59 protein-coding genes (2 of these 59 running past the window's edge) are annotated in these 55864 nt (G+C 71.7%); 20 read left to right on the plus strand and 39 right to left on the minus strand.

Annotation, left to right across the window (positions count from 1 at the left end):
- A protein-coding gene (locus tag ACT4N7_RS02420) for a helix-turn-helix domain-containing protein (protein WP_444826892.1) crosses the window boundary here: on the plus strand, positions 1-35 show its 3' portion. Its footprint begins 2368 nt before the window's first position; 35 of the gene's 2403 nt are visible here — the last part of the coding sequence; the start codon falls outside the window, past its left edge; the stop codon is at positions 33-35.
- 110 nt (positions 36-145) lie between these two features.
- On the opposite strand, the gene ACT4N7_RS02425 is transcribed toward ACT4N7_RS02420, so the two are convergent.
- From ACT4N7_RS02425 to ACT4N7_RS02480, 12 genes are all read right to left on the minus strand, one after another.
- Entirely contained in the window at positions 146-1015 is an 870-nt protein-coding gene (locus ACT4N7_RS02425; protein WP_444826893.1) for a hypothetical protein, read from the minus strand.
- Positions 997-1500, minus strand: coding sequence for a hypothetical protein (locus ACT4N7_RS02430; RefSeq protein WP_444826894.1), 504 nt, complete (start codon positions 1498-1500; stop codon positions 997-999). The genes ACT4N7_RS02425 and ACT4N7_RS02430 overlap by 19 nt, the downstream gene beginning before the upstream one ends.
- Before the next feature lie 154 nt (positions 1501-1654).
- Positions 1655-2437 carry a prepilin peptidase gene (locus tag ACT4N7_RS02435; protein WP_444826895.1) on the minus strand — a complete coding sequence of 261 codons (783 nt, stop codon included), beginning with the start codon at positions 2435-2437 and terminating at the stop codon, positions 1655-1657.
- A gap of 602 nt (positions 2438-3039) precedes the next feature.
- Positions 3040-4041: a shikimate dehydrogenase gene (locus tag ACT4N7_RS02440; RefSeq protein WP_444826896.1), complete on the minus strand. Its 1002-nt coding sequence runs from the start codon at positions 4039-4041 to the stop codon at positions 3040-3042.
- Positions 4031-5239 carry an endolytic transglycosylase MltG gene (mltG, locus tag ACT4N7_RS02445; RefSeq protein WP_444826897.1) on the minus strand — a complete coding sequence of 403 codons (1209 nt, stop codon included), beginning with the start codon at positions 5237-5239 and terminating at the stop codon, positions 4031-4033. Before mltG ends, ACT4N7_RS02440 begins: the two co-directional genes overlap by 11 nt.
- On the minus strand, positions 5236-5727 hold the full coding sequence (gene ruvX / locus ACT4N7_RS02450; protein WP_444826898.1) for a Holliday junction resolvase RuvX: 492 nt from the start codon (positions 5725-5727) through the stop codon (positions 5236-5238). The genes mltG and ruvX overlap by 4 nt, the downstream gene beginning before the upstream one ends.
- Positions 5724-8387, minus strand: a complete 2664-nt coding sequence (alaS, locus tag ACT4N7_RS02455; RefSeq protein WP_444826899.1) for an alanine--tRNA ligase — start codon at positions 8385-8387, stop codon at positions 5724-5726. Before alaS ends, ruvX begins: the two co-directional genes overlap by 4 nt.
- Positions 8388-8450: 63 nt before the next feature.
- Entirely contained in the window at positions 8451-8744 is a 294-nt protein-coding gene (locus ACT4N7_RS02460; RefSeq protein ID WP_444826900.1) for a hypothetical protein, read from the minus strand.
- On the minus strand, positions 8741-9148 hold the full coding sequence (locus tag ACT4N7_RS02465; RefSeq protein WP_444826901.1) for a DUF948 domain-containing protein: 408 nt from the start codon (positions 9146-9148) through the stop codon (positions 8741-8743). Before ACT4N7_RS02465 ends, ACT4N7_RS02460 begins: the two co-directional genes overlap by 4 nt.
- 143 nt (positions 9149-9291) lie before the next feature.
- Positions 9292-10644: a replication-associated recombination protein A gene (locus ACT4N7_RS02470; RefSeq protein WP_444826902.1), complete on the minus strand. Its 1353-nt coding sequence runs from the start codon at positions 10642-10644 to the stop codon at positions 9292-9294.
- A gap of 19 nt (positions 10645-10663) precedes the next feature.
- Positions 10664-10867, minus strand: a complete 204-nt coding sequence (locus ACT4N7_RS02475) for a DUF397 domain-containing protein (protein ID WP_444826903.1) — start codon at positions 10865-10867, stop codon at positions 10664-10666.
- A gap of 2 nt (positions 10868-10869) precedes the next feature.
- Positions 10870-11757, minus strand: a complete 888-nt coding sequence (locus ACT4N7_RS02480) for a helix-turn-helix domain-containing protein (RefSeq protein ID WP_444826904.1) — start codon at positions 11755-11757, stop codon at positions 10870-10872.
- Between the two features lie 128 nt (positions 11758-11885).
- On the opposite strand from ACT4N7_RS02480, the gene ACT4N7_RS02485 reads away from it, so the two are divergent.
- The 8 genes from ACT4N7_RS02485 (at position 11886) to ACT4N7_RS02520 (ending at position 17040) form a co-directional block, all read left to right on the plus strand.
- On the plus strand, positions 11886-12098 hold the full coding sequence (locus tag ACT4N7_RS02485) for a hypothetical protein (protein ID WP_444826905.1): 213 nt from the start codon (positions 11886-11888) through the stop codon (positions 12096-12098).
- A complete protein-coding gene (locus tag ACT4N7_RS02490) occupies positions 12095-12343 on the plus strand; it encodes a hypothetical protein (protein ID WP_444826906.1) in 249 nt (82 codons plus the stop codon). Before ACT4N7_RS02485 ends, ACT4N7_RS02490 begins: the two co-directional genes overlap by 4 nt.
- A gap of 24 nt (positions 12344-12367) precedes the next feature.
- A complete protein-coding gene (tgmB, locus tag ACT4N7_RS02495) occupies positions 12368-13306 on the plus strand; it encodes an ATP-grasp ribosomal peptide maturase (protein WP_444826907.1) in 939 nt (312 codons plus the stop codon).
- Entirely contained in the window at positions 13303-14487 is a 1185-nt protein-coding gene (locus ACT4N7_RS02500; RefSeq protein ID WP_444826908.1) for a methyltransferase domain-containing protein, read from the plus strand. Before tgmB ends, ACT4N7_RS02500 begins: the two co-directional genes overlap by 4 nt.
- A gap of 28 nt (positions 14488-14515) precedes the next feature.
- Complete coding sequence (locus ACT4N7_RS02505; protein WP_444826909.1) at positions 14516-15139, plus strand: uridine kinase family protein; 624 nt, start codon at positions 14516-14518, stop codon at positions 15137-15139.
- An 86-nt stretch (positions 15140-15225) separates the two neighbouring features.
- Positions 15226-15624 carry a hypothetical protein gene (locus ACT4N7_RS02510; RefSeq protein WP_444826910.1) on the plus strand — a complete coding sequence of 133 codons (399 nt, stop codon included), beginning with the start codon at positions 15226-15228 and terminating at the stop codon, positions 15622-15624.
- Between the two features lie 34 nt (positions 15625-15658).
- A complete protein-coding gene (locus ACT4N7_RS02515) occupies positions 15659-16684 on the plus strand; it encodes a hypothetical protein (RefSeq protein WP_444826911.1) in 1026 nt (341 codons plus the stop codon).
- Complete coding sequence (locus tag ACT4N7_RS02520; RefSeq protein WP_444826912.1) at positions 16684-17040, plus strand: hypothetical protein; 357 nt, start codon at positions 16684-16686, stop codon at positions 17038-17040. Before ACT4N7_RS02515 ends, ACT4N7_RS02520 begins: the two co-directional genes overlap by 1 nt.
- A 7-nt stretch (positions 17041-17047) precedes the next feature.
- Here ACT4N7_RS02520 and ACT4N7_RS02525 read toward each other — a convergent pair whose 3' ends face one another.
- The 6 genes from ACT4N7_RS02525 to aspS all read right to left on the minus strand — a co-directional run bounded on the left by ACT4N7_RS02525 (position 17048) and on the right by aspS (position 24294).
- Positions 17048-18097: a zinc-dependent alcohol dehydrogenase family protein gene (locus ACT4N7_RS02525; protein ID WP_444826913.1), complete on the minus strand. Its 1050-nt coding sequence runs from the start codon at positions 18095-18097 to the stop codon at positions 17048-17050.
- Between the two features lie 30 nt (positions 18098-18127).
- A complete protein-coding gene (locus tag ACT4N7_RS02530) occupies positions 18128-19225 on the minus strand; it encodes a pyridoxal-phosphate-dependent aminotransferase family protein (protein WP_444826914.1) in 1098 nt (365 codons plus the stop codon).
- A gap of 9 nt (positions 19226-19234) precedes the next feature.
- A complete protein-coding gene (locus ACT4N7_RS02535; protein ID WP_444827038.1) occupies positions 19235-20008 on the minus strand; it encodes an SGNH/GDSL hydrolase family protein in 774 nt (257 codons plus the stop codon).
- A gap of 177 nt (positions 20009-20185) precedes the next feature.
- Positions 20186-21400 carry a hypothetical protein gene (locus ACT4N7_RS02540; protein ID WP_444826915.1) on the minus strand — a complete coding sequence of 405 codons (1215 nt, stop codon included), beginning with the start codon at positions 21398-21400 and terminating at the stop codon, positions 20186-20188.
- A 165-nt stretch (positions 21401-21565) separates the two neighbouring features.
- Positions 21566-22510 (minus strand): DUF389 domain-containing protein, encoded by a 945-nt coding sequence (locus tag ACT4N7_RS02545; RefSeq protein ID WP_444826916.1) that lies wholly within the window; start codon positions 22508-22510, stop codon positions 21566-21568.
- Positions 22510-24294 (minus strand): aspartate--tRNA ligase, encoded by a 1785-nt coding sequence (gene aspS, locus ACT4N7_RS02550; protein WP_444826917.1) that lies wholly within the window; start codon positions 24292-24294, stop codon positions 22510-22512. The genes ACT4N7_RS02545 and aspS overlap by 1 nt, the downstream gene beginning before the upstream one ends.
- 419 nt (positions 24295-24713) lie before the next feature.
- On the opposite strand from aspS, the gene ACT4N7_RS02555 reads away from it, so the two are divergent.
- Positions 24714-25637: a helix-turn-helix domain-containing protein gene (locus ACT4N7_RS02555; RefSeq protein ID WP_444826918.1), complete on the plus strand. Its 924-nt coding sequence runs from the start codon at positions 24714-24716 to the stop codon at positions 25635-25637.
- A gap of 38 nt (positions 25638-25675) precedes the next feature.
- Here ACT4N7_RS02555 and ACT4N7_RS02560 read toward each other — a convergent pair whose 3' ends face one another.
- Positions 25676-27598, minus strand: coding sequence for an intein-containing Rv2578c family radical SAM protein (locus ACT4N7_RS02560; protein WP_444826919.1), 1923 nt, complete (start codon positions 27596-27598; stop codon positions 25676-25678).
- A 112-nt stretch (positions 27599-27710) separates the two neighbouring features.
- On the opposite strand from ACT4N7_RS02560, the gene ACT4N7_RS02565 reads away from it, so the two are divergent.
- From ACT4N7_RS02565 to ACT4N7_RS02580, 4 genes are read left to right on the plus strand one after another with little or no spacing between them, the layout of a single operon-like run.
- Positions 27711-27956 carry a hypothetical protein gene (locus ACT4N7_RS02565; protein ID WP_444826920.1) on the plus strand — a complete coding sequence of 82 codons (246 nt, stop codon included), beginning with the start codon at positions 27711-27713 and terminating at the stop codon, positions 27954-27956.
- Positions 27957-27979: 23 nt separating this feature from the next.
- Entirely contained in the window at positions 27980-29242 is a 1263-nt protein-coding gene (locus ACT4N7_RS02570) for a YibE/F family protein (protein WP_444826921.1), read from the plus strand.
- A gap of 46 nt (positions 29243-29288) precedes the next feature.
- Entirely contained in the window at positions 29289-30104 is an 816-nt protein-coding gene (locus ACT4N7_RS02575; RefSeq protein ID WP_444826922.1) for a transglutaminase-like domain-containing protein, read from the plus strand.
- Positions 30101-30979, plus strand: coding sequence for a transglutaminase family protein (locus ACT4N7_RS02580; RefSeq protein WP_444826923.1), 879 nt, complete (start codon positions 30101-30103; stop codon positions 30977-30979). Before ACT4N7_RS02575 ends, ACT4N7_RS02580 begins: the two co-directional genes overlap by 4 nt.
- A 6-nt stretch (positions 30980-30985) precedes the next feature.
- Here the strand turns inward: ACT4N7_RS02580 and ACT4N7_RS02585 are convergent, their stop codons facing one another.
- The 4 genes from ACT4N7_RS02585 to ACT4N7_RS02600 form a co-directional block, all read right to left on the minus strand.
- Entirely contained in the window at positions 30986-31399 is a 414-nt protein-coding gene (locus ACT4N7_RS02585) for a VOC family protein (protein WP_444826924.1), read from the minus strand.
- A 50-nt stretch (positions 31400-31449) separates the two neighbouring features.
- Entirely contained in the window at positions 31450-33006 is a 1557-nt protein-coding gene (dacB, locus tag ACT4N7_RS02590) for a D-alanyl-D-alanine carboxypeptidase/D-alanyl-D-alanine endopeptidase (protein ID WP_444826925.1), read from the minus strand.
- 87 nt (positions 33007-33093) lie between these two features.
- Entirely contained in the window at positions 33094-33657 is a 564-nt protein-coding gene (locus ACT4N7_RS02595) for a hypothetical protein (protein ID WP_444826926.1), read from the minus strand.
- Between the two features lie 71 nt (positions 33658-33728).
- The gene (locus tag ACT4N7_RS02600; protein ID WP_444826927.1) at positions 33729-34439 is read right to left on the minus strand and encodes an MBL fold metallo-hydrolase; all 711 of its coding nucleotides are present in this window, start codon (positions 34437-34439) and stop codon (positions 33729-33731) included.
- A 132-nt stretch (positions 34440-34571) separates the two neighbouring features.
- Here ACT4N7_RS02600 and ACT4N7_RS02605 point away from each other — a divergent pair, with 132 nt between their 5' ends.
- Genes ACT4N7_RS02605 through ACT4N7_RS02615 form a run of 3 tightly spaced genes read left to right on the plus strand, consistent with a single transcriptional unit; the run spans position 34572 to position 36981 of the window.
- Complete coding sequence (locus tag ACT4N7_RS02605; RefSeq protein WP_444826928.1) at positions 34572-35453, plus strand: peptidylprolyl isomerase; 882 nt, start codon at positions 34572-34574, stop codon at positions 35451-35453.
- A 2-nt stretch (positions 35454-35455) separates the two neighbouring features.
- Positions 35456-36229 (plus strand): peptidylprolyl isomerase, encoded by a 774-nt coding sequence (locus ACT4N7_RS02610; RefSeq protein WP_444826929.1) that lies wholly within the window; start codon positions 35456-35458, stop codon positions 36227-36229.
- A 2-nt stretch (positions 36230-36231) separates the two neighbouring features.
- Positions 36232-36981, plus strand: a complete 750-nt coding sequence (locus ACT4N7_RS02615) for a peptidylprolyl isomerase (protein WP_444826930.1) — start codon at positions 36232-36234, stop codon at positions 36979-36981.
- Positions 36982-37013: 32 nt separating this feature from the next.
- Here ACT4N7_RS02615 and ACT4N7_RS02620 read toward each other — a convergent pair whose 3' ends face one another.
- The 15 genes from ACT4N7_RS02620 to ACT4N7_RS02690 form a co-directional block, all read right to left on the minus strand.
- Positions 37014-39314, minus strand: coding sequence for a RelA/SpoT family protein (locus tag ACT4N7_RS02620; protein ID WP_444827039.1), 2301 nt, complete (start codon positions 39312-39314; stop codon positions 37014-37016).
- Between the two features lie 120 nt (positions 39315-39434).
- Entirely contained in the window at positions 39435-39962 is a 528-nt protein-coding gene (locus ACT4N7_RS02625; protein ID WP_444826931.1) for an adenine phosphoribosyltransferase, read from the minus strand.
- A 2-nt stretch (positions 39963-39964) separates the two neighbouring features.
- A complete protein-coding gene (gene secF, locus ACT4N7_RS02630; RefSeq protein ID WP_444827040.1) occupies positions 39965-41152 on the minus strand; it encodes a protein translocase subunit SecF in 1188 nt (395 codons plus the stop codon).
- Between the two features lie 91 nt (positions 41153-41243).
- On the minus strand, positions 41244-43040 hold the full coding sequence (gene secD, locus ACT4N7_RS02635; RefSeq protein ID WP_444826932.1) for a protein translocase subunit SecD: 1797 nt from the start codon (positions 43038-43040) through the stop codon (positions 41244-41246).
- Positions 43041-43262: 222 nt separating this feature from the next.
- Positions 43263-43631 carry a preprotein translocase subunit YajC gene (gene yajC / locus ACT4N7_RS02640; protein ID WP_444826933.1) on the minus strand — a complete coding sequence of 123 codons (369 nt, stop codon included), beginning with the start codon at positions 43629-43631 and terminating at the stop codon, positions 43263-43265.
- Positions 43632-43731: 100 nt separating this feature from the next.
- Positions 43732-44802, minus strand: a complete 1071-nt coding sequence (gene ruvB, locus ACT4N7_RS02645; protein ID WP_444827041.1) for a Holliday junction branch migration DNA helicase RuvB — start codon at positions 44800-44802, stop codon at positions 43732-43734.
- Positions 44803-44810: 8 nt separating this feature from the next.
- Positions 44811-45407 carry a Holliday junction branch migration protein RuvA gene (gene ruvA / locus ACT4N7_RS02650; RefSeq protein WP_444826934.1) on the minus strand — a complete coding sequence of 199 codons (597 nt, stop codon included), beginning with the start codon at positions 45405-45407 and terminating at the stop codon, positions 44811-44813.
- Positions 45404-45982 carry a crossover junction endodeoxyribonuclease RuvC gene (gene ruvC, locus ACT4N7_RS02655; protein WP_444826935.1) on the minus strand — a complete coding sequence of 193 codons (579 nt, stop codon included), beginning with the start codon at positions 45980-45982 and terminating at the stop codon, positions 45404-45406. Before ruvC ends, ruvA begins: the two co-directional genes overlap by 4 nt.
- Positions 45983-46032: 50 nt before the next feature.
- Positions 46033-47778 carry a metallophosphoesterase family protein gene (locus tag ACT4N7_RS02660; RefSeq protein WP_444826936.1) on the minus strand — a complete coding sequence of 582 codons (1746 nt, stop codon included), beginning with the start codon at positions 47776-47778 and terminating at the stop codon, positions 46033-46035.
- A gap of 40 nt (positions 47779-47818) precedes the next feature.
- Entirely contained in the window at positions 47819-48334 is a 516-nt protein-coding gene (locus ACT4N7_RS02665) for a GNAT family N-acetyltransferase (protein ID WP_444826937.1), read from the minus strand.
- Positions 48335-48393: 59 nt separating this feature from the next.
- On the minus strand, positions 48394-48900 hold the full coding sequence (locus ACT4N7_RS02670) for a DUF4262 domain-containing protein (protein WP_444827042.1): 507 nt from the start codon (positions 48898-48900) through the stop codon (positions 48394-48396).
- Positions 48901-48911: 11 nt separating this feature from the next.
- The gene (locus tag ACT4N7_RS02675) at positions 48912-49661 is read right to left on the minus strand and encodes a YebC/PmpR family DNA-binding transcriptional regulator (protein ID WP_444826938.1); all 750 of its coding nucleotides are present in this window, start codon (positions 49659-49661) and stop codon (positions 48912-48914) included.
- The gene (gene pdxT, locus ACT4N7_RS02680) at positions 49658-50311 is read right to left on the minus strand and encodes a pyridoxal 5'-phosphate synthase glutaminase subunit PdxT (RefSeq protein ID WP_444826939.1); all 654 of its coding nucleotides are present in this window, start codon (positions 50309-50311) and stop codon (positions 49658-49660) included. Before pdxT ends, ACT4N7_RS02675 begins: the two co-directional genes overlap by 4 nt.
- A 60-nt stretch (positions 50312-50371) precedes the next feature.
- Positions 50372-50680, minus strand: coding sequence for an AzlD domain-containing protein (locus tag ACT4N7_RS02685; protein ID WP_444826940.1), 309 nt, complete (start codon positions 50678-50680; stop codon positions 50372-50374).
- Complete coding sequence (locus ACT4N7_RS02690) at positions 50677-51363, minus strand: AzlC family ABC transporter permease (RefSeq protein WP_444826941.1); 687 nt, start codon at positions 51361-51363, stop codon at positions 50677-50679. Before ACT4N7_RS02690 ends, ACT4N7_RS02685 begins: the two co-directional genes overlap by 4 nt.
- Positions 51364-51437: 74 nt before the next feature.
- On the opposite strand from ACT4N7_RS02690, the gene ACT4N7_RS02695 reads away from it, so the two are divergent.
- Together ACT4N7_RS02695 and ACT4N7_RS02700 are read left to right on the plus strand one after the other, a co-directional pair.
- A complete protein-coding gene (locus ACT4N7_RS02695) occupies positions 51438-51995 on the plus strand; it encodes a helix-turn-helix domain-containing protein (RefSeq protein ID WP_444826942.1) in 558 nt (185 codons plus the stop codon).
- Between the two features lie 232 nt (positions 51996-52227).
- Positions 52228-52662 carry a type II toxin-antitoxin system VapC family toxin gene (locus ACT4N7_RS02700; RefSeq protein ID WP_444827043.1) on the plus strand — a complete coding sequence of 145 codons (435 nt, stop codon included), beginning with the start codon at positions 52228-52230 and terminating at the stop codon, positions 52660-52662.
- A 43-nt stretch (positions 52663-52705) separates the two neighbouring features.
- Here ACT4N7_RS02700 and pdxS read toward each other — a convergent pair whose 3' ends face one another.
- Complete coding sequence (gene pdxS, locus ACT4N7_RS02705) at positions 52706-53617, minus strand: pyridoxal 5'-phosphate synthase lyase subunit PdxS (protein ID WP_444826943.1); 912 nt, start codon at positions 53615-53617, stop codon at positions 52706-52708.
- A gap of 236 nt (positions 53618-53853) precedes the next feature.
- Here pdxS and ACT4N7_RS02710 point away from each other — a divergent pair, with 236 nt between their 5' ends.
- Positions 53854-55864 carry the 5' portion of an elongation factor G-like protein EF-G2 gene (locus ACT4N7_RS02710; protein ID WP_444826944.1) on the plus strand. 110 nt of this gene lie beyond the right edge of the window, so only the first 2011 of its 2121 coding nucleotides appear in the window; the start codon lies at positions 53854-53856; its stop codon lies off the right edge, out of view.

The following is a 55864-nucleotide window of genomic DNA, read 5'->3' on the forward strand; positions in this document are numbered from 1 at the left end:
GGCCCCGCCGACGCGCAAGCGGGTCGACACCGTGACCAGGCGCTGGCAGTCGGCGTTGGGCGGGAGGTGGGCCGACCTGATGGCGGACGCGGGCCGCCACCAGGTCGACATCCTCATCGCCGCGCTGACCACCTCGCCGTGAGGGTCACCTCTCGGCGTGGAGAGCTGCGCGCAGCCGGTCGAGGTCCGCGCGGCTGTCCCCAATGAACGCGGTCTCCTGCTCCGCGCGGACTGTGCGGACGGCCGCTTCCCACGGCTGGGTGCACGTGTAGTCGGCAACCGCTACCGACCGCTCGAACCGTTGGAGCCGCTCCCGGTCGATCGGGGCCAGTTCGGCCAAGTACCGCGAATCGAACGGCTCGGTGTCGAAGTCACGGCCGACGCTCGCACCGATCAGCCGGACAACCTCGTCGAAGCCGCCGCCGGGTCCCGTGAGCCCGGGGTATCCGGCCTCGGCCACGCACGTCCGCCAGGTGCCCATGGTCGACCTCGTCCGCGCATCGCCCGCGATGCGGTCGTCCAAGGCAGCGAGCCGGTCGCGTAGCGGCTGGAAAACGTCGGCGGCGATGACTGCCGACGTCCGCCACTCGTGCGTCTGCGCCTTCGCCGCGCACCCCCGGACGCCGTCCGGTCCGTACATGGCCTCGTCCCATGCGGCGCGCTGCTCGCGCGACATCGCCTCGTAGCTGACCCGGTTGGGACCGGGCGGACGAGGTGTGGTGAGGCCGTAGCCGTAAGTCCGGGCGTCGGCGAGCGAGGGCACCTCACCCGGTGCGACGTACCCGCCGGGTACGTACGCCTGGCCCGCGTCAGCCATGCACGCCGCGACGCGTTCCTCCGTGGCGGCGGCCCTGGCTTCGGGACTCCCCTGGCCGAGGTAGTCGTCGAGCGGACTCCCGTCGAGGCCCACCGCCCCGGGAGGCGACGCGGCCCCCTGCGCCGCGCCGCAGCCCGAGGACACGAACGCCAGCATCGCCAGCCCGACAGCCCAGGCGGTCAGCAGCCTTCCACGCATGTCCGCTGCTTGAAGTAGATCCACGGGGTCATCAGCACCCTGTCCGTCGCGTGGTGTACGGCGAGCCCCCTTACCGCTGTGTAGTGGTATGCGCTGAACACCCGAGGACTGGGACCGTTCGTCGCGGCGGGCCCGATCGGGATGTTCGACGTGAGCCGGGTCGTGGCGGAGGTCCCGTCGGGGAAAGCGCCCCGGCGGTAGAAGGTCAGGTGAATAGTCCCGCCGCTGTGGTTGGTGAAGTACATCGAGTGCTCGGCGTTTCCGCGGGTGACGTCCGCGGGCTCGGTGCTTACGTACTGTTCCAGGGTGCCCATGCCCGCACTCCAGTCGGCCGTGCACTCAAAGTCGCCGTTCGTATAGACGTCTCGGCTTTCGCTGCCCGCGCACGGATTCGACTGGGCGGCGGTGTCGGCGGCCGCCGTGCCCGCGAGCACCGGGATCATGGCGGCGGCCAGCGTGGCGGCGGCCATGCGTCGTCGACTCATCAGTGGACCTCCCTCGTAGTGGTGAGGTCCACAGCTTCGGGAGGACGGGCCGCGCCTGCCAGGCAAGCCGTCGGCAAGTGACCGGCAAGAGCGGATGCCCGGAGACAGTACGAGGGTGCCCGCATGACTCGGCTCCTCCTCAGCAGAGGATCCGTCATGAGGACAGTCCGGGGAACAGGGCGATCAGGCTGGTTGTCGCCAGCAGACCCGGACCGTGCGGGACGCCGGTCCACCATTCCGGTCGGCGCAGCGCCGCCAGCGCCAGGGTGATGATCGCGGCCCCGACGGTTGCGAGTACCAACGTCGAGAGGTCCACCGCCCCCAGTACCGCGCCCAGGCTGCCTGAGAGTTTGACGTCGCCAGCGCCCAGTGTCCGCGGACGCCACCAGCGGATGGCCGCGTGCAAGCCGAGGAAGAGGACGGCACCGAAGACCGCCCCGACGACGAGTTCCAGGCCGTGGCCTAACGCCGCGACGGTAAGGGTGACAACCGCGACCGGATACGCGCCCAGTGTCAGGGCATCGGGGAGTCGGCGGTGCCGTAGATCGACGACCCCGAGCGCGACGGCGAACCAGGTGAGGAGAAGCGCGGTCGGCACCCACCAGCCGGGTAGGTGTCCGGCCGCCCACCGGACGGTGACAAGTGTCCACAAGAGAGCGACCGGGATCTCGCACCACCCTGGGCGGACTGAGGTCCCGCGTGGAAGGTGGCGCAGGAGGACGCGCGCCGCCGCGCCCGCGATGGTCCCGGCGACCGCCGCCGATACCGCCGCCGCCACGATGGTCCCGAAGGCCGCAATGGTCGCCAGAGCGATGGCGACCACCGCCACGGACGGCAAGATCAGGCGGCGGGTGGGCGATGGCGGCCAGCCGATTCGCGCTCGATTCGACGGTCTGCGTCGATGGACGACGCGAATCAGCCCGCCGAGCGAGGCCAATCCGATCCGACTCGACCACGTGGTCCGACGACGCGACTCTGGTCGCGGCACGGAACACACGGGTGTGGGAAGTACCGAAGGCGGGTTGCCCGACAACGCGGACCGGCCAACCTGACAACTGTCCTCCGACCAGTCGAGTCGCGGCACCGGACAGCGGAGCGCAGGCACCGCCGCGACCCGCACGGACGGCGGCGTGGGCAAACCAACCCGATCAGCCGCGCCCCGACGATCCCGTCGCGGCGCGGAACGGGTGGGCGTCAGTACCGCCGAGGGCGGGTCATCCGACAAGGCGGATTGGTCGGCCACCTCGGGTGGTTCGGGCGGGGATGTGGGTGGAGCGGCGCTTGGTGTGGAGAGGTCGAAGGTGGGGCGTCGGAAATGGAAGTGGTCGGGTAGGGACATTGTCGGGGTTGATGACCTGGGTGTCGTGCCGGACGATCGTCGCGGGTTGGCGGTTGCACGGCAGAGTTGTTGCAGGAACAGGGTTTTCATGGGGGTTCCTCCCTTGGCTTCGCTTTCAACGGTAGCGAACGGGAGTTCGAACGTCATTGCCCCTTTAGCGTGGGGATGGACATTTGACGAATTCGGGGAATTGTGCTTGGTCAGAGCGGCAGTGGGAGAACTCCGCCAGTTGCTTCCCATAGGGCATCGCGCATGGGTTCGCGGGGGGCCGGGTGGCCGGTGAACTGCTCTACCTGGTCGAACGCCTGGTGCAGGAGCATGTCCAGGCCGGTGGCCAGGCGCCCGCCCGCGCGCGCCACGGCGTCGGCGACGGGAGTGGGCCACGGGTGGTAGATCACGTCGAGGACGAAGGCGGCCCGGGCCAGGGACTTGGCCAGGGGCTCGGTCGCGGCGGCGGGGGCGGTGTTGACGAGGACGGCAGCCGAGTCGGCGAGGGTGTCGAAGTCCACTGTGGACCATGGGGCGACGCGCAGGGGGAGGGACAGTCTGCCGGCGCAGTCGACCGCGTCGGCGGCTCGCGCCGGGTCGCGGACGACCACCGTCGCCGACGCGATGCCCATGGCGGAGAACGCGGCCAAGGCGGCGCACGCCGTGCCGCCCGCGCCGAGAACCACGGCTGTGGACGCGGGCTCGACACCACCGAACACCGGCGTTTCGGATACCGCCTCAGCGCCGCCATCGGCAAAGACGGCGTCACGCACAACCGGACTCGGGTGAGCGCGGGCCGCCGTTTGGTGCCGGTGGATCTGGCCGACGACAGATCCGAGTACACCCGCGCCAGGAACGACGAGCCCCGCCGCGCGCAGGGCGCCGATTACGCCTGCCACATCGGTGCAGTCCGCGTGCCAGGTGCCGTCAGGCTGATGGACGAGGGTGTTGGCCGCACCAACGGCCCACGCGCGTTCGGTAGCGGCGACGGCCACGGCCAAGGCGGCGCGCTTGCCCGGCATGGTGACCGACAAACCCGCCCACTCCGGGCCAAGCTCGGCGACCAGCCCGGGCAGGCGCGGCTCATCGCAGTCGAGGCGGGTGTAGGTCCAGCCCGCCAGCCCTAGGGCGGCGTAGGCAGCGCTATGCAAGACCGGGGAGAGCGAGTGGTCGACCGGCGAACCGAGAACGGCCGCGCGCCGCTCAATAGGCATCGTTGGCCCGTGCTTGGCGCACGTTCTCCTCGTGCTGCGGCAGAGTGTCGGCAAAGCAGGAGGTGCCGTCCTTCTGGCAGCGCACGAAGAACAGCCACGTCCCGTCCGCCGGTTTGGCCGCGGCGCCGAGGGCTTCCTTGCTGACCGCCGAGATCGGCGTCGGCGTGAGTCCCGTGTTGGCGTAGGTGTTGTACGGGCCCGCCTTGCCCCGATCCTCCGGCCTGGTCAGGATCGCCGGCCGGTCGAGCACGTAGTTGACCGTCGAGTCGTATTCGAGCCGCATCGACTTGGCGAGGCGGTTGTAGGTGACGCGGGCTACCTTGTCGAAGTCGGCCCCGATGGCCTCGCGCTGGACGAGTGAGCCCATGATCAGGACCTGGTACGGGGTGAAGCCCGTGGTCTCGGCGATCTTCGGCATCCCGTAGCTCTGCAGCCGCGCCGAGGACTCGCTGATGACCTTCGTCCACAGCTCCTCCGCGGTGGACCCGGGCCGGACCTCGTAGACGTCCGGTGCGACAAGGCCCTCCAGCCTGCGCGCGGGTTCGGCGCGGGAGGCGTCGGGGACGGCCCAGTCGGGGACGCCCAGGGACGCCAGGTCCGCCGTCGCGGCGACCTCGCGGAGGGCCTCGACCGGGACACACGTCTGCTGGCCGTTGAGGGTCGCGCACGACGCCTTGGAGATCAGCGACACCACGCCGGGGGTGACCGTGTCGCCGTTGGTGATGTCGTCGAACTGGGTGCCCGCCTTGATCTGCAGGTTGCCGACCTTCGACTTGGGGTCGACGATCTTGGCGACCGCGTCCACACCGGACACCTTGGTGCGCATGACGTAATAGCCGGGCTGGATGGCGCGGACCTTCGCCTCGGACTCCGCCGCGGTCAGGAACGCCTTGGCGCTGGCGACCACGCCGTCGTCCTTGAGGCGGGTGGCGATGGTGCCGGTGGTGTCGCCGCCCTTGACCTCGACGACGACGTCGGTCTCCCCCGGCCCCGCGAAGTCGTCGTAGCCGCCGATGTTGGCGAGCTGACCCAAGCCGTACCAGACGCCGCCGCCGATGACGAGCAGCACGATCAGGCCGAAGACCAGCAGCTTCGCCTTGCGGTTGTCGCGCTTGCGCTTGACCCGGGCCTTGGGCGCGCTCTTGCGGGGGCGCTCTCTGGACGGCCGCTCGTCGAACAGGCCGAGCTCGTCGGTCATGAGTCCTCCGCGGATCGGGCGAGCGTCGCCGAGCGGGCGTCGAGCCAGGACTGCAGGATCTCCACGGCGGCTGCCTGGTCCACGACAGCGCGCTGGCGCTTACCGCGAACCCCCCGCTCGCTGAGCATCCGGGACGCGGCCACGGTGGTGAGGCGTTCGTCGGCGAGGCGGACCGGGACCGGCGCGACACGGCGCGCCAGGTCGGTCGCGTACGCGTGCGCGCTCTGCGCCGCGGCACCGTGCCGCGCGGCGAGCGTCCTCGGTAAACCGACCACCACTTCGACCACCTCGTGCTCGGCGACGAGCTCGGTGAGTCGGTCGAGGTCGCTGCCCGACCGCTCGTCGCGAGACAGCGTAACCAGCGGGCTGGCGAGCACGGGAGCCGGATCGCTCAGCGCGACCCCCACCCGCACGGAGCCGACGTCCACGGCGAGCCTGCGGCCACGCCCCGGGTCGTCGGCTCCGGGCCGGTCGGGTTTCGGATTCACGAGCCCGCGAGCGCCCCGCGCAGGGCCGTCACCGCCGCACCGATGCCGGTCGCGTCGGTGCCGCCGCCTTGGGCCAGGTCGGGCTTGCCGCCGCCGCGACCGTCGATGGCGGCGGCGAAAGCCGGGACGAGTGTGCCCGCGGCGATGCCCTGGTCGCGGGCGGTGGCGGTGGTCGCCACCACGAAGCTCACCTTGCCGTTCTCGGCAGAGAACAGCGCGACAACACCGGATCGGGAGCCGAGCCGGTTGCGCACCTCGGCGGCCAGGCCGCGCAGGTCGCTGGCGCCGACGCCGTCGGGCACCTTGAGCGCGACGAGCGCGACGCCGCCCACATCCTCGGCCTGGTCGGCGAGGCCGCCCGCGGCGGACAGCAACTGCCCGGCGCGCAGCTTCTCCAGCTCCTTCTCGGCCACCCGCAGCCGCTCGATCAGCGCCTCGACGCGCCCAGGCACCTCGGCGTCGGGCACCTTGAGCATGGCGGCGATGTTCTGCACCAGGGCGCGCTCCTTGGCCAGGTAGCGCATGGCGTCCATACCGACGTACGCCTCCAGGCGCCTGCTGCCCGAGCCGACCGACGACTCGCCGAGCAGGGTGATCGGGCCGATCTGCGACGAGTGCTCCACATGCGTGCCGCCGCACAGCTCGCGCGACCACTGGCCGCCGATCTCCACCACGCGGACCTCGTCGTCGTAGGTCTCACCGAACAGGGCGACCGCGCCCATCTCCTGCGCACCGCCCATGTCGGTGTAGACGACCCGGACCGGCAGATCCTTGCGGACGGCGAGGTTGGAGACGTCCTCGATCTCACTGCGGGTCTCCGGCGACAGCCCGCCCGACCAGGCGAAGTCGAGCCGCAGATAGCCGGGCTTGTTGTAAGAGCCGCTCTGCAACGCTGTCGGGCCGAGCACCTGGCGCAGGGCCGCGTGCACGACGTGCGTGCCGGAGTGGCCCTGGCGCGCGCCGACGCGCCACTCGGGGTCGACCAGGGCCTCGACGTGCTGGCCCTCGGTGACCTCGCCGCTGCGCACGCGTACCTGGTGCACCCACAGCTTGCGGGCCACCTTCTGCACGTCGAGCACCTCCAGCTCGACGCCCTCGCCGGTGATGGTGCCCGCGTCGCTCTCCTGCCCGCCGGACTCGGCGTAGAGCGGGGTGCGGTCGAGCACGACCTCGACGATCTCGCCCTCGGCGGCGCCGGACACCCGCTTCCCGTCGCGGACGATGCCGCGCACGGTGGCCTCGGCGGCCAGCGTCTCGTAGCCGGTGAAAACGGTGGCGCCGAGCGCGAGCAGCTCGCGGTAGACCGACTGGTCGCCGTGGCCGGTCTTGCGGGACGCGGCGTCGGCCTTGGCGCGGGCGCGCTGCTGGGCCATCAGCTCGCGGAAGCCGTCCTCGTCGACCGAGAGCCCCTTCTCGGCGGCCATCTCCAGGGTGAGGTCGATCGGGAACCCGTAGGTGTCGTGGAGCTGGAACGCCTGGTCGCCGGGCAGCATCGCGCGGCCGTCCGCCTTGAGCTGGTCGGCGGCGAGGTCGAAGATCTTCGAGCCGCTGGCCAGGGTGCCGAGGAAGGTCTCCTCCTCCTTGCGCATCACCGACTCGATGCGCGCGAAGTCGCCTGCCAGATCCGGGTAGGACGGCGACATGGTGTCGCGGACGACTGCGGCGAACTCGCCGAGCACCGGCTCGGTGACGCCGAGCAGGCGCACCGAGCGGACGATGCGGCGCAGCAGGCGGCGCAGCACGTAGCCGCGGGCCTCGTTGCCGGGGGTGACGCCGTCGCCGATGAGCATCATGCCGCTGCGGGCGTGGTCGGCGATGACCCGGAAGCGGACGTCGTCGACCTGGTTGCCCGCGCCGTAGCGGCGGCCGGACATCTCCTCGGCGCGGCTGATCACCGGCCGCACGAGGTCGGTCTCGTACACGTTGTCGACACCCTGGAGCAGGTAGGCGACCCGTTCGATGCCCATGCCGGTGTCGATGTTCTTCGCGGGCAGCTCGCCCAGGATCGGGAAGTCGGTCTTGCCGCTGCCCTCGCCGCGCAGATCCTGCATGAAGACCAGGTTCCAGATCTCCAGGTACCGGTCCTCGTCCACGACCGGGCCGCCGTCGAGGCCGTACTGGGCGCCGCGGTCGTAGTAGATCTCCGAGCACGGGCCGGACGGGCCCGCGACGCCCATGGACCAGTAGTTGTCCACCATGTCGCGGCGCTGGATGCGCTCGACGGGCAGACCGGCGATCTTCTGCCAGAGGCCGAACGCCTCGTCGTCGTCCTCGTAGACGGTGGCCCAGATGCGGTCCGGGTCGAAGCCGTAGCCGCCCTCGGCCTGGCTGCCGGTGATCAGCGTCCAGGCGTGCTCGATGGCCTCGGCCTTGAAGTAGTCGCCGAAGGAGAAGTTGCCCGCCATCTGGAAGAACGTGTTGTGCCGGGTGGTCTTGCCGACCTCGTCGATGTCGCCGGTGCGCACGCACTTCTGCACGCTGGTTGCGCGCGGGTAGGGCGGCGGGGCGTCGCCGAGGAAGTACGGCTTGAACTGCACCATCCCGGCGTTGACGAACAGCAGGTTCGGGTCTTCCAGGATCAGCGACGCGCTGGCCACGGGGGTGTGGCCCGCCCGCTTGAAGTACTCCAGGAAGCGGCTGGAAATCTCATGGGTCTGCACGGTCTCGGGTCCTGTCGTGGATCTGGGGGTCGGCGGGCGGCGGGCACGGCGAACGGCGAGAGGTCAGCCGTTCGCCCGACGCGCTCGCGCGTCGCCGCGGCCGCCGAGGGCGTGCCGGGCACCCGGGGTGACCCCGGAGCGGCGCTCCACCACCTCGGACAGCTCCTCTTCGCGCTCGGTCATGCCCGCGCGCACGTCGGCGCCGAACGCGCCGAGGGCCCCGGCCAGCTCGCGCATGGCGTCGCCGAGGTTGCCCGCGATGCCCGCGGGGGTGACGGCTTGCGCTGTCTGCCGAGCCTTGCGCGAGAGCGCGACTCCGGTTGCCACGCCGACGCCGAGCCAGAAGATCCGCTTCATGCGCGGGCCCCCCGGCGCTTGCGGCGGGAGTGCTTGCCTTCCAGCTCGCCCTTGGCCCGGCGGCGGGCCCGGACGGCCTTGCTCACGCCGTAGGACAGGGCGGCGACCTTGACCAGGGGGCCGCCGAGGGTGGCGGTGAACACCGAGGTCAGCGCGGAGACGTTGCCGGTGACGGCCTGGGCGTTGGAGGTGATGCCGTCGACCCGTTCGAGCTGGGTGTTGACGTGGGTGAGGGTGGTGTTGGCGCCGTTGAACAGCGGGTCGCTGTTCTCGTGCGCCTTGCGGATCGCGATGGTGGCCTCGTCGAGCGTGCGGCCGAGCTTGCGCAGCGCGATGCCCAGCAGCACCACCAGCAGCACGAACGCGCCTGCGGCGATCAGCGCGGCGATCTGCCCTGCGGTCACGAGCCCTCCCTCATCGCTGGCGACGCCCACGAGCGCGCCGAATTGATCGGCGCCAGGTTACCGCGCCACACCTGGGACGGCCTGCCCGGACCTCGCGTCCCAGTGTGGGCGCTCGCGGGCCGCGCCGCGACGGGATCGCGGGCTCAGTCGGTGCCGCGGATCAGCCGCCGCAGCCTGGGCACGCGCTCGGCGAGCTGGCGTTCGGCGCCGCGCTGAGTGGGCTCGTAGTAGTCGCGGCCGACGAGTTCGTCCGGCGGGTACTGCTGGGTGAGCACGCCCTCGGGGACGTTGTGCGGGTACCGGTAGCCGGTGGCGTTGCCGAGCTTCTTGGCACCCGCGTAGTGGCCGTCGCGCAGCGGGGCGGGGACGAGGCCCGCGGCGCCCGCGCGCACGTCGGCCATGGCGCTGTCGATGGCGGTGATGACCGCGTTCGACTTGGGGGCGGTGGCCAGGTGGACGGTGGCCTGGGCGAGGGCGAGCCTGCCTTCCGGCATCCCGATGAGCTGCACGGCCTGGGACGCCGCGACAGCCGTCTGCAGGGCTGTCGGGTCGGCCATGCCGATGTCCTCGCTGGCGTGCACGACGAGCCTGCGCGCGATGAACCGCGGGTCCTCCCCCGCCTCGATCATCCGCGCCAGGTAGTGCAGGGCGGCGTCGACGTCGGAGCCGCGGATCGACTTGATGAACGCGCTGATCACGTCGTAGTGCTGGTCGCCGGAGCGGTCGTAGCGCACGGCGGCCTTGTCGACCGTGGCCTCGACGGTGGCCAGGTCGATGGCGCCGTCGCGGGTGGCGAGCGCGGAGTCGGCGGCGGCCTCCAGCGCGGTGAGCGCGCGCCGGGCGTCGCCGCCCGCGAGGCGGACGATGTGCGCCTCGGCGTCGTCGTCGAGGGTGGCGGTGCCCGCGAGGCCGCGCTCGTCGGCGACCGCGCGGCGGACGAGTTCGCGGATGTCGGTGTCGGTCAGCGGGTGGAGCTGGAGCACGAGCGAGCGAGAAAGTAGAGGGGAAACCACGGAGAAGAACGGGTTCTCGGTGGTGGCGGCGACGAGCAGCACGATGCGGTCCTCGACCGCGCCGAGCAGCGCGTCCTGCTGGGTGCGGGAGAAGCGGTGGACCTCGTCGATGAACAGGACGGTGGACTCGCCGGAATGGGTGAGGCGCCTGCGCGCGTCCTCGATGACGCCGCGCACCTCTTTGACGCCTGCCGACAGCGCCGACATCGCCACGAACCGCCTGCCGATGGCGGAGGAGACCAGGGTGGCCAGCGTCGTCTTGCCGGTGCCGGGCGGGCCGTAGAGCAGGATCGACGCGGGCGCGGCGCCCTCGACCAGACGGCGCAGCGGGGCGCCGGGGCCGAGCAGGTGGTCCTGGCCGAGGACTTCGTCGAGGGTGGCGGGCCGCATCCGCACGGGCAGGGGCGCGTTCGCCGCGACCCGGGCGGCGGCCTCCCGCTGAGTGGGCGGCGTCGGGCCGAAGAGGTCGAACTCCTGTTCCACGAGGTCGGACGCTACCCGCCTACACCGACAGGTCGTACCGGCCGTCCTTGGCGGCGGCCACGAAAGTTGCCCAGTCGGCGGTGCGCACGCTCAACGCGCCACCCGCCCGATTCTTGGTGTCCCGCACGCCGACCGAAACAGACATCCGCACCTCGACACAGAACTCGTTGTCTGGTCCGCTTCGACTGCTCGTGATCCAGCCTGCCCGCGACGACACATCCATGCTCAGTGCTCCTTCGAGATGCTCTTGATCAGCCGCACCGATTCCTGGTTGCTCAGGGCGAGTTCCCAGAGCCGGGCGAACATGCGGAGCAGGGTCGCAACGTCTCGTTCGTCGTCATAGTAGCTAGAGGGGCTGATCACGGATGGCGAGATGCCGATGGGAGCGCCACGATCGCCGAAACCGTAGATCCAAAACCCGTGTCCTCGGGCAGGGTTGCCTGCCACATCGTTGCGAAGCACTCGAATCGCGAGGTCGCGGCGCGTCTGGGCAAGGGTCAGCAGATGGTCCAACTGCTCCTGCATGATGTCCGGCGCCCCGAGGTTGGCCCGCAAGGTGTCCTCGGTGATCACGAAGCGCAGAGTGGGTGGATCGATGGAGTCGAGTACCCGGCGTTGGCGCTCGATGCGATACGCGAACCGGTCTTTGACCTCATCGAGGCTGCGGTCCGACCACATTCCCTCGCCGTCCGCGAGAATGGCACGGATGTAGCTCTCGGACTGCAGCAGGCCGGGAATGATGCCCGGCTCGAAGCCGCTGATCTGTGCGGCACTGGCTTCGAGGTCGGCGAATCGCTGGTAGGCATCCGGCAACTGGTCGATATGCACGCGTCGCTGTTGCCGTCTGCGAGTTTGGGTGCCGAGCACGAGGATGGTCTCTCGTTCTTCGCCGGTCACGCCGTAGAAGTCGAGCAGCGTGGCCAAATCCTCTTGGCTGGCCGTCGCGGTGCCGTCTTCCAGTTGCACGATCCGCGACCGCGCCTTGCCGATCTCGTCTGCGGCTGCCTGCTGAGTTTCTCCCGACTGTTCGCGAAGCCTGCGCATGGTGAGGCCGAGCTGCCTGCGCTCGAACGTCGGACGTGCGTGCCCCAAGGTCGACTCCTCCTCAATCACCCGATCGGGCGGCTTGTTTGAAGCCCGACTGTCGCCCTACGATGTGCGGAGACAGTCGGGCTTACTTGGCTCGCGGAGAACCGTAGATGGTGGAGGCGACAGCGATGGGACTATTCACTCGATCGGGCGTGTCGATCGAATCTTGGGTCGAACTGGACCGCGACGTGCCCATGCACTACGAGGCATGCGCGACCAACGACCAGGCCACGCTCCACTTCGGACAACACAGCGAGTACGTGCTCACCCTCCAGCGCAATGGCCTGGCCCAACTCGTCGACCTCGCGAACCAGGCCATCGCCGAACTCGACACCGCCCACACCCAGGACGGCGACGGCGAATGAGTTCGAGCGACCCGCTGTTCCCCGCCGCCACACTGCTGCCGCTGACCGAACCCGGCGGATACTCGCCGCCCGCACACAGACCCGGCCCGCTCAGACCGCTGTCAGCCTCACTCGCCGTCGTCCCCACCGAATGTGGAACCGACGAGACCACCGCGACCCGGAACACCGAGGTGAAACAGACCCAGCACACCAGCGACGGCAAGATGGAGACCGACGCCGTTCCCATCGTCGTCACGGACACCTGACCGATGATCATCTCTGGCGAGACCGTGGTCGTCGTCGGCACCAAGGACGACGCCACAGCAACGGTAGTCGCGCACGAACTGAAGCGTCGGGACCGACCAGTGCACCGGGTGGACCTCGGCGACTTCCCCGCTCGACTCGGCTTCGCCGCAGAGCTCGCCGGTACCGGTTGGCAGGGCAAGGCAGGCGGACTGGACCTCGCGGACATCAAGGCGGTCTACTACCGCAGGCCGACCCGGTTCACGTTTCCGACCGAGCTCTCCGCAGCCGATCACGCTTTCGCGACGGAAGAAGCCCGACTGGGAATCGGCGGCGTGCTGTCCACAGTAGACGGCACGTGGGTGAACAACCCGGCACGTATCGCCGTCGCGGAGTACAAACCGCTCCAATTGAGCACTGCGGCACGCTGCGGACTCACCGTACCGCCAACGCTGATCACCAACGAGCACGTCGCCGTACTGGAATTCGCCAGGTCATCGGGGCCAATAGTGTGCAAGACACTGTCTCCGCTCGCACACAGCGTGGACGGGATCGTCCAGATCACCTACACCACGCCGGTCGATCCGCAGACGATCGATCCGGGCGCGCTCGCGGTCACGGCGCACCTGTTCCAGGCATGGGTGACGAAGCAATACGAGGTTCGCGTGACGATGGTGGGCAGGCAGCCCCTGGCTGTGGCAATCCACGCAGGCAGCGCTGCGGCCCGACTGGACTGGCGCGCGGACTACGCGGCGCTGACCTATGTTCCGATCGACGTGCCACCAGAGATCACGACGCGGTTGGCGACCTACCTGGAGGTGTTCGGGCTGTCGTTCGGGGCATTCGACTTCGTGATCACGCCGGAGGACGACTGGGTGTTCCTGGAGTGCAACCCCGCTGGGCAGTGGCTATGGCTGGAACACCGGACTGGCATCCCGATCACTGCCGCGCTGGTGGACCTACTCACCGGAGAGGCGACGGAGTGACGCAGCGCGCGGAGGACGCCTGGCCGGGACTGGCTCGGTCACTGGCCGCTCGACTGGTGGAGGCAGGCGACCTGTCCGACCCGAACTGGACAGCGGCCTTCGCCGAGACCCCACGGCATCTGTTCGTGCCCCGGTTCACGCTGACCACCGGTGGGCCGGAGTTCTCATCCGATGTGGACCCCGACGCGTGGCTGCGCACCGCGTACACCGACCACGCACTCACCACTGCCCGCAAACCGCATCCCGCAGGCTGGACGACCCTCGACGGCGCCGTGTTCCGGCTTCCCACCAGCTCGTCCACAGGGCCGGGGCTGATGGCGCGCATGCTGGAGAGCCTCGATGTGGCCGACGGCCACCGGGTCCTGGAGATCGGCACCGGGACCGGGTACAACGCCGCCCTGCTGTGCCACCGGCTCGGTTCGGCCGACGTGGTCAGCGTCGATCTGGACCCGGATCTGATCACCACGGCTCGGCGCGGCCTCGCGGTGCTCGGGTACTCGCCGGTTCTGGTCGTGGGCGACGGTGAGCACGGCGTGCCAGAGCACGGTCCGTATGACCGGATCATCGCCACGGCCGCGGTGCCGGAGATCCCCGCGGCCTGGATCGACCAGCTCGCGCCGCGGGGCAGGATCATCGCGAACATCCGGGGTGAGCTGGCCACAGGCCCGATGTGCCTGCTGACCAAGCGGGACGAGACCGTCGTCGGTCGGTTTGTGGCGATGGGGGGTCACTTCATGTGGTTGCGACCGGAAGTCGATAACCCGCTGAGGCCGCATCAGGCGATCTCGACCGAGGTCCCGAACCCGGTGGCGCACTCCACGACCCGGATCGATCCGCTGCCGCTGGTCGACGACCCGGACTTCCGGTTCCTGCTCCAACTCCAGGTCCACGGCGCGGAGTCCTTTTACCGCAACGAGATCGAGCGGCGGTCAGTGGTGACGCTGTGCACCTCGGACGGTGCGCGCGCCGATGTGTTCGTCGAGCGGACCGCCGGGACGCACCAGGTGATCCAGCGCGGGCACCGTCGACTGTGGGACACGGTGGAAGCGACCCACCAGCGCTATGTCGAACTCGGAAACCCCGCCGTGGCGCGCTTCGGCCTGACCGGGACTCCCACAGCGCAGTTCGTCTGGATCGACAGCCCGGACGACTCGCTGCGCTGGCCGCTGCCGCTGGTGTGACCGGTGCGCTGTGCGACAATCGTTTCCCGTGACGTCGTCCGCAGTTCGTGCCACGGCCATCCTGCTCGCCGGGCCATCGGGGTCGGGAAAGTCGACGCTCGCCGCGGGGCTGGGGCTGCCCGTGTTGCGGCTGGACGACTTCTACCGTGAGGGCCACGATCCGCTGCTGCCGCGCGACGCCGCGGGACGGGTCGACTGGGACACGCCGGAGTCCTGGCATGCCGAGGACGCGCTCGCCGCGGTGGTGGCGCTGGCGACCTCCGGGGCGGTGGACGTGCCGCGCTATGCGATCGAGGCCGACCGGAGAGTGGGCAGCTATCGGCTGGAATTGGGCGACACCAGCGTGTTCCTCGCCGAAGGGCTGTTCGCCGACCGGATCGTGGCAGGCGCCCGCCACGCCGGGGTGCTGGCCGACGCGGTGGTGTTGGCGCCCGGTGGCGGTCGGACGTTCGTCCGCCGGTTCGCCCGCGACGTCGCCGAGTCACGCAAAGCGGTGCCGGTGCTGATGCGCCGGGGCCTGCGGCTGTGGCGTGAGCACGCGGCAGTGGTGCGGCGGTGCGAGTCGGCGGGCATGCGCCGCTGCACCCCGGCCGCCCACGGCCTCGACCGGTTCGCGCGGTCGGCGGACGCGGTCGGTCACCCAGGCAGGTGAAGTCGACCCCCGACACGGGGGAACGAAGGCAGGATCAACCGCGTCGGAGGACCACGCGTCAACCGGCCGACGAAAGGAAGACGTGCATGGGCGGGCGAGGTTCCGAGCCGACCGAGGAAGACGGGCCACTGTTCAAGGCGGCCTATCGGCGGGCCGACTCGGTGGATCGCGCCGAGACACCCGGCGAGCGCCGCAAGGCGATGGCGGGCATGGTGCCCCGGGCGCTGGCCGCGCTCGCCGAGGGGTTCCTGCGCGACGCGCTGAGTACCGGTGCGATCGTGTTCTCGATCATCGTGGCGGTGCTGGCCGCGACGTCCGGGGACCCGGCGTGGGCGGTCGCGGGCATCGTGTCCGGCGTGGCCGGAGCCGGGCTGATGGGCTACGCGCTGCTACGGCACTGGTCGTTCGGCAGGCAGTGGGCCGTCATCGGCGGGGTGATCGCCGTCCAGGCGGTGTTCATGGTCCTTTTCTGGAAGACGCACTGAATCCACCAGACCGATTGGCTATGCGATGACCGATGTGACGGTAGAGCTGGGTGACCTGCGGGGCTGGGCGGCGCAGACGGGGCGTGGATCGACCGACCTCGGCGCCGCGCACGGCTACGCGAGCGGCAACATCGCCGACGCCGACTTCGGCGCCATCCTGGAGCTGATCACCGGCGACTACGCCGCCCTGCTACCCAAGATGCACACCATCCTTGAGCGCGACAGCTCGGGCATGGGGCTGGAACAGGGCGCGCTCAGCTCCTGCGCGGACGCCTACCGGGCGGCCGACAGGGCGGGCGAGGACCGCTTCGTGGAACTGGGCGGGTCGGGCGCCCTGAACGCCTCCGACGACGGCGTGGCCAACGGGTTCGATGACGGCGGCACCGCGCAGGCGAAGCTGACCCCGCCGAACGCCGCGAACATCACCCTGCCCGAGGTGTCGTTCGGCTGGATTCTCGACAAGGTGTGCGAGCTGGTCATCTGGGTCGGCGGCCCGGACCCGCGCGAGTACGTCACCAAGTGGATCGCGGGCGATGTGAACAAGGCGTCGATGCAGGCCGTGGCGTGGGAGTGTGTCGCGGCGTGCGTCGAGGTGGTCGAGGCGAACCTCAAGGCAGGCGGCGCGGCGATCGCCCAGACGTGGATCGGCGCCGCGTCGTCGGCGTCGGCGGCGCAGATGGGCAAGTGGAGCACCTGCATGGTCGACCAGGCCGCGAAGATGCGCGCGATGTCGGAGCACCTCAAGGACATGGTCGACCAGTCGGTCAAGATGGCCCAGTGCGTGGTCGACATCATCAAGACCGTGATCGACGTGGTCTCGGCGGGACTGAGCAACGCCGCGATCCCCTTCTACGGCCAGTGGAAGCTGATCAACTCGGTCAAAGAGGCGATCACGATGATCAATAACGCGCGCAAGGTGATCACCGTGTTCTGGGACGTGCTCAAGCTGGTCATCGACACGATCAAGATGTGCGCGTCGGCCTTCACCGCCGACGCGCTGCCGCCCGCCCCGGCCACCGCGCCCGCGCCCGCCCCGGTTCGGGCCGGAGCCGCCCGGTGATGCCTGGTGCCGAGGACCGGATCCAGGCGGCCATGGCCGAGCTCGACCTGGTGATCGACCGGGCCCAGCAGGACCTCTACCGGTTCCAGCGGCGAAACGAGCCGACCCCCGAGGATCTCCAGGCGCTGCAGGACGCCGCCCGGCGCGGTGACCTCGGCGACGACATGCGGGAACTGGCCCGCAAAGTGGAGAGCGGCCAGGACTCGTGGCGAGCGGTCTTCGCCGGGGACTCGCCCAACACGGCCCTGCTGTACGGCCACCTCGACCGGATGATGCGGGAGAACCGCGAGGCGATCGCGACGGCGCTGGCCGAGGACGACGAGTTCGACCCGTTCGCGCCGAGCCCCGACCTCTGAGCCCGGGTCAGGGGCGCAACAGCGGCTTGATCACCTTGCGGGCGTCCATCGCGGTGTAGGCGTCGGCGACGCGCTCCAGCGGGTACTCCGCGTCGAACACGCGGCCCGGGTCGATCTTGCCGTCGAGCACGTCGGCGAGGAGTTCGTCCAGGTAGCGCCGGACCGGGGCCACTCCCCCGGCGACGGCGATGTTCGCGCTGAACATCTGGCCCACCGGCAGCTCGGGCCCGCCCGCAGGCACGCCGACATAGCCGACCCGTCCGCCGGGCCGGACCGAGTCGAGCGCCTGCTGCATGGACTCCTTGGTGCCGACGCATTCCAGCACCGCGTCGGCACCGATGCCGCCGAGCAGCTCGGCGACCTTCGCCGCCCCCTCCGCGCCGCGCTCGGCGACGATGTCGGTGGCACCGAACTCGGTGGCCACGCGCTGGCGGTCGGCGTGCCGCGACATCGCGATGATCCGCCCGGCGCCGAGGCGGGACGCGGCGAGCACGGCGCAGAGGCCGACCGCGCCGTCGCCGACCACGACCACGATGTCGCCCGGGGAGACCTGGGCGGCGACAGCCGCGTGGTGGCCGGTGCCCATCACGTCGGACAGGGTCAACAGGCTCGGCACGAGCGCGTCGTCCGGGACGCCCGGGGTGGCGACCAGGGTGCCGTCGGCGAACGGCGAGACGACGTACTGCGCCTGCGCGCCGTCGATGTCCTCACCGAGCCTGCTCTGGCTGCCGAAGTAGCCGCCGCGCCTGCACGAGGTGTGCACGCCGTTGCGGCAGTGCACGCAGTCGCCGTCGCTGACCGCGAACGGGGCGATCACGAAGTCGCCCGCGCGGACCGTGCGGACCTCGGCGCCGACCTCCTCCACGATGCCGACGAACTCGTGGCCGATCCGCTTCGGGCCGTCGATCTTGCTGATGCCCCGGTAGCCCCAGAGGTCCGACCCGCACACGCAGGACGCGACGACGCGGACCACCGCGTCGGTCGGCTGCCGCAGGGCGGCGTCGGGCGCGTCGGTGAGCCGGATGTCGCCGGAGCCGTGCAGGAATGTCGCGCGCATGGTTGGTCTTGTCTCCCTGGTTGCAAAGGGCTAGTTGCCGAGGACCCGGCGCAGCGCGCCGAGCACGAGTTCCACGCGGTCGAGCCGCGCGTTGTGGCCCATGAGCCCGATCCGCCAGACCGAGCTGGCGAACGCGCCCGCACCGGCGCCGATCTCGATGCCGTAGTCGGTGAGCAGGGTCTGCCGGGTCTTGGCCGAGTCGACGCCCTCGGGCACGCGCACCGTGGTCAGCTCTGGCAGCCGGTGGCCCTGCGCCGCGAACAGCTCCAGGCCAAGCTCACCGAGCCCTTCGTGCAGCCGCGCGCCCGCCGCGCGGTGCCGCTCGTAGACCGCGTCGAGCCCCTCCGCCAGCACCCGGCCGAGGCCCGCGTGCAGCGAGGCGATCATGGCCACGGGGGCGGTGTGGTGGTAGGTGCGGCCACCGCTGGAGCCGTCGACATAGGCGCCGATGAGGTTCAGGTCGAGGTACCAGGTCGGCGGACGCTGGACGCGGCGGTCCCACGCGCGCTCGGACACGGTGAACGGCGCCAGGCCGGGCGCGACGCCGAGGCACTTCTGGGTGCCCGCGTACGCCACGTCCACGCCCCACGCGTCGATCTCGACCTCGATGCCCGCCAGCGAGGTCACGCAGTCGGCGAGCACGAGGGCGCGCTGGTCGCGGGCGTGCACAGCGTGCGCGAGCGCCTTGATGTCGCTGCGCACACCGGTCGAGGTCTCCGCGTGCACGGCGGCGACGAGCGAGGGCCGCGGGTGCGCGTCGAGCATCCTGTCCACGTCGATCGGCTGCCCCCAATCGTGGTCCACGCGGACGACGTCGGCGCCGTAGCGGCCCGCGACGTCGACCATGCGCTCGCCGAAGAGCCCGTTGACCCCCACGACGACGACGTCGCCGGGCCGGGCGAAGTTGGCGAACGCGGCCTCCATGCCGATGGACCCGGTGCCGGACAGCGGCAGGGTGCGGGCGTTCTCGGTGCCCCACACCCGGCGCAGCCGCGCGCAGGTCTCGTCGAGCACCTTGAGGAACTCGGGGTCGAGGTGGCCGAGCAGCGGCGCGGCCAGCGCGGCGGTCGCCTCGGGGTACGGATTGGACGGTCCGGGGCCGAGCAGGACGCGGTCAACCATGGGCATGCCCGCACCTTACGGTCGGCGCGCGGGCTCCGCCGGGAACGGCCCGTCGGCGCGCTCGCCCACCACCAGCGCCCGGAGCAGGATGCCCGCGGCGAAGGGGACGAGGTCGCGGCCGCGGCGCCACAGCCACGGAATGCCCTTCACCAGCAGCCATCCGACGTGATCCAGCGTCCCCGCGGACCGGCCGCCCTCGCACACCATGCTCACCGGGGCCGGGATCACGCAGCCGGTGGCCGCCAGCAGTGTGGCGAACCCCTCAGCCAGCATCCGGTGGCCCAACTCCGACGGGTGCAGCCGGTCGACACTCCACGCGGCCCGGCCGTAGGCGCCGGGGAGCCGGTCGAGGTCCAGGCACGGCGCGCCGGTCCGCGCGACCACCGCGTCGATGACCTCGTTGAGCCGCTGGATCCGGCCGCTGAGGGCGCGGCGCAGCGCGCCGGGGAGCCGGAACACCCGGCCGTGGTCGTGGTAGCGGACCAGCAGCACCGGGGCGCCTTGGGCGCGCAGCGCGGTGACCACGTGCGCCAGGTCTGCGCACAGGCGGTCCGGGTCGAAGTCGGAGCGCAGCGTGTCGTTCATGCCCGCGATGACCAGCGCCGCGTCCGGGCGGCCGCGCAGCGCGGCGGGAAGCTGCGCCTCGCGCACGCACGCCATCCGCGCGCCGGTGACCGAGTGGTTCGCGACCTCGGCACCGAGCGCGGCGGCGAGCAGCGGGCCGACGCCGCGCCAGCCGCCGCCGGGCAGCGGGTCGCCGATGCCGACGGAAGTCGAGTCGCCGAGCACGGCGAGCCGGGTCGCCCGCCACATCGCGGGGGTCTGCCCGGCGGGAGTCAGCACTGCGGTCACGCCGGAGACGATCTCCCGCGCGGGCTCACCCGGGGTGAGATCGCGATGGCTGCCGAGGGGCGGGCAGGCGAAGAATCGGGGTCAGGCCGTGTCCCGCGCCAGAGGTTCGGGACACTAGCCGAACGCGGGGTAAAGCGGCAGCGAACGGGCGCCGAACCGGGCCCGCAGCGCGCCGACCACGGCCTCGGCGTGCTCGACCACCGGGTCGGTGCCCGCGCGTCCGGCGGCCTTGGCCAGGTTCTCCCAGCGGGCGACGAGCACGTCGTCCTGGTGCGGGGTGTCGACCCGGCCGCCCGAGCCGAGCTGCTCGACGTCGGGGACGGTGAGGTACTGCCAGGTCGTCAGCCACACCCAGAAGAGCTGCGCGTCGAGCAGTCGGGGCAGCAGCACGGCGTCGTCGTCGAGGTCGGGCCACATCAGCCGGACCTCCGCGCGCCAGGCGGCGAGCATCGCGTCGGTCATCCCGGCGGGCAGCGCGTAGGCACACCAGCAGGACGGGAACGGCACGGTCAGGTAGGCCGCGTCGAACATCATGTTCCGCACGCAGCCGCCCTCGAAGTCGAGGAACCGGACGCCGCGGTTGGTGATCAGGTTGTTGTCCGGGCAGGAGTCCGACGGGCTGAACGCGCGGTGGCGGCCCGTGTCGAGCAGGCCCAGGGCGCGGTGGGCGTACTCCAGCGCCTCGGGCGAGGTGGCGACGCCGAACTCGGCGGCCAGCAGGCCGGGAAGCTGCCCGACGGCGACGGGGCCGTCCTCGGCCAGCGGGTCCTTGGCTGTCGGCGGGCTGAGCCTGCGCAGTAGCGCGTCGAAGTCGGCCTCGCGGCCCGCGGTGGAGGCGTGCAGCCTGCCCAGCGACCGCGCCCAGGACAGCAGCGCGCCCTCGGCGGCGCGGGCGTCGTCGCGGTGCAGCTTCTCGGCGAGCGTCGGCGCGCGGCCCAGGTCCTCCATGACTAGCAGGTTGGTGTCGCCGTCGTGGGCGAACAGCTCCGGGCACATCCGGTCCTCGGCGGCCAGCGCGGTGAAGAGCTGGTAGCTCACCGCCTCGCGGACCCAGCTATCGCGCTTGGCGGCGCCCGCCCGCTGCACATAGCGCTTCACGGCGAGGGTGCGCGGGAGGGAGAACGGGCTGGAGGCGACCTTCACCCGCAGCACGATGGAGCGCTCGCTGCCACCGAGGTCCTCGGGGTCGCCGAGCTGGATGCGGGCACCGAACCGCTTGCTGAGCACCGACTCCGCGGCGACCACGGTCGCCAGGATCTCGGCCCAGGTGTCCGGTGGCCCTTCCGTGCCCGTCGTCTCCGGCGGGTCGGCGGCGATCTCCACACTCATCTCCTCTGACCCTACTCCCGATCGTAGGTCGCCGGATCCGGCGCGGTCGCTCCCGAAGACCGTAGTGGTGTCCATCGATCCAGAGGGAGGGGCACGTCAAGAAATAACGATGTCGACCCAATACCTGTGTGCCGGCCACTGATCGCTTCCCACTGCGTGGGAGAGTCACCCCGCGGACAGCGGCCGGGCGGCGTCGCCGGGAACCTTGCCCCGGTGTCGCGCGACCAATACGAGCGCGGCGGCAACCACGATACCGGCCAGATTGACCGCGAGCTGCCCGGCGGAACCGAGCACCTTGTCCCACTGGCCGAGAATGGCGGCGACTCCGATGTAGCCCGCCGCCGGGACCGTGGTGACCGAGATGAACACCCCGACCAGGGCCGCGGACTTCGCCGACGTCATCGACAGCATGCCCGCCGCGCCCGCGAGGACGGCGACGATGAGCGACCACGGCCCGACCTCGTAGACGAAGTCCACCTGGTGGCCCTCGCCGGAGATGGCGCTCGCGTCGAACAGGCCGGTCAACGTGCCCAGCCACGCCCCGGCCGCGGTGACCACGATGGCCAGCGGAAACCCGACGGCCAGGGCCAGCGCGGCCCGGCGCACCAGGTCCCAGCGGCGGCGGACCAGGCCGACGGCGACCGCCGCCAGCGGGCCGAACTCCGGCCCGACGACCATGGCGCCGACGATCGTGACCGGCGAGTCGGTGATCACGCCGACCGCCGCGAGCAGGCACGCGATGGTGAGGAACGCCAGGAAGGTGACGTTGAGCCGGGACTCCTCGCCGGTGCGGGCGACAAGTTCCTCCCACACGACGGCGTCGGCCGCCTCGCCGGGCGCGCGCTCCTCGGCCCGGTCGGCGGCGTCCGACAGCGCGGTGTCGATCTGCTCCAGGGTGATGCCGCCGTCGTGGTCGATGCCCAGCGCGCAGAGCGCGGCGAGGATCTCGTCGGTCGCCTCGCGGGCCAAGTCGGCCTCGACAACGTCGCCCGCGGGGTCGAGCGCCGCGCCGGGCAGCAGCACCACGTGGGTGGCGCCCGCGTGCTCGCGCAGCACGGACACCGCCGCCTGGGTGCTCCCCGGCGGGCACACCATCCGCAGGTGGAGCACTACTTCGACTCGGCCTTGGCGGGCTTGAAGTCCACCCCGGCCTCTGTGCGCTGCGCCGGGGTGATCGGCGCGGGCGCGCTGGTCAGCGGGTCGTAGCCGCCGCCGGACTTCGGGAACGCGATGACGTCGCGGATCGAGGGCTCCCCCGCGAGCAGCATGACGACGCGGTCCCAGCCGAAGGCGATGCCGCCGTGCGGGGGCGCGCCGTAGGCGAACGCGTCGAGCAGGAAGCCGAACTTCTCCTGGGCCTCCGCCTCGCCGAGGCCCATCAGCGCGAACACCCGCTCCTGGACGTCCTTGCGGTGGATACGGATCGACCCGCCGCCGATCTCGTTGCCGTTGCAGACCAGGTCGTAGGCATAGGCCAGCGCGTTCGCCGGGTCCTGCTCGAACCGGTCGACCCACTCCGGGGTCGGCGAGGTGAAGGCGTGGTGCACGGCAGTCCAGCGGCCGGTGCCGACGGCCACGTCGCCCGCGCTCTGCGCGGCGGCGGCCTCCTCGAACAGCGGCGCGTCGACCACCCAGACGAACGACCACGCGGCCTCGTCGATCAGCCCGCAGCGCCTGCCGATCTCCAGCCGGGCGGCGCCGAGCAGCGCGCGGCCCCCGGCCCGGTCGCCCGCGGCGAAGAACACGCAGTCGCCGGGCTCGGCGCCCGCGGCCTTGGCCAGGCCCTCGCGCTCGGCCTCGGACAGGTTCTTCGCGACCGGGCCGCCGAGCGTGCCGTCCGCACCGACGAGGACGTAGGCCAGGCCCTTGGCGCCGCGCTGCTTGGCCCACTCCTGCCAGGCGTCGAGCTGCTTGCGCGGCTGGCCCGCCCCGCCCGGCATGACCACGGAGCCGACGTACGGCGCCTGGAACACCCGGAACGGGGTCTCGGCGAAGTACTCGGTCAGCTCGGTCAGCTCCAGGTCGAAACGCAGGTCGGGCTTGTCGGAGCCGTAGCGCGCCATCGCGTCGTGGTAGGTGATGCGCGGGACGGGGCCCGCGATCTCGTGGCCCGCCAGCTCGCGCCACAGCGCCACCGCGATGCGCTCGCCGAGGGCGATGACGTCGTCCTGGTCGACGAAGCTCATCTCGATGTCGAGCTGGGTGAACTCGGGCTGCCGGTCGGCGCGGAAGTCCTCGTCGCGGTAGCAGCGGGCGAGCTGGTAGTAGCGCTCCAGGCCGCCGACCATGAGTAGCTGCTTGAACAACTGCGGCGACTGCGGCAGCGCGTACCAGGAGCCGGGCTGCAGCCGCGCGGGCACCAGGAAGTCGCGGGCGCCCTCGGGCGTGGACCTGGTCAGCGTCGGGGTCTCGACCTCGACGAACCGCTCGTCGTGCAACACGGCGCGGGCGATCCGGTTCGCCTCGCTGCGCATCCGCATGGCACGCGCCGGGCCGGAGCGGCGCAGGTCGAGGTAGCGGTGCCGGAGCCGGACCTCCTCGCCGACGGTGAGGTGGTCGTCGAGCGGGAAGGGCAGCGGCGCGGACTCGCTGAGCACCTCCAACTCGGTGACCAGCACCTCGATTGCGCCGGTCGGGATCTCCGGGTTCTCGTTGCCCGCGGGCCGCGCCGCGACCTCGCCGACCACCCGGACGCAGAACTCGGCCCGCAGCCGGTGCGCGCGCTCGGCCATCTCGCCCTCGCGGAACACCGCCTGCGCCACGCCGGAGGCGTCCCGCAGATCGATGAAGATCACACCACCGTGATCGCGCCTGCGGGCCACCCACCCGCTCAGGGTGACGGCCTGCCCGGCGTGCTCGGCGCGGAGGGTTCCGGCCTCGTGCGTGCGGATCACGGGTTGCGTTCTCCTATGTCCAGCGAAGGGGACGCGGTCCGGCGGCGAGTGCGCGCGTGACCACGGTGTGGAGGTCAGGCTAGCCAACGGAGGGCGGGTTCCGTCCAGCAGGTTTCGCCCTGCCTGTCGACCCCGTCACCCGTCCAGGGGAAGGCTCGGCGCCCAACCATCGGAGTGAACCGTTCAGTGGTGGAAATTGACCCGAATGGGGGTATAGCCTCTCAGCCAAGGTACCTATCCGGTCACCGCAGGCAGCGATTCGGTTACCCACGAATTAACACTGCGGCTACCCACAGGGCCCCCCAAGACGTAATGTGACCGTCAGGGCGTAAGGGGAAACCCAGGGAGTGCACATGGGTAGCGGTATCACCCGCGAGCCAGTTCGTGAACTTCACCAGAACGGGAGTGTCCGCCATGCGATGACGGCCGAGCAGCCGGAGTCCCTGGCGGCCGACGCGTTCCCCGCAGCGCTGCGGTCGGCTATCCAGGCCAGTGGCCTGAGCCTGGACCGTATCCAGTACCGACTGCGGGCCCGCGGCGTCTCGATCAGTGTGACGGCACTGAGCTACTGGCAGTCCGGCAGACGCAGGCCCGAGCGGGCCGAATCGCTGGCCGCGCTCGGTCACCTCGAAGAGGTGCTCGGCGTCCCCACGGGGTCGCTGATAGCGCTGCTCGGCCCGCCGCGGCCGCGCGGCCGGGTCAACCGCGAGTCCTCCCGACTGACCGTCGAGGCGCTGTGGGGAAACAGCGAGCCGGTCTCGCACCTGCTCAAGCGGATCGACTTCACCACCGACGCGGCGCTGATCAAGCTCAGCCAGCACGACAAGATGGAGATCGCCGCCGACCGCGGCGAGAAGTCGATCAGCGTCCGCCAGGTCTTCCGCGCCGAGCGCGACGGGGCCGACCGGACGCTGATGGTCTACGACCTTGAACTGCCCGGCAGGCCGTTCCCCGAGATCACCGCGGGCGACACGTGCCGCATCGGCCGGGTCGCGCACGACGCGTCCGCGGGCCTGGTGGCCGCGGAGATCCTGCTCGACCAGCCGCTCGCCCGCGGCGACACGACCATCGTCGACTACGTGCTGCAGCACCCCGGCCCGCCCTACTCCCGCGGCGACGACAGCTACTGCCGCAAGTTCACCAGCCCGGTCCGCGAGTTCGTGCTGGAGTTGCGCTTCGACCCGCGGGCGCTGCCCGCGTACCTGGAGCAGTACACAGTCGACACCGACGACCAGGTGACGAACCGGCGCAAGCTGGACGTCACGCTCGACGGCAAGGCGCACGCGGTGGCCCTGGACTTCGGCCCGGGCATCCTGTGCGTCCGCTGGGAGTGGCCTGACTAGCAGGCAAAACCCGCACAACTTCCTCGCAGCAGACCGGGTCAGAGCAGGGTCAGTTGCTCCTGGCGAAGTGGCACGTCGGCGTCGGCGCCCGCGGGCAGGCTGCCGCCCGGCCACCGGGCATCGCCGTCCGCCGAGGGTTTCGGGGCCATGTCGTGCCTGCGGAGCAGGGGCGCGATGCGGGTGGCGAGGGCGCGGCGGTAGCGGATGTCGGCGTTGGTCCCGCGGCCGTACACGCGCCGGTAGAGCGGGACCAGGGCCGGGTGTTCGCGCGCCAGCCAGGCGGCGAACCACTCGCGGGCGCCGGGGCGCAGGTGTAGCGGCAGCACGGTCACCCCGGTCGCGCCCGCGGCGGCGATCTCGGCGAGCAGGGCGTCCAACTGGGCCACGGTGTCGGTGAGTCCGGGCAGGACGGGTGCGACGAACACGCCGCAGGGCAGGCCCGCGTCGGTGATTCGGCGGACGAGTTCCAGCCGCGCCTGCGGACTGGCGGTGCCCGGTTCGAGGCTGTGCTGCAGGTCGCGGTCGAGCAGGGCGATCGACACGCCGAGGCCGACTGAGACATCCCTGCTGACGGCGGCGAGCAGCGGCAGGTCGCGGGAGAGCACGGTGCCCTTGGTCAGGATGGAGAACGGGGTGCCCGACCCGGCCAGGGCGCGGATGATGCCGGGCATCAGCGCGTAGCGCCCCTCCGCGCGCTGGTACGGGTCGGTGTTGGTGCCCATGGCCACGTGCTCGCGGGTCCACCGCGGCGAGCGCACCTGGCGGGCGAGCACCTCGGCGGCGTTGACCTTGACCACGATCTGGCTGTCGAAGTCGGCGCCCGCGTCGAGATCGAGGTAGGTGTGGGATTTGCGGGCGAAACAGTTGTGGCTGACCACGCCGTTGGCGATGAAGTCGCCGGTGCCGGTCGTGAGGTCGAACAGGGGCAGGTCGAGCCCCAGGGGCTCCACGGCGACCACGCCGAGCCGGGCCGCCGACTTCACCGCCGCGCCGTCGACCGTGCGCTTCGCGGTGATCGCCGGGTCGACGGTGTGGAACAGGCGCAGGTGCTCGGCGAGGCCGCCGTCGACCCGGACGCACCGTTTGCCGTCCGGGGCCCGGCGCTGCTCCACCGCGTGCTGGAAACCGAAGGCGCCCAACGCTTCCCGCACCGCGGCGAGGGTGCGGCCGCCCAAGTTCGGCAGTCGCACGATGCGGTGCGCGAAGGTGCCGTCCGCGTCGAACACGCCCGCGAGCAGGCCCTTGCGCCACTCGTCGGTGGGCAGCCGCGGCCACTCGATCGGCAGGCTCAGCGGGAGGTCGCCGGTGAGGTACTCGGCGACGCGGACACCGACCTGCTCCGGCGGGGTCGGACCGCCGTCGCCGCGGGCGATGCCGCACAGGTAGCCGCGGCGGTAGTCGGCGGTGTCCTTGGGCGGCGCGGCGAACCGGCCGGTGCCCATCAGTTTGTTGCCGGTGGTCAGGTGGGGGCGTCTGCCAGGGCCGGACACGACCCCGGTGACGTGCTTCCAGCCGCGCTCGGTGAGGAACCGGTGGTCGCCGCTGGCGATGAGCTGGGTGCCGTCCTGCAGGGTGACCCGGTACGCGGGTTTGACGGTGCTCCAGTGGTCGCGGACGTCGGTGGGCACGTAGTGCCGGTAGCTGCCGCGCCGCTCGGTGCCGTAGACCACGTCGCCGACGCGCAGGTCGGCGATCGGCTTGGTGGTGCCGTCGGCCATCAGCACCGGGGTGTCGCCGTGCAGGCAGTAGCTGCACGCGTGCGAACAGCCCCGATACGGGTTGACCGTCCACCGGAACGGCATCGGCGAATCGCCGGGGACCCGGTTGAGTACGGACTTGGCCCGCACCTCGTGGAACACCATCCCGGCGAACTCCGGCGTCCGCACACTGCGCACCAGTCCTGGCAGGCCGGGTAGGGCCTGCTCGTCGCTCGCGGCCACCCGCTGTCCGTCCCATCGCACCTCCCTAGTCGAACACATGTTCGAACAAGGCGCAACCTCGTCACCTCGGACGGGCTCCGGTATGACACTAGCTCGCAGAATTGGCGGCGAAGTGTCACAAATCGAGGTGCGCATGCCGGAGGTCATCGTCGTCGGCGCGGGGATCGTGGGCGCGAGCGTCGCCTATCACCTTGCCGAGGCGTGCTGGGTTACCCACGCGGGCGGCGCGGGCAGGCTGCTCGCCGCCCGGATACTCGACACCGGGGAGTACTCGGTGGACCCGGATCGACTCTGCCCCAACCGGTTCGAGGACTGGGACGCCGACCGGATCAGCGCCGCCGCGCTGCGCCACTACCGAGGGATCTACGACACGCACTGACGGCGCCCTGACAGGATGCACGGGTGGACGACTGGGAGACCCAACCGATCCCGCGTGTCCGCGAGGCCCGGCACGCCAAGGCGGAGGAGCCGCGCGGGCAAGGGCAGAAGCACCGCCACGGGCACGGACACAGCCACGGGCACGGTCCGGTCGAGCCCGCGTCTCGGCCGGTGCGCAGGTTGCTGGGCCTGCTGCTGGCCCCGTTCGCGCTGGCCGCCGCGGTGGGCATGGTGCTGCTGTTCCCCTTCGGCGACGGCCCGACCGGCGTCGGGAACAACCAGCAGCCCGTGCTCGGCACCGTCACCGCGGCCGAGTCCGGGCCGTGCGCGGGCGGCGGCGAGGATCTCTGCCTCACGGTGACCGTGGTGATGTCCGACGGACGCGCGGCGGGCAGCGACATCCGCACCGCCGTGCCGCTGGAGCCGAGTACGCCGCGGTTCTCCGTCGGCGACGACGTCGTGCTCTCCTACAGCGGCGGAGACCCGCTCAGCGGCCAGTCCTACCAGCTCGTCGACTTCCAGCGCGGCACCCCGCTGGCGCTGCTGGCGGCGCTGTTCGCGGTCGCGGTGCTGATCCTGGGGCGGTGGCAGGGGCTCAAGGCGCTGGCGGCGCTGGGCCTGAGCTTCGCGGTGCTGCTGCTGTTCGTGCTGCCCGCGATCATCGGCGGCGAGAACCCGCTGCTGGTCGCGATCGCGGGCGCGGGTGTGATCATGTTCGTGGTGCTCTACCTGACCCACGGCCTGTCCGCGCGGACCTCGACCGCGGTGCTCGGCACGATGGTCAGCCTCGCGCTCATCGGCCTGCTCAGCGCGCTGTTCGCCGCGGCGGCCCAGCTCACCGGCCTGGACGAGGACACCGCCACCCTCGTCGGCACGCTGGGCCAGGGCATCGACACCCGCGGCCTGCTGCTCGCGGGCATCGTGATCGGCGCGCTGGGGGTGCTCGACGACGTCACCGTCACCCAGACGAGCGCGGTGTGGGAGTTGCGCGCGGCGAACCCGGCGCTGGGGTGGCGCGAGCTGTACGCGGCGGCCCTGCGCATCGGCCGCGACCACGTCTCGTCGGCGGTGAACACGCTGGTCATGGCGTATGCGGGCGCGGCACTGCCGGTGCTGCTGTACTCGTCGATCTCGGGGGTCGGGCTGGGCGCGATCCTGGGTTCGCAATCGATCGCGCAGGAGATCGTGCGCACCCTGGTGGGCAGCATCGGGCTGGTGGCGGCGGTGCCGATCACCACGGCGGTGGCCGCGCTGGTCGCCGTCCGCGAACCGGCGCGGGTGTCCTGACCAGCGACGTTGTGCGACCGTAACAATGCGCGGGGATCATGGGGCGATGGTGGTACGTCGGGTGCGGGTGGGCTGCGAGTTCGGGTATCTGGCCGAGATCGACACGCCGACGGTGTTCCAGGTGCGGCCCCGGCACGAGGACCCGGTGACGGTGCGGAGCGAGCGGTCCTCGGTCGAGCCGGAGGTGGGCAGCCGCGGCTACACCGACCTCTACGGCAACTCCTGCCTGCGGCTGATCCTGCCCGCGGGCCGGTCCAGCTTCCACTACGAGGCGCTGGTCGACGTGCCCGACGCGACCGAGGACGCCGACCCGGACGCGCCGGAGCTGCCGCCCGAGGCCCTGCCCGACGACGTGCTGATCTACACCCTGCCCAGCCGCTACTGCCTGCCAGACATGCTCGGCGACGAGGCGTGGTCGCGCTTCGGCGGCACGGCGACCGGCCACCGCCGCGTCCAGGCGATCTGCGACCACGTGCACGAGCACCTGGAGTTCCGCTACGGCAGCACCACCGCGCAGTCGACAGCGGCCGACGTCAACACCTCCGGCTTCGGCGTGTGCCGCGACTTCACCCACCTGGCCATCTCGTTCTGCCGGTCGCTGAACATCCCGGCGCGCTACGTCTTCGGCTACCTGCCCGACATCGACGTGGACCCCGAGCCGGTGCCGATGGACTTCGCCGCGTGGATGGAGGTCTGGCTCGGCGGCCGCTGGTGGACCTTCGACCCGCGCAACAACCGCAGGCTCAAGGGCCGCGTCGTCATCGGCCGCGGCCGGGACGCCTCCGACGTGGCGATGGCGACCACCTTCGGCGCGCCCGTCCTGGAATCGATGGTCGTGCACGCCGAGGAGGTCCCCCGGTGACGATCGACCGCGCGCCGCTGCTCGACCACCGCGGCCTCGACCTGGAGTCGGCCCGTCGGATCACCTACCGGATCGAGCAGAGCTTCCGCTACGACTACGACGCGCCGGTCGAGGCCGTGCTGCAGCGGCTGGTCGTGGTGCCGCCGGTCCGCCACGGCGACCTGCACCGACGCGCGCACCGGGTGGACGTGACCGGCGCGGCCACCCGGCGCGAGGTGCGCCGCGACGCCGCGGGCAACACCATCGTGCGCGTCCACGCGGCGCGGGTCGAGCGCAGCGTCGAGTTCCGCGTCACCGCCGTCCTCGAACGGGTCCGCGGAGACGGGCCGCCGGTGCTGCCCGCCGCCGCGTTGACCGACCCGCGGCTGCTGCGCCCCACCAGGCTCACCGCCGCCGACGACCGGCTCCGCGCCCTGGCCGCCGACCTCGCGGGCGACGGCGCCCGGGGGCTCGACCTGGCCGAGCGGATCTGCGCGGAGGTCCACGAGGCGGTCGCCTACGAGCACGGCGTGACGACCGTGCGAACCACGGCCGCCGAGGCGCTGGCGGGCGGGCGCGGGGTCTGCCAGGACACCGCGCACCTGATGCTCGCGCTGTGTCACCTGGTCGGGCTGCCCGCCCGCTACGTGTCCGGGCACCTGCTCGGTCAGGGCGGCACGCACGCCTGGGTCGAAGTCCTCGTCCCGGACGACGGCGCGGCGGTGGCCGTGCCATTCGACCCGTGCCACGGCAGGCGGGCGGACAGCGGCTACGTCACCGTCGCGACCGGCCGCGACTACGCCGACGTGGCGCCGACCTCGGGCTCCTACGTCGGCGCGCCGGGCGGCAGGTTGACCACCAGCCGCCAGGTCGGCGTGATCGCCGTCGCCGCCTGAACCCCGCTACGCCTGGGGCTGCGTGATGTTGACCATCCAGCCGATGCCGAACCGATCGGTGCACGACCCGAACTCGTCGCCCCACATCTGCTTCTCCATGGGGACCGACACGGTGCCCTCCGCGGAAAGCTTCGCCCAGTAGCCGCGCAGCTCGTCGGCGTCGTCGCCGCTCAGGCTCACCGCGATGTTGGTCCCCGGGCTGTGCTCCATCCCGGGCGGGGTGTCGGCGGCCATGAGTGTGAAGCCGCTCTCGGTCTCCAGCATGCCGTGCATGATCTGGTCGGCTCCCGGGGCGTCCTGGTCGCCGAACTGGCCGAAGGTGTTCAGTACCAGGGTGCCGCCGAGGACACCCTGGTAGAACTCCATCGCCTGCCGCGCGTCGCCCGCAAAGCTGATGTAGGGGTTGAGACGGGTAGCCATCGTGTTGCTCCTCTTGGTCGTGACAAGGGGATCAACCTTACCCGCCTGCCTCAGCAGGCTTTGATCCAACTGCACTCCACGTCGAAGCGAAGGTCCTGGTCTGTCCGCGGGGCGGGGACCACCGCGATCCTGGCCTGGCCCGCGCGGTCGCTCGCCAGCCGCACGGCGACGGCGTCTTCGAGCGGGCGGGCCGACCGGAGGGTGTTGTTGCTGATCATCGAGAACACCAGGGGCACGCCGTCCGCGGTGCGCACGTAGCCGGACAGCGCGCTGACGCCGGTCAGGGAGCCGGTCTTGGCGTGGACGTTGCCGGTGGCCGCGGTGTCGCGCATCCGGTTGCGCAGCGTGCCGCCGACCAGCCGGTCGGGCACGCCCGCGACCGGGAGCGCGTCGTACCAGGTCTGGAACCACGGCTTGGTCTTGGCCGCGATCAGCAGCGCGGCCACCTGGTCCGGCGCCACCTGGTCCATTCTGGACAGTCCCGAACCGTCCACAAGCGACAGTGCGGCCGGGTCGACGCCCAGCCCGCCGAGCTTGGCCGAGATGGCCCGCACCCCGGCGCGCCAACTCCCCTCGCCGTAGGCCACGCGGCCCGCGGTCTTGACCAGGATCTCGGCGTGCATGTTGTTGCTGAGCTTGAGGAACGGCACCAACAACCGCGCCAGCGGCATCGACGTGTGCTCGCCGAGCGACTCGGCGTTCGCCGGGGTGGCGCCGACGCCGGTACCGCCGATGACCCGGACCCCGTGCCGCGTCAGCGCGTCGGCGAACAGGGAGCGGACCAGTCCGGTCGGCTCCCACACCGTGCTCCACTCCGACTCGACAGCGCCCCCGGCGGGGATGGCGCCGCGCACGCTGATCACGTTGGTGCCGTGCTGCCGCTCGACGGACACCGTCGACGCCGAGCCGGGCTGACCGGTCACCGCGGTGCTGTCGATGGTGACGTAACCGGTCGGCGGCTCGGTCGTGACCGTCGCCCGAGCGCCCGCCGCCCCCGGGGCGACCTTCACGATGATCGACCCGGCGTCGTAGTCGGTGTCCGGGGAGACGGTCAGCGCGGAAATCTGGCCGTTGTAATAGTACGGCTCGTCGTCCCACGCCCAGCCGGTACCCAGCCGCACGGCGTCGAACCAGGTGTCGTCGGCGAGCAGCTTGCCGCGCACCAGCTTGATCCCACCGGCCGCGACCTTGGCGGCCAGCGCGTCGTAGTCGGCGGCGAGCATGGTCGGGTCGCCGGTCCCGCGCAGGTACAGATCCCCGGCCAGGACCCCGCCGCGCGCCCGCCCGGTCGCGAGCACACTGGTGCCGAACCGGTAATCGGGCCCGATGGTGTCGAGGATGGCGGCCGAGCTGATCAACTTGCCGTTGGACGCGGGCTGGCCGCGCTTGCCGCTTCCGCTGGAGAACACGACCGCGCCGGTGTCCGCGTGCCGGACCACCAGGCCCACGTCGGCGCCCGCCACGCTCGGGTCGTTGACGATCGCGCTGAGGTCCCGGGCGAGGGTGTCCTCGGCCTGCGCGGACGCGTCGGTCGCCAGATCGGACGCGGGCACCGCGGCGAACAGGACGGCGGCGAGCGCCAAGGCGTACACCCGTGATCTGGGCATCGAGACTCCTCCAGGAGGACGGCGAAACCGTTCGCCGAACAGTCTCCACATAATCGACCGGTCTGTGAAGTTCTCACGGACCCGGGGTCACCGCAGGCCCGCGACGAACCGGGTGACGGCGTCCGGCTTGAGCCGCTGCGCGAGCTTGCCCTGCGGCGCGACCGACGCGAGCTGGAACAGCGGCCGGTCCGGCGCCGCCGCACCCCTGGCCTCGGCCCGCAGTTGCGCGACGAGCAACTCGGAGAACACCAGGCCCGCGGTGTTGTCGCTGCCCACCAGGGCGTTCGCGAGCCTGCGCAGCGCCAGGATGCCCAGCTCGCGTCCGCCGGTACCGGAGTACACCGCCAGCGACAGGTTGATCGAGCGCCTGCGCTCGCCGACGAGCAGGCCGATCGTGCGCATCCCGCGGACGTCGGTGACCAGCAGCTCGATGCGGTCGGCGCGGTGCAGATCGACGGTCTTGGTGCCGATGGTCCTGGCGACGATCGTGTGGCCCCGCAGCCAGATCCGTCGCCGCGCGGACGCCCACGTCAGCACGCCGAGCAGCAGCGCCACCACGCCCGCGGTGACCAGGCCCGCCGTGCGCCCGGCGATCAGGCCGACGATGCCGCCCACCGCGGCGCCGAAGAGCAGGGCGACGAGCGCGGACACCCAGCCGCGGCGGCGGGACGCGGGCTCGGCCAGCGTCAGCGGGATGCGGTCGGGCTCGGGCGGCGGCGTGCTCAGATCCCTCGCCCCCGGCCGCGGTGCGCCGACGCGGGGTCGGTCAGATCGATCATGCCGGTGAGGAACGGGTTGCTCGCCCGCTCCCGGCCGATGGTGGACGCCGGGCCGTGGCCGGGGAGCACCACGGTGTCGTCCGCGAGCGGCAACACCTTGGTGCGCAAGGACTTCGTCATGTCCGCCATCGACCCGCCGGGCAGGTCGGTGCGGCCGATCGAGCCCGCGAACAGGGTGTCGCCGGAGAACAGGAGCTGCCCGCCCTCGTCGGTGGCCGAGCGGAACGTCACCGATCCCAGGGTGTGCCCGGGGGTGTGGTCGACGGTCATCAACAGCCCGGCCAGGTCCAACTCGGCGCCGTCGGTCATCTCCTTGACCTCGCGGGGCTCGCGCATCCGCAGCCCGCCGAAGAACGCCGCCGACTCGGCGCTCAGGCCGCGCAGCGGGTCGCTGAGCATGTAGCGGTCCTCGGGGTGGATCCAGGCGGGCACGTCGTTGCCGTCGCAGACGGGCGCGACCGAGAAGGTGTGGTCGAGGTGGCCGTGCGTCAGCAGCACCGCGACCGGCGACAACCGGTGCTTGCGCAGCGCCGCCGCGAGCGGCTCCTCGGCCTCCTGGCCGGGGTCGATGATCACGCATTGAGCGCCTTCGGCAGGCGCCACGACGAAACAGTTGGCCTGGAAGGCTCCGGTCGGAAAGCCGACTACGAGCACGGGTGAACCTCCGGTCGGCGGATTCTTGGCTGCTTCTCAGCCTAGTAGCCGGTACCACCACACGGTTCTTACCGGGGTCCCCCATAGACTGCCCGCCTGCCAGGGAACGTGTGAGGTCAGGGAGGGTGCAGGGTGCCGAGCAACGAGCAGCGCCGCGAGGCGGCCAAGCGCAAGCTGGAGCGCCAGCTCGCCAACAGGGCCGAGCGCGCCCGCAAGCGGCGGATCTTCGGCGTCGTGTTCACCGTGGCAGGCGTGGTCGCCGTCGTCGGCGTCATCTACTGGCTGGCCAACATCGGCGATGATGGCGACACGCCGACCGACGCCGCCGCCCAGCAGTCCACCGAGCCCGAGGTCAAGCCGGACATCCCGGCGAGCATCCCGACCGAGCTGGCCCCCGCGCCCAAGCGCCCGACGCCGCTGCCCGCCAAGGCCACCTGCGCGTACCCGGCCTCGGCCGAGCCCGCCGCGAAGCCCGCCCAGCTCCCGCCGACCGCCGACATCTCCGCCGAGGGCACCGTCGGCGCCAGCATCGCGATGGCCGCGGGCGAGGTCAAGGTCACCCTCGACCGCGCGCTCGCGCCGTGCACGGTGAACAGCTTCGTCAGCCTGGCCAAGCAGGGCTACTTCAACGACACCACCTGCCACCGGCTCACCACCGAGGGCCTGCAGGTGCTGCAGTGCGGCGACCCGTCGGGCAGCGGCAACGGCGGCCCCGGCTACAGCTTCGACGACGAGGTCTTCCCCGAGCTGAAGTACGGCCGCGGCATCCTGGCGATGGCGAACTCGGGCAAGAACCCGGAGACCAACAAGGGCACCAACGGCAGTCAGTTCTTCATCGTCTACGGCACCGCCGCCACCCTCCCGCCCGACTACACCGCGTTCGGCACGCTCGACGCCGACAGCGTCAAGAAGATCGATGAGATCGCCAAGGCAGGCACCATCTCCCAGGGCAACCCGGGCGACGGGAAGCCGACCAACCCGGTGAAGATCACCGGCGTGACGATCGCGGGCTGAGTGTGGTTCGGGTCGCGCTGACCGGGCTCTTGGCGGTCGCGGTGGTCGGCTGCTCGTCGACCGTCGCGGGCAGCCCGGTCGGGCGCGACACCACGGCCACCCGTCCGCCGACCACGGCTGCCACGCCGAAGGTCAGGCCAGACGTCCCCGCGCGCATCCCGACCGAGCAGGCCCCGGCGCCCATGCGCCCGACACCGCTGCCCGCCACGGCCACCTGCGCGTACCCGGCCTCGGCCAAGCCCGCGGCGAAGCCCGCCCAGGCGCCGCCGACCGCCGACGTCTCGGCCGAAGGCACTGTCGGCGCGACCATCCGCTTCGCGGCGGGCGCGGTCGAGATCACTCTCGACCGCGCCCTCGCGCCGTGCACGGTGAACAGCTTCGTCAGCCTCGCCAAGCAGGACTACTTCGACGACACCGGCTGTCATCGCCTCACCACCAACGCCGGCCTGCAGGTGCTCCAGTGCGGCGACCCGACGGGCACCGGCACGGGTGGCCCCGGCTACAGCTTCGAAGACGAGGTCTTCCCGGAGCTGAAGTACGGCCGGGGAATGCTCGCGATGGCCAACGCGGGCAAGGGGACCAACGGCAGCCAATTTTTCGTCGTCTACGGCGACGCCGAGATCCCGCCGAACTACACCGTCTTCGGCACCCTCGACGCGGACGACATGACGACGATCGACAAGATCGCCAAGGCGGGCACCACCTCGCAGAACGGTCCAGGCGACGGCGAACCCGCGAACCCGGTGAAGATCACCGACGTCACGATCGCGGGCTGAGCGTGCTCCGGGTCGCCCTGGCCGGGTTCCTCGCAGTCGCGCTGGTCGGCTGCTCATCGACCACCGCGGGCAGCCCGGTCGGGCGCGGCACCCCGACCACCGCCACCACGACCACCGCCACCACGACCGCGCGCCCGTCGACCACGTCTGCCTCCGCGACCGGGAAGCGGTGCACGTTCCGCAAGCAAGGCTCGGCCCCGCAAGGCCGCGACGTGGGCACGCCGCCGGAGCGCGCGGCGGACAAGCCCGCCACCGTCACGCTGACGACCAACCTGGGCGCCATCGCCATCACCCTGACGACGGACAAGACGCCCTGCACCACCCGCAGCTTCGCCTTCCTCGCCGACAAGAAGTACTTCGACGACACGCCATGCCACCGGCTGACGGCGTCGCCGAGCCTGAAGGTGCTCCAGTGCGGCGACCCGACCGGCCGGGGCACCGCGGGCCCCGGCTACACCGTGCCCGACGAGAACCCGACCGACCTGGCACCCGCAGGCACCGCCGCGCGCTATCCGCGCGGCACCGTCGCGATGGCCAACACCGGGCAGCCGAACAGCGGCGGCAGCCAGTTCTTCCTCGTCCACGCCGACTCGACGCTCCCGCCGACCTACGCGGTGTTCGGCACCGTGGACGACGCCGGACTCACCGTCCTCGACAAGGTCGCGGCGGGCGGCATCACCCCGCAGCGCGGCGACGAGGACGGGGCGCCGACGGTGCCGATCAAGATCCAGCGCGCTGTCGTGGGTACCTGACACACTCCCGGCCACAGCGCGCCCATCGGACGTCAGGAGGCCGAGGTGACCCGGTAGACGTCGTAGACGCCCTCGACGCTGCGGACCGCTTTGAGCACGTGTCCGAGGTGCTTGGGGTCGCCCATCTCGAACGAGAACCGGCTGACCGCGACCCGGTCGCGCGAGGTGGTGACCGAGGCGGACAGGATGTTGACCCGCTCGTCGGCCAGCACCTTCGTGACGTCCGAGAGCAGCCGGTGCCGGTCGAGGGCCTCGACCTGGATGGCGACCAGGAACACCGACGACTCCGACGGGGCCCACTCGACCGGGAGCAGCCGCTCCGGTGAGCCGAGCAGTTCGTCGGCGTTGGTGCAGTCGGTGCGGTGCACACTGACACCGCCGCCGCGGGTGACGAAGCCCAGGATGTCGTCGCCGGGGACCGGCGTGCAGCAGCGGGCGAGCTTGACCCAGATGTCGCTGGCGTCCTTGACGATGACGCCCGCGTCGCCCGAGCTGCGCCGGCGGGTGATGGTGGACGGGGTGGAACGCTCGGCCAGCTCCTCCTCGGCGTGCTCGACCCCGCCGAGCAGCGCGACCAGTCGCTGGACGACGTGCCGGGCGGAGGTGTGGCCCTCGCCCACGGCCGCGTACAGCGCGCTGACCTCCGGGTAGCGCAGCTCGCGGGCCAGCGCGGTGACCGAGTCGGCGGACACCAGCCGCTGCATGGGCAGGCCGACCCGGCGAACCTCCTTGGTGATCGAGTCCTTGCCCGCCTCGATCGCCTCTTCCTTGCGCTCCTTGGCGAACCACTGCTTGATCTTGGCCCGGGCCCGCGGCGACGCGGCGAACCCGAGCCAGTCGCGGCTGGGTCCGGCGCCCTCGGCCTTCGAGGTGAAGATCTCGATGACCTCGCCGTTCTCCAGCGTGCGCTCCAGCGCGACGAGCCTGCCGTTGACCCGCGCGCCGATGCAGCGGTGGCCGACCTCGGTGTGCACGGCGTAGGCGAAGTCGACCGTCGTGGAGCCCGCGGGCAGGGTCACCACGTCGCCCTTGGGGGTGAAGACGAAGATCTCCCGGACGGCCAGGTCGTAGCGCAGCGCCTCCAGGAACTCGCCGGGGTCGGCGGCCTCGCGCTGCCAGTCGAGGAGCTGGCGCATCCACGCCATCTCGTCCACCTCGACGCCCGAGTGAGTGCCCTTGGTCTCCTTGTAGCGCCAGTGCGCCGCGATGCCGTACTCGGCGGTCCGGTGCATCTCGTGCGTGCGGATCTGCACTTCCAGCGGCTTGCCGTCGGGGCCGATCACCGTGGTGTGCAGCGACTGGTAGACCCCGAACCGGGGCTGGGCGATGTAGTCCTTGAACCGGCCGGGCATCGGCTGCCACAGCGCGTGCACCACGCCCATCGCGGCGTAGCAGTCGCGCACGTCGTCGACCAGGATGCGCACGCCGACCAGGTCGTGGATGTCGTCGAAGTCGCGGCCCCGGACGATCATCTTCTGGTGGATCGAGTAGTAGTGCTTCGGCCTGCCCTCGACCTTCGCGCTGATCCGCGAGCCGTCGAGGTCGGCGCCGAGCCGGGTGACCACGGTCTGCAGGTAGGTGTCGCGCGAGGGCGCCCGGTTGGCCACCAGCCGCACGATCTCGTCGTACTTCTTCGGTTGCAGGATGGCGAACGCGAGATCCTCCAGCTCCCACTTGACCGTGGCCATGCCGAGCCGGTGCGCCAGGGGGGCCAGCACCTCCAGCGTCTCGCGCGCCTTCTTGGCCTGCTTCTCCGGCGGGAGGAAGCGCATGGTGCGCCTGTTGTGCAGCCGGTCGGCGAGCTTGATGACCAGCACCCGCGGGTCGCGGGCCATCGCGATCACCATCTTGCGGATGGTCTCGGCCTCGGCGGCCGAGCCGAGCTGGACCTTGTCGAGCTTGGTGACGCCGTCGACCAAGTGGCCGACCTCGTCGCCGAAGTCGGCGCGCAGCCGGTCGATGGAGTACTCGGTGTCCTCGACGGTGTCGTGCAGCAGGGCGGCCACCAGCGTGGTGGTGTCCATGCCCAGCTCGGCGAGGATGGTCGACACGGCCAGCGGGTGGGTGATGTACGGGTCGCCGGACTTGCGCCGCTGGCTGCGGTGCATCTCCTCGGCCACGTCGTAGGCGTGCTGCAGCAGCGCCAGATCGGCCTTGGGGTGCAGCTCGCGGTGCACGGCGGCGAGCGGTTCGAGAACCTGCTTGACCGGCGCGGCGCGCTGCGCGGTGATCCGGCGGGCGAGGCGCGCGCGGACCCGGCGGGTGGCCGAGGGCTGCCTACCCGCAGGGGTCTGCGGTTCGGCCCCGGTCGCCCCGGCCGCACCTGTCTCCACCTCGTGGGTCACCCATGCTCCCGTCGGCGCACTATTCCCCGGGTCACGAACGCGGCCCGCGACTTGAGAATAACGCCGGAACGGACCGCGAACGTGCGGTGGGGCGACGAACCGCCCTCGTCAGACGACGAGCAACGACCGCACGGTATGCCCGGCGAGTCGCCCCCGACCGCCCAACGCGGCGATCTCCACGACGACGGCCACCGCGGCCACCTCGGCTCCCGCCCGCTCGACCAGACCGCACGCCGCGGCCACGGTACCGCCCGTGGCGAGCACGTCGTCCACCACCACGACCCGCTCGCCCGGCACCACGACGTCGGCGGGCAACTCCAGGGTGGCGGTGCCGTACTCCAGGTCGTAGGTGATCCGGTCGGCCACGGCGGGCAGCTTGCCGGGCTTGCGCACCAGCACCACGCCGTACCCGTGCGCGGCGGCCATCGCGGCACCGAACAGGAACCCGCGGGCCTCGACCGCGACGAGCGTGCGCACGCCGTCGGGCACGGCCGCCGCGAGCGCGTCGGTGACCGCGCGGAACGCGTCCCGGTCGGCGAGCATCGGGCTCAGGTCGCGGAACAGGACGCCCGGCTCGGGGAAGTCGGCGACTTCCCGGACGAGACCGAGCGCCCTGTCCAGTGGACTGTCGACCACGGTCAGCGGCGCTTCTTGCCGCTGGGCTTGCCCGCGGGCTTGCGCCGCGCGTCGCTCGCCTTCGGGATGCGGCCGGGGATGCTGGAGGCCACCGCCATGGCCTTCTCCCGACGCAGTTCCGCGCCGAGCGCGTCGTCGTCGGACAGGTCCAGCTCGCCATCGGCGTTGGCCGCCGCCGCCGCCTCGGTGCGGCGAGCCTGGTTGGCCCGGCGCTGCGCGACCCGGTCGGCCTGTTGTTTGAACTTGGGCTCGGTGAGCTTGAAGTCGACCAGCATCGGCGTGGCCAGGTAGATCGAGGACAGAATGGCCACGAGCATGCCGGTGAGCTGGACCAGCGCGAGGTCCTGCAGCGTGCCGACGCCGAGCAGGCCGACGCCGACCGCGAGCAGGCCGATGACCGGCAGCAGCGCGATGAGCGCGGTGTTGATCGACCGCATCAGGGTCTGGTTCAGCGCCAGGTTCGCGGCCTCGGCATACGTTCGGCGGGTGAGGCCGAGGATGCCGCGGGTGTTCTCCTTGACCTTGTCGAACACCACCACCGTGTCGTAGAGCGAGAAGCCGAGGATGGTGAGCAGGCCGATCACCGTGGCCGGGCTGACCTCGAAGCCGATGAGCGAGTACACGCCCGCGGTGACGATGATGTCGTGCAGCAGCGCGATCAGCGCCGAGATCGCCATCCACTTCTCGAAGTACAGCGCCAGGAAAATCGTCACCAGCACCAGGAACACGCCGAGCGCGATCAGCGCCTGACGGGAGATCTCCCCGCCCCAGGAGCCGGACACGGCGCTGTCGCTGATCTGCGCGACGCTCGCCGTGCCGCCCGGCGGCTGCGGCCGCAACTGCTCGAACAAGGCGGCCTTGACCTGCCGGACCTGCTCGACCGTGAGCGCCTCGGACTTGATCTGGATGGTCGCGTTGGCCCCGGTGCCCACCGACTGGACCGACGCGGGTTCCTTGTTCAGCGTGCTGGTGAACACCTGCTCGACGCGCTCGGTGGTGATCTGGCCGCTCGCGGCTGCCGCGGGGAGCTGGATCTTGGTGCCGCCCTCGAAGTCGATGCCGAGGTTGAACCAGCGGATCGAGATCGACGCGATGCAGATCAGCAGCAGACCGCCGAAGATCAGGTACCAGCGCTTGCGCTTGCCGACGATGTCGAACGCGCCCGTGCCGGAGTAGAGCCGGTCGAACACGCTGTGCTTGCGGCCGTCTCCGGTGTCTCCGGTGCTGGAGAGCGGGCTGCCGGTGACCGTGGTGGGGTCTTGGGACTCTTTGCCGGTCACGTCACACTTCCTTCGCGGCGGTGCCCGCGGCGACCCGCGCGGCGCGCTGGGTGGCGGCGGACCGCTGGACGCCGCCGAGGCCGGAGAGCTTCGAGTTGGACAACAGCTTCGTCTTCGAGCCGAGCGCGACCAGCGGGTGGGTCACCAGGAACACCACGATCAGGTCGAGCACGGTCGACATGCCCAGGGTGAACGCGAAGCCCTTCACCTGGCCGACGGCGAGCACGTAGAGCACCGCGGAGGCCAGGAAGCTGACCGCGTCGGCGGACAGGATGGTGCGCCGCGAGCGGATCCACGCGCGGGGCACGGCGGAGCGGAAGGTGCGACCCTCGCGGACCTCGTCCTTGAGTCGTTCGAAGAAGATCACGAACGAGTCCGCCGTGATGCCGATCGCGACGATGAAGCCCGCGATGCCCGCGAGGTCGAGGGTAAACCCGATCCAGCGGCCGAGCAGCACCAGGAACGCGTAGACGACCACGCCGGAGAGCACCAGCGACAGGATCGTCAGCACGCCGAGCAGCCGGTAGTAGAGCAGGCAGTAGACGAACACCAGCGCCAGGCCGATGCCGCCCGCGATCAGGCCCGCCTCCAGCGAGGCCAGCCCCAGCGTCGCGGATACCGTCTCGGCCTCGGAGGACTCGAAGGACAGCGGCAGCGAGCCGAACTTCAGCACGTTGGCGAGCTTCTGCGCCTCGGCCTGCTTGAAGCCGCCCTCACCGCCGGTGATCCGGGTGTCGCCGTTGATGGCGCCCTGGATGGTCGGCGCGGAGACGACCTCGGTGTCGAGCACGAACGCGGCCCGCTCCTGGATGTGGGTCGCGGTGTAGTCCGACCAGATCGACGCGCCGGTCGACTTGAAGCTGACGCTGACCACGAAGCCGACACCCTGCGGGTCGGCCGCGGAGGTCGCGTTGCTGATCTCGGTGCCCTCCAGGAACGACGGGCCGAGGATGAACTTCTCCACCCCGTCCTGGTCGCACGCGGCGAGCGGCCTGGCGGGGTCGTCGTTGCCGACGAGCGGGTCGGCCTGGCCGGGGGCGCAGTTCAGGGTGGCCAGCGCGGCCTCCTGGGTCGCCTGGTCCGCGGGGACGTCGGTGCCGTCCGGGCCCTTGCCGGGCGCCAGCCTCGGGTCCTGGCGGCACGCCTTGGCCGCGGTGATCAGCTCCGGGCCTCGGTTGCCGGAGTCCTTGAGCAGGTCGCTGTAGGCCGAGCACGGCGTCGCGGCGGCGGGTGGCTGGGCGGCGGGCGGCTGCGCCGGGGTGGTCGCGGGCGGCTGCGCCTGCGCGGGCAGCGGCCTGCCCTGCGGCGCGGCGGAGGTCGGCGGGCCACTGGCCGGGGCGGGCGCCGTCGAGCCCGCGGGCGCTGTCGGCGGGGTGGAGCCCGCGGGGGGCACCTGTCCGGTCTGCTCCGGCGCGGCGGCGCCGACGGCCCCGATGACCGGGCGGAACCGGAGCTGCGCGGTCTGCCCGAGGTCCTTGGCCTTCTCGCCGTTCTCCCCCGGCACCGTGATCACGATGTTGTTGCCGTCGAGCACGACCTCCGCGCCGCTGACGCCGGTGCCGTTGACCCGGGTCTCGATGATCTCGCGGGAGAGGTTGAGCGACTCCTTCGACGGCGGCTCACCGGTCTCGGTGCGGGCCGTCAGGGCCACTCGGGTACCGCCCTGCAGGTCGATGCCCAACTTGGGGGTCGCCTTGCCGTCCCCGGTGAAGAACACCAGGGCGTAGAGCGCGGCGACGACTGCTACGAAGAACGCCAGATAGCGTCCTGGGCGGATCTGCCCGGCCGGTGGTGCCACGGTCGGTCCGTCTCCTCGGCTCGCTCGGATGCGCGCGGGTCTCGCGCGCGACACGGTGTCGTGGGTGACAACGGTCTCTGCTGATGGTCATGACACTGCGCCCGCACCCGCGTTACACATGTGGGTGAGGGCGCAGCGTACCGCTTGGCAAGTGAACCCGGTGTTGCCCGGGTCACTCCGCGCCAGTCGGCTCGGGCCCAGGGTCACGGCCCGGCCGGGAGGTCAGTTCTTGCCGTGCTCCAGCGGCGGCGCGACCTCGGCCTTGGATTCGGTGGATTCGGCCGGGATCGACTCGTGGTCGGTCAGCTCGTCGTCGTCCTCGTCCACGTCGGGGCCGATCTTCTCGCGCACGGCCTGGCGCAGCCAGGTCGTCTCGATGCCCGGCGCGATCTCGATGTCGATGGTCGCGTCGTCACTGGTGTCGGCCACGGTGCCGTAGAGACCGGAGGTCAGCATGACCCGGTCGCCCACGCTGAGCGAGTTCTGGAGTTCCTGCTGCTGCGCGACCATCTTCTTCTGCCTGCGGGAGCCGAGGAAGAGCGGGATCGCCAGTACGGCGACCAGCAGCAGGGGGAGCAGAGCCTGGTTCATTTCTCTCCGTTCGGGAGCCATTCCCCGATGCGGGAAAAGTCCGATTGTTCGGGTTGCCTCATCCGAGTGTGCCAGGTTGTGACGGGCGCCATCGTCGCGGTCATCCGTCGAACAGGGTAGGCGCTGCCTGCCCGGGAGCCTCGATCGGGGCGGGCAGCCCGAGATGGGTCCACGCCAGCGCGGTCGCGACCCGCCCCCGCGGCGTCCTGGCCAGCATCCCGGCCCGGACGAGGTAGGGCTCGCACACCTCCTCCACGGTGGCGGGCTCCTCCCCCACCGCGACGGCCAGCGTGGACACGCCCACCGGGCCGCCGCCGAACGACCGCACCAGCGCGCTCAGCACCGCCCGGTCGAGCCGGTCGAGACCGAGTTCGTCGACGTCGTAGACCTGGAGCGCGGCCTGGGCGATCGCGCGGGTGACGGCACCGTCGGCGCGCACTTCGGCGTAGTCGCGCACCCGGCGCAGCAGCCGGTTGGCGATGCGCGGGGTGCCGCGCGAGCGGCCCGCGATCTCCTCCCCGCCGTCGGGGTGCAGGTCGATGCCCAGGATCCGCGCCGAGCGGCGCAGCACCCGCTCCAGCTCGTCGGGCGAGTAGAACTCCATGTGCGCGGTGAAGCCGAACCGGTCGCGCAGCGGACCGGTGAGCGCGCCGGACCGGGTGGTGGCACCGACCAGGGTGAACGGGGCGATCTCCAGCGGGATGCTGGTGGCGCCGGGGCCCTTGCCGACGACGACGTCGACCCGGAAGTCCTCCATCGCCAGGTACAGCATCTCCTCGGCGGGCCGGGCGATGCGGTGGATCTCGTCGATGAACATCACGTCGCCCTCGGCGAGGTTGGACAGCATCGCGGCCAGGTCGCCCGCGCGCTCCAGGGCGGGCCCCGACGTGATTCGGATCGGCCTGCCCAGCTCGGCCGCGATAATCATCGACAGGCTGGTCTTGCCCAGGCCGGGCGGGCCGGACAGCAGCACGTGGTCGGGCGGGGCGCCGCGGCCGGTGGCCCCCTTGAGGACGAGTTCGAGCTGTTCGCGGACCCGCGCCTGGCCGACGAACTCGGCCAGCCTGCGGGGGCGCAGGGTGGACTCGTCGTCGCGCTCGTGCGGGTCGGCGACCGGGGAAAGCTGCGACTCGTCGGGGTACCCCTCGTCGGGCGGCTCGTCCGGGTACATCTCGGCCACTAGCGCTTGCGCCCGAGGGTGGCCAGGGCCTTGCGGAGCACGGCGGAGGTGTCGGCGGAACCGTTCTCGGCGAGCACGCCGTCGACGGACTGCTCGGCCTGCTTGAGCGGGAACCCGAGGCCGGTGAGCGCCTCGACGACCGAGCCGCGCACCCGGCTCGCGGCGGGCGCGGCGGGCGACTCGGCACTGGCGGGCAGCGCGCCGACCTTGTCGCGCAGGTCGATGACCAGCCGCTCGGCGCCCTTGCGGCCGATGCCGGGGACCTGGGTGAGCACGGTGATGTTGCCCTCGGCGATGGCCGCGCGGAGTTGGTCGGGCTCCAGCACGGCCAGCGTGGCCAGGGCGAGCCGCGGGCCGATGCCCGACACGGTCAGCAGCAGCCGGAACAGGTCGCGGGCCTCGGTGTCGGCGAAGCCGAACAGGGTGAGCGAGTCCTCGCGGACCACCAGCGCCGTGGCCAGCGCGGTCTCGGTGCCCCGGCGCAGCGTGGCGAGGGTGTGCGGGGTGGCCTGCACCGCGAACCCGACCCCGCCGACCTCGACCACCGCGTGGTCCAGCCCGACCGCCGCCACGTTGCCCCGAATCGAGGAGATCACTTCGTCACCGTCCTGCTCTCGCGCGCCGCGGCGGCCAGCCTCGCACGGTGTTTGCGGGCGAGTTCGGCCGCCCTCGCCTCCGCCTCGGCGAGCCGGGCGCGCACCGGGGCCTGCCAGAGGTGGCAGATCGCCAGGGCCAGCGCGTCCGCGGCGTCGGCGGGCTTGGGCGCGGCCGCCAGCCCGAGCAGCCGGGTGACCATGGTGGTGACCTGGGCCTTGTCCGCCCGGCCCGAGCCGGTGACGGCGGCCTTGACCTCGCTGGGGGTGTGGAACATGACCGGCAGCCCGCGCCGCGCCGCGGCCAGCGCGACGACGCCCGCGGCCTGCGCGGTGCCCATCGCGGTGCGCACGTTCGCCTGGCTGAACACGCGCTCGATCGCGACCACCTCGGGCCGGTGCAGGTCGAACCAGCCCTCCACCGCGTCGGCGACCTTGAGCAGCCGCACGGCGAGGTCGTCGGCGGCCGGGGTGCGGATGACGTCCACCGCGACCGCCCGGACCTGGCGGCCGGGCCCGCCGTCCACCACCGCGATGCCGCAGCGGGTCAGGCCCGGGTCGACTCCCAGCACGCGCACGACGGTCGCTCCCTGCCAGCTCGTGAACACTCGTTCGAGAGCCTAGGCGGTCACGGCACCAGGCCCGATGCCGACACGCGGGGCACCACGATCGGGTCCTCGATCAGCTCGGGAGCCAGGACTTCGCCGTCCGGGCGCAGCCACGGTTCGTGCGGCGCGCCACCCGGGTCCGGCCGCCAGGCGCGGCATACCCGGGCCAGCTTGACCGGGTAGATCGTCAGGTCGCCCGCCGGGTCGATCCGCAGCCGCAGGAAGCCCTTGTGGTCCTCGATGCTCTGCCCGGCCATCACCTCGTTGAGGTTGATCCCGTACCGGCTGGCGATCATCAGGTACCCGGCCACCAGCTCGGCGTCGAGGAAGCCGATCAGCAGCGGGGTGCCGCCGAGCACGATCACCAGCGTCGACCAGTCGCGCACCGCCCCGCCCGGCAGGACGTCGGTGTAGAGCCAGATGACGGTGAACGACCAACCGACGCAGAGGCCGAGGTGCGCCAGGGCGTGCAGGATGCCCGCGACCGTGGGCGTCGGTCCGGTGGTCTGGCGTTCGAGCCGGGCGAAACCGAGTCCGCCCAGCACTAGGACAACCCCGACAAGCAGCGCGGGCGTCCAACTCGCGACCAGGCCGAAGAACCCCTCCGGCCCGCCGAGGGTCTGCACCAGGCCGTAGAGCACGGCCAGGGTCATCACCGTCTGGAAGCCGCCGGTCAGGCCCCAGAAGCCCGGATTTCGCCAGGGCAGCCGGAAGATCCCGGCGGCGAACCGCCGGGAGGCTTCCTCGTCCGGGTAGCGCGCGGCGAGGTCGTACCCGGCGGGCAGCGCGGGCTCCCGCACGCGCGAGGTCGGCGGCGGCAGGGTCAGCGTCTCGGGGAGCTCGTGGGTGGCGGCCAGGTAGGCGCCGCCGAGGCCCGCGGTGACGAGCTGGCGCGAGCCGTCGCGCTCGGCGTAGCGGGCGTAGTGGTGCTTGTCGCCCGAGAGCATGACGCGGACCGACGCGCCCCGCGCCCGCACGATCTCGCGCTCGAAGAACGCGATCGTGTCGTGGCTCTTGGTGTGGCCGCCGGAGCCCGCGTCGACCCAGACGGGCGCGGGCGTGCACAGGATCACCGCGTCGCCGGGGCGCAGCTCGGCCGATGCCTTGCGGAAGTACTCCAACTGCGGCGAGTCGACGTAGTCGTCGAACTGGGTGTCGATGGCGAACAGCCACCAGCGGTGCGGCAGCTCGACGGCGAAGTACGAGCGGGTCTGCTCGGTGTCCCACCCGCCGAAGGGCCTGCGCTGGGCGAACACGCGCAGGAACGCGGTGAGCCCGTCGTACCAGTCGTGGTTGCCGGGCAGCGCGAACAGCGTCGGCGCCGTCCCGCGCGCGGACGGCAGGGCGGCCCGGTAGACACCCTTGCTGCGGTCCTCATAGGCCCGGGTGGACGCCGACGGGTACACCTCGTCACCGCCCATGATGAGCAGCCTGCCGCGCGGGAGCGGGTCGTGCCCGGGCACCTCGACGGACTCGGCGGCCAGCAGCGACGCGATCGAGTAGGTCGCGTCGAACCCGTCGCCGAGGTCGGCGACGAAGTCGAACCACAGCTCGTCGCCGTCGTCGTGCCGGTGCACGGCGGCGGGCAGGCTGCCCTGCAGCTCCCGCTTGTCCGCGTACGACCCGAAGATCGTCGCGATCGCGGACTGGATGCCGGTGCTGACCAGCACCCGCGGCGCGAGCCAGCGGACCGCGGCCTGACGCTGGAAGCCGAGTTCGCCCTCGGTGAGGTCGGTCGGCCGGGGGCGGAGCTGGGGACCGGTCACGGCGCCCTCCCCTGGAGGTGACGGGAGGAAAATCCTAGCCTCAAGATCGCGGCGGCGGCCCGGGTCGTTCGGCATGATCCGGTCTGGGCTTCGCCATGACCAGCAGCCGCACCCCGGCCACGTCTGCCAACTCCCCCACCGCGACGTACCCCGCGCGCTTGTAGAGCCGCTGGTTGTCGAAGCTCTCCGCCCCGGTGATCAGCCAGAACGCGCCCACCTCGGCGGGCGCCGCCGCCTCGATCGCCGCCAGCAGGGCCCGCCCGATCCCCCGCCCCTGCTGATCCGGCGCCACTGCGAACCGCACGACCTCCATCCGGTCGCCCTCCGTCCGGTCGCCGTCGACGCGGCCGCGGACGCTGCCCACCAGCCGAGTCCCCGACCACGCGCCCAGGGCGATCCGCAGGTCCGCGCGGAACTCGGCCACCGTCTCGACCAGCGGCGGGATCAGCGGCGCCGAGTACCGCTGCGCCTCGGTGACGTAGGCGGCCCGCTGCACGGTCAGCGCCTCCCCCACGTCGGCGGCGGTGAGCGGGGCAATGCGGACACCCTGTGACATCGGTTCGCTCGCAGGCTCGCTCACGACGCCCTGTGACATTGGTTCGCTCGCAGGCTCGCTCACGGCCCGTCGATGCCCGGTCGCCAGCTTTCCGGCCGTCCGCTGTCGGTGAGCACGGGCTGCCACAGGGCGAAGCCGTCGGGCGCGTCCGGGCTCCACGGCCACCTGCCCTGCGGCGTGGCCACGATCAACTGCAGCGCGGGGAACTCCCCCGACGGGTACAGCAGGAACGCGGTGCCCAGGAACTCCGGGTAGTGCCCCTTGTGCACGCGCTCCACGACCGCGGGCACCCCGTCGAAGAAGTCCAGGTACGGCAGGCCGGGGAAGAACCGCTCCCCCGCCGCCGCGCGCCGGACGTAGCGATCGATGACCGGGCGGGCCATGTCCACCGGCAGCCCGATGACCACCAGCTCGGGCGCGCCGAACCGGCGCCACGCGCCGACCGAGAACGCGTACGGCGCGCCGTGCTCGTCGCCCGCGATCTCGACGACCGCGTGGCCGTCGGCGTCGGCGGTCCGCAGCAGCCACTGCCGCAGGTTCTCGTCGTCGGCGGTGACACCCCGCAGCGGCACGCCGATCAGCCGACTTCGGCCATCACGTCGTCGGAGACGTCGAAGTTGGCGTACACGTTCTGCACGTCGTCGGAGTCCTCCAGCGCGTCGATCAGCTTGAATATCCTGCGCGCGCCGTCGGCTTCGAGTTCGACGGTGACCGAGGGCAGGAAGCTCGCGTCGGCGGACTCGTAGTCGTAGCCCGCGTCCTGCAGCGCCTTGCGGACCGCGACGAGGTCGGTGGGCTCGGAGACGATCTCGTAGCTCTCGCCGAGGTCGTTGACCTCCTCGGCGCCCGCGTCCAGCACGGCCATGAGGACGTCGTCCTCGGACAGGCCGTTCTTCGGCAGGATCACGACACCCTTGCGGTTGAACATGTACGCCACCGAACCCGGGTCGGCCATCGAGCCGCCGTTGCGCGTCATCGCGGTGCGTACCTCGCCCGCGGCGCGGTTGCGGTTGTCGGTCAGGCACTCGATCAGCACGGCGACGCCGTTGGGGCCGTAGCCCTCGTACATGATCGTCTGCCAGTCGGCGCCGCCCGCCTCCTCGCCGCCGCCGCGCTTGCGGGCGCGCTCGATGTTGTCCTGCGGCACCGAGTTCTTCTTCGCCTTCTGGATGGCGTCGAACAGCGTCGGGTTGCCCTCGGGGTCACCCCCGCCGGTGCGCGCGGCGACCTCGATGTTCTTGATCAGCTTCGCGAAGAGCTTGCCACGCTTGGCGTCGAGGGCGGCCTTCTTGTGCTTGGTTGTCGCCCACTTTGAGTGGCCGCTCATCTCTCCTCCGTCGTCCTGCGAGATCCCGATTCGTGTCCGCGGACGATGTCCACGAAGAGGCGGTGCACCCTGAGGTCACCGGTCAGTTCCGGGTGGAACGCGGTGGCCAGCACGGCGCCCTGCCGGACGGCGACGATCCTACCGGCGGCGGCGCCCGCGGCCGTGGTCTCGGGGACCGTGGCGAGCACCCGCACCGCCGGCGAGCTGGACTCGACCCAGGGGGCTCGGATGAACACCGCGTGCACCGGGCCGCCGTCGACACCGGCGAAGTCCAGGTCCGCCTCGAAGGAGTCGACCTGCCTGCCGAAGGCGTTGCGCCGCACGATCAGGTCGAGGCCGCCGAGCTGGTGCTGGTCGGGGCGGCCGTCGAGAACCTTCTCGGCCAGCAGGATCATGCCCGCGCACGAGCCGTAGGCGGGCATCCCGTCGGCGATCCTGGCGCGCAGCGGGGCCAGCAGCCCGAAGGTCTCCAGCAGCCGGGACATCGTGGTGGACTCCCCGCCGGGCAGCACCAGTCCGTCCACTTCGGACAGCTCGGACTCCCGGCGCACGGGGAGCACGCGGGCACCGCCCGCCGTGAGGGCCGCGGTGTGCTCGCGCACGTCGCCCTGCAGCGCCAGCACACCGATCAGCGGTCGATCAGCGGACACCCTTGGCCTTCCTTCCACATCCGGCCGGTTCACCAGCCTAGTCGGGCGTTCGCGCGCGGGTCAGGACACCCCGACCAGCCGCAGCAGCGCGACGGTGGCCGCCGCGACCACCACGACCGCGATGAACGGCGCCTTGCGCCAGGCCAGCACGCCGCCGACCAGGACGCCCGCGGGCAGCGCCCAGCCCGCGAACCCCTGCCCCTTGGCCAGGGCGGACGTCGCGACCAGGGCGACGAGCAGCACGATGGCGGCGGTCGAGAGCAGCTCGCGGACGTGGTCGGGGATCGTCACCCGGTCGCGCAGCAGGGTGCCGCCGAACCGGAACGCGAAGGTGCCCACCGCGAGCACCAGGATGGCCACCATGGTCATGTCGATTCCCCCACGGGCGCGCGGCGCGGCACGGCCAGCAGGCCCAGCAGCGCGAGCAGGACCGGCACGCCCGGCGGCACGAACGGGGTCGTGGCCAGCGCGATCACCGCGCCGAGCACGGCGGGCCGCAGCTTGCCCGGCTCGCGCAGCGCGGGCAGCACCAGTGCGAGCATGACGGCCGGGAACACCGCGTCCAGGCCGAGCGCGTCCGGGTCGCTGACGAGCTGCCCCGCGACGGCGCCGCCGAACACACCGATGTTCCAGGCCACGAACAGCGACGCGCCGCACGCCCAGTAGGCCGCCCGGGCCCGCACCGGGTCGCGCTGGGCCATCGCGAACGCCACCGACTCGTCGACCATCAGGTGGCTGCCGATCACCCGCGCGGGCAGGCTCCGACCGACGACGTCGCCGATGGCCAGCCCGAACGGCAGGTGGCGGGCGTTGAGCAGCAGGCCGCCGAGCACGGCGGCCACCGGGCTACCGCCCGCCGCGACCACGCCGACCGCGAGATACTGCGAGCCGCCCGCGAAGACCAGCAGGGACATCGCCACGGGCACCCACAGCGGCTGCCCGGCGGCCACCGCGATCGCCCCGAACGACGCGCCGTTGACCGCCGCCGCCGCCGCGATCGCCAGCACGCCACGCCACAGCTCGGCATCGAGTGTTCGCCAGATCGAACGCATAGCATCGTATCCTGAACACACCTCGGGCGTTCGTCAAGGCGAACGCGGGGACCGTCACAGCGAACGGGAGAGCGATGGAGCAGCGGGGAGCACCCCTGGAGGTCATCGCGCACTCGCTGCGCCGGGAGCGCGACCGGGTCGGGCTGTCGCTGAGCGAGCTGGCGAAACGGGCCGGGATAGCGAAGTCGACCCTGTCGCAGCTCGAATCGGCCAGCGGCAACCCGAGCGTGGAGACCCTGTGGGCCCTCAGCGTCGCCCTGGACGTCCCGTTCAGCAGACTGGTCGAGCCGCGTCGACCGAAAGTGCAGGTGATCCGCGCGGGCGAGGGGCCGGGGGTGCACTCCGAACGCGCCGACTACGTGGCGACCCTGCTCGCCTCCTGCCCACCCGGCGCGCGGCGGGACATCTACCTGATCACGGCCGAACCGGGCAGTCGGCGGGAGTCCGATCCGCACATGCCGGGGGTCGTGGAGCACGTGGTGATGGGGGCGGGGCGGGCGCTGGTGGGGTTGATCGAGGACCCGGTGGAGGTAGGCCCCGGCGACTACATCGCCTACCCGGGCGACGTGCCGCACGTGTTCGAGGCCCTGGAACCGGGAACGGCCTGCTGCATGGTCTCCGAACACGTGTGAATGGACCCGAGAAATGTCGGTGGCCGGGTCTAGCCTGAATTCATGACAGAGCACGCACCCGACGACTGGCCCGGAGCGGGGTCAACCGACTCTCCAGCCGACCCGCTCAGCCTCTTGGCGGCCCTAGAGCGCCAGCACGTGGAATTCGCTGCTGGACCGAGCATGGCCGAAGTCCTCGCCAGAGCCGACCGTCTGCGCGCCGGCGGCATTCCGCGCGAGAACATCGCCGCCGATATCCGCGCCGACCGCGAGGAGCGCGCTAGTTGAACCCCCGTTCGTCCTCGACGCATCCGCACTGGTCGAGGTACTCGCGGCCACCAATCCCAATGCCGCGCTGTTCCGCCGAGTACTGACCGGAACCGCGTTCGCACCCGAGATCATCGACCTGGAGACGTTGAACTCGGTCCGCAAGTACCTGTTCCGCGGCGCGATTGCCGAGCAAACGGCGGCAGGGGTGGCCCAGAACCTGCAAGAGATCCCCATTGCGCGTTCCCCGCACCGCTCACTGCTGCCGCGGGTCTGGGAACTCCGACATTCGATCACGCCGTATGATGCCGCGTACATCGCGCTCGCCGAGAAACTCAAGATCCCGCTGGTCACCTGCGACGCCAAGCTGGGCGGGTCCAACGGCCACCACGCCGAGATCGAGGTCTACCCCGCGTCGTGACGGGCGATCCGGCGTCCACAGTGGACGCCGGACCACCACGAGGTCACCAGCCGCGGTCGGCGAGGCGGTGGGGTTCGGGGATGTCGTCGACGTTGATGCCGACCATGGCCTCGCCCAGGCCGCGCGACACCTTGGCGATGACGTCCGGGTCGTCGTAGAAGGTGGTGGCCTTGACGATGGCCTCGGCGCGCTGGGCCGGGTTGCCGGACTTGAAGATGCCGGAGCCGACGAACACGCCCTCGGCGCCGAGCTGCATCATCATCGCCGCGTCGGCCGGGGTGGCGATGCCGCCCGCGGTGAACAGCACGACCGGCAGCTTGCCCGCCTTCGCGACCTCACGGACCAGCTCGAACGGCGCCTGCAGCTCCTTGGCCGCCACGTACAGCTCGTCCTCGGGCAGCGACGTCAGCCGAAGCAGTTCGCCGCGGATCTTGCGCATGTGGGTGGTCGCGTTGGACACGTCGCCGGTGCCCGCTTCGCCCTTGGAGCGGATCATGGCCGCGCCCTCGGTGATCCGCCGCAGGGCCTCGCCGAGGTTGGTGGCGCCGCAGACGAAGGGCACCGTGAACTTCCACTTGTCGATGTGGTTGGCGTAGTCGGCCGGGGTGAGGACCTCGGACTCGTCGATGTAGTCGACGCCGAGGGACTGCAGGAGCTGCGCCTCCACGAAGTGGCCGATGCGCGCCTTGGCCATGACCGGGATGGACACGGCCGCGATGATCCCGTCGATCAGGTCCGGGTCGCTCATCCTGGCCACGCCGCCCTGCGCGCGGATGTCGGCGGGGACGCGCTCCAGCGCCATGACGGCGACGGCGCCCGCGTCCTCGGCGATCTTGGCCTGGGTGGCGTCGACCACGTCCATGATCACGCCACCCTTGAGCATCTCCGCCATGCCGCGCTTGACGCGCACGGTGCCGGTCTCCTGGGCGGGGCTGGTGGTCTGTGCGTCGGACACTGTGCGGCCTTTCAGGTTCTCTTCGGTGGGCTGACCACAGCCTACGGCGAATGTGGCCCGCTCTCAGCAGCCAATCCCGACCGATCTCGGCAGTCCACTTGCCGCTCGCGTTACCCCGTGTGGATGGCCTCCGACCGGTCGGGGTTGTCCCCGCCGGAGACAAGGTGTGAGATCGAACACACATAACGCCGAGCGGGAGCCCCGGCGGCTCCCCGACCACGTGGGAGGTGGGCGACATGGGGAGCAAGCACTCCGAGAACGGCCATGCCGAGACCGGTGTCGCAATGGACGACCCAGGCAAGGTCCGCAACATCGTCCTGGTCGGCCCCTCCGGCTCGGGCAAGACGACGCTGACCGAGGCCCTGCTGACCGCGGCGGGCGTGTTGACCAGGGCGGGCTCGGTCACCGATGGCACCACCGTGTGCGACCACGACCCGGCGGCGGTGCGCCAGCAGCGCTCGGTCGGCCTGTCGGTGGCGCCGCTCGTGCACGACGGGGTGAAGATCAACCTGATCGACACCCCCGGCTACGCGGACTTCGTCGGCGAGCTGCGCGCGGGCCTGCGCGCCGCGGACGCCGCGCTGTTCGTGGTGTGCTCGGCCGAGGGCGTCGACGCGACGACCACCGCGCTGTGGCAGGAGTGCGCCGCCGTCGGCATGCCGCGGGCGCTGGTCATCGCCCGCCTCGACCATCCGCGGGCCGATTTCGCCGGTGAGCTGGCCTCCTGCCAGGACGCGTTCGGCGCGGGCGTGCTGCCGCTCTACCTGCCCTCTGCCGACGCCAAGGAGCTGTTCGGGCTGATCTCCGAGCGGGTGTTCGACCACGCGGACGGGCACCCGCCGACCGTGCGCGAGCCGAGCGCGGCCGAGCTGGACCGGGTCGGCGCGGCCCGCGACGAGCTGCTCGAAGGCATCATCGCCGAGAGCGAGGACGAGTCCCTGATGGACCGCTACCTCGCGGGCGACGACATCGACACCGACACGATCATCGCCGACCTGGAGACCGCGGTCGCCCGTGGCTCGTTCCACCCGGTGTTCCCGGTGTGCGCGCAGACCGGCGTCGGCCTGGCCGAGCTGCTGGAGGCGCTGTCCCGGGCGTTCCCGTCGCCGCTGGAGCACCCGCTGCCCCCGGTCACCGACCCGCTGGGCAGGCCGCACGCGGCGATCACCGCCGACCCGAACGGGCCGCTGGCCGCCGAGGTCGTGCGGACCGCGGTCGACTCCTACGTCGGCCGGGTGTCGCTGGTGCGGGTGTTCTCGGGGACGCTGCGCCCCGAGCGCGCGGTGCACGTGTCCGGGCACGGCCTGGCCGACCGCGGCCACGAGGACCACGACGTCGACGAGCGGGTCGCGCACATCTACTCCCCGCTGGGCGCCACCCTGCGCGAGGTGCCCTACTGCGTCGCGGGCGACCTGTGCGCGCTGACCAAGATCGGGTCGGCCGAGACCGGGGACACGGTGTCCGCGCCGGAGGACCCGATCCTGATGACGCCGTGGGCGATGCCCGAGCCGCTGCTGCCGGTCGCCGTGGTCGCCAAGACCCGCAGCGACGAGGACACCCTGGCGCGCAACCTGGGCAGGCTGGTCGCGGGCGACCCGACGCTGCGCCTGGAGCGCAACTCCGAGACCCACCAGCTCGTGCTGTGGTGCATGGGCGAGGCGCACGCGGAAGTGGTGCTGGCCCGGCTGCGCGCGGGCGGCGCCGAGGTCGACACCGAGCCGGTGAAGGTGACGCTGCGGGAGACCTTCGCCGGGCCCGCGCGCGGGCACGGCAGGCACGTCAAGCAGTCCGGCGGACACGGCCAGTACGCGGTGTGCGACATCGAGGTCGAGCCGCTGCCCACCGGCAGCGGATTCGAGTTCGTCGACCGGGTCGTCGGCGGCTCGGTGCCCCACCAGTTCATCTCCAGCGTGGAGAAGGGCGTGCGCGCCCAGCTCGACCGCGGCCTGCAGGGCACCCACCCGGTTGTCGACATCCGGGTGACGCTGGTCGACGGCAAGGCCCACAGCGTCGACTCCTCCGACGCGGCGTTCCAGACCGCCGGGTCGCTCGCGCTCAAGGACGCGGCGGGCAACGGGGGCATCGCGCTGCTCGAACCGGTCGACGAGGTGCACGTGCGGCTGCCCGACGAGCACCTGGGCACCGTCCTCGGCGACCTGTCCGCGCGCCGCGGCCGGGTGCTGGGAACCGCGGCCGAGGACGCCGGGTACAGCGTCATCCACGCGGAGGTGCCCGCCGCCGCGCTGC

This window comes from Actinokineospora sp. (assembly GCF_052390155.1).
Lineage (GTDB): Bacteria > Actinomycetota > Actinomycetes > Mycobacteriales > Pseudonocardiaceae > Actinokineospora.

Excerpts from the sequence above, each read along its gene's own strand:
- ACT4N7_RS02425 (WP_444826893.1), bottom strand. The coding sequence starts at position 1,015 with ATGCGTGGAAGGCTGCTGACCGCCTGGGCTGTCGGGCTGGCGATGCTG.
- ACT4N7_RS02430 (WP_444826894.1), bottom strand. The coding sequence starts at position 1,500 with ATGAGTCGACGACGCATGGCCGCCGCCACGCTGGCCGCCGCCATGATC.
- ACT4N7_RS02440 (WP_444826896.1), bottom strand. The coding sequence starts at position 4,041 with ATGCCTATTGAGCGGCGCGCGGCCGTTCTCGGTTCGCCGGTCGACCAC.
- mltG (WP_444826897.1), bottom strand. The coding sequence starts at position 5,239 with ATGACCGACGAGCTCGGCCTGTTCGACGAGCGGCCGTCCAGAGAGCGC.
- ACT4N7_RS02460 (WP_444826900.1), bottom strand. The coding sequence starts at position 8,744 with ATGAAGCGGATCTTCTGGCTCGGCGTCGGCGTGGCAACCGGAGTCGCG.
- ACT4N7_RS02475 (WP_444826903.1), bottom strand. The coding sequence starts at position 10,867 with ATGGATGTGTCGTCGCGGGCAGGCTGGATCACGAGCAGTCGAAGCGGA.
- ACT4N7_RS02490 (WP_444826906.1), top strand. The coding sequence starts at position 12,095 with ATGAGTTCGAGCGACCCGCTGTTCCCCGCCGCCACACTGCTGCCGCTG.
- ACT4N7_RS02510 (WP_444826910.1), top strand. The coding sequence starts at position 15,226 with ATGGGCGGGCGAGGTTCCGAGCCGACCGAGGAAGACGGGCCACTGTTC.
- ACT4N7_RS02520 (WP_444826912.1), top strand. The coding sequence starts at position 16,684 with ATGCCTGGTGCCGAGGACCGGATCCAGGCGGCCATGGCCGAGCTCGAC.
- ACT4N7_RS02525 (WP_444826913.1), bottom strand. The coding sequence starts at position 18,097 with ATGCGCGCGACATTCCTGCACGGCTCCGGCGACATCCGGCTCACCGAC.
- ACT4N7_RS02530 (WP_444826914.1), bottom strand. The coding sequence starts at position 19,225 with ATGCCCATGGTTGACCGCGTCCTGCTCGGCCCCGGACCGTCCAATCCG.
- ACT4N7_RS02540 (WP_444826915.1), bottom strand. The coding sequence starts at position 21,400 with ATGAGTGTGGAGATCGCCGCCGACCCGCCGGAGACGACGGGCACGGAA.
- ACT4N7_RS02555 (WP_444826918.1), top strand. The coding sequence starts at position 24,714 with ATGACGGCCGAGCAGCCGGAGTCCCTGGCGGCCGACGCGTTCCCCGCA.
- ACT4N7_RS02565 (WP_444826920.1), top strand. The coding sequence starts at position 27,711 with ATGCCGGAGGTCATCGTCGTCGGCGCGGGGATCGTGGGCGCGAGCGTC.
- ACT4N7_RS02575 (WP_444826922.1), top strand. The coding sequence starts at position 29,289 with ATGGTGGTACGTCGGGTGCGGGTGGGCTGCGAGTTCGGGTATCTGGCC.
- ACT4N7_RS02585 (WP_444826924.1), bottom strand. The coding sequence starts at position 31,399 with ATGGCTACCCGTCTCAACCCCTACATCAGCTTTGCGGGCGACGCGCGG.
- dacB (WP_444826925.1), bottom strand. The coding sequence starts at position 33,006 with ATGCCCAGATCACGGGTGTACGCCTTGGCGCTCGCCGCCGTCCTGTTC.
- yajC (WP_444826933.1), bottom strand. The coding sequence starts at position 43,631 with ATGAACCAGGCTCTGCTCCCCCTGCTGCTGGTCGCCGTACTGGCGATC.
- ruvB (WP_444827041.1), bottom strand. The coding sequence starts at position 44,802 with ATGTACCCGGACGAGCCGCCCGACGAGGGGTACCCCGACGAGTCGCAG.
- ACT4N7_RS02665 (WP_444826937.1), bottom strand. The coding sequence starts at position 48,334 with ATGTCACAGGGTGTCCGCATTGCCCCGCTCACCGCCGCCGACGTGGGG.
- ACT4N7_RS02675 (WP_444826938.1), bottom strand. The coding sequence starts at position 49,661 with ATGAGCGGCCACTCAAAGTGGGCGACAACCAAGCACAAGAAGGCCGCC.
- ACT4N7_RS02685 (WP_444826940.1), bottom strand. The coding sequence starts at position 50,680 with ATGACCATGGTGGCCATCCTGGTGCTCGCGGTGGGCACCTTCGCGTTC.
- ACT4N7_RS02690 (WP_444826941.1), bottom strand. The coding sequence starts at position 51,363 with ATGCGTTCGATCTGGCGAACACTCGATGCCGAGCTGTGGCGTGGCGTG.
- ACT4N7_RS02695 (WP_444826942.1), top strand. The coding sequence starts at position 51,438 with ATGGAGCAGCGGGGAGCACCCCTGGAGGTCATCGCGCACTCGCTGCGC.